The following is a 57,671-nucleotide window of genomic DNA, read 5'->3' as shown; positions in this document are numbered from 1 at the left end:
TCGGCCGTGGCCGGCGCACTCGGCGCCCCGCTGCGCCCCGGCACGGTCGACGCGCTGGTGAGCGCCGAAGTCGACATCTGGACACGGCTCGACGGGCCCTCCCACGCCCTGGTGGAGGATCTGCGGCGGCATGGCGCCCGGCTCGCGCTGCTGTCGAACGCCCCCCAAGTGCTGGCCAGGACCGCCGAACGCAGCGACTGGTCCGCGCACTTCGACCGGCTGATGTTCTCGGCTGACCACGGCATCGCCAAGCCCGACCCCGCCGTCTACCGGCGGATGACCGAACTCCTCGGCACACCGCCGGAGCGCGTCCTCTTCTTCGATGACCGCCGTAAGAACATCGACGCGGCCAGGGAGCACGGTTGGGACGCCCGGCTGTGGACCGGGGCCGCGGCCGCCCGCGCCGTCCTCGCCGACCGCGGCCTGCTGCCCCACGGCCCGACCCGGGACGGCTCCATGAGCTGTGGTACTGGTAGCCGGTGACGGAGGAAAAGGCCAATAAGGCGCCCACGATCATCGACATCGCGCGGGAAGCGGGCGTTTCGAAGTCCGCGGTCTCCCGGGCCCTGCTGGGGCAGGGACGCATCAGCGAGGAGGCCCGCGCGCGCATCCTCGACGTCGCTCAGCGGCTCGGCTATGTCAAGAACGCCATGGCGCAGGGGCTGGTCGCGCAGCGGACGCACACCCTGGGGGTGCTCGTCCGTGACGCCGTCCGCCCCTTCTACGGGCATCTCCACGCGGCGCTCCAGGGGCGCGCCATCGAAGGCGGCTACCGGGTCGTCACCGCCACCGGGGTACGGGACTTCGCCCTCGCCGAGGAGCGCCGTGCCCTCCAGACGCTCCTCTCCCTCAGGGTCGAGGGGCTGGTGGTGTGCAGCGGTCTGCTTCCGGCCCGGGACATCGCCCCCTTCGTCGAACGGGTGCCGACGGTCGTCGCCGGACGGCCGGAGCCGCACCCGGCGATCAACAGCGTCTACTGCGACGAGGAGGACGGCGCGGAGCAGCTCGTGGACCACCTGGTGTCCCTCAGGCACCGCCGGGTGGCCGTGCTGCTGGTGCCGGAGGCGCTGTCGATCACGCAGTACGCCCGTACCGCCGCGATGGTGAGCGGCCTGCGGGAACGCGGCGTCGACACCGTCGTCACCGAACTGACCGACGGCCCGGAAGCCCCCGTCGAGGCGGTGCCCGCACTGCTCGAGGACCGCGAGATCACAGCGATCATGTGCCCCCAGGACGACGCCATGGTCAGTGTCCTGGAACGGCTGCGTCGAGCCGGAGTACGGGTGCCCGACGACATGTCGGTCACCGGCTTCGACGGCATCGGGCCGCTCACCACCCCGCTCCTCGGACTGACCACGCTGCGCCAGCCGCTGGACGAGGTCGGCCGACGCGCCATCGACCTGCTGCTGGAACTCCGTGAGGACCGCTCCATGCCCATCCGCCACATCGCCCTGCGCGGGGCGCTGGTGGCCGGAACCACCACCGCCCCGCCTCCGACCCATCCCGCGCGGCGCTGAACCGGGGGTCCGCCCGCCGGAGCCCGGAGCCACGCCGCTGACGTACCGGAGAAACCATGTCCGCGCCCTCGGCCGCCTCGTCCTTCCGCTACGGCGTCTTCCTCCGCCCCGATCCCGGCACCTGCGCCCTGCTGACCGAGCTCCATCTGCTGCTCAGGCAGCAGTACGGGCTGGTCTCCTGCGCCGCCTACCCGCCCCACGCCACCCTCGCGGGCAATATGCCCACCGACGCGCCCGAGGACGAGCTGACCGGCCGGATCGGTACGGCACTGGCGGGCACCGCCGCCTTCACCGCGTACAACTTGGGCATCGAGAAGGGCGGAGGAGGCATCGGGTTCAATCTCCACGACCTGCCCGATGGCTCCCCGAACCCCGGGATCACCAACTTGCTCGACACGGTGCGCCGGGCGATGGCGCCCGTGGCTGAGCCAATGGACCACTACCGCGCCAATCCGCTGGACCCCGGCCGCTTCCGCGCGCATCTGTCCATCGCCTCCCATGAGCTGACCCTGCGGCCCGACCTCTACGAGGAGATCGGGGAGTTCCTGGACACCCTGGCCGCCGACCCGCCCAAGCGGTTCACAGCCGAGACCATCTCGCTGTTCCGCTTCCACAGCGGCGACTGGAACGCGCAGTGGTGGCGGGACATGACCTGGGTGCACGTGCGCAGCTGGCGGCTGACCCGCTGAGCCTTACGCGCGGGCGTCGGCGCCGGGAGCCGTACCGGCCTCGGCGCCCGCGCGGAAGGTACGGCGGTAGGCGGTGGGGGAGACACCCACGGCGGTCTGGAAGTGCTGGCGCAGGGACGCGGGGGAGCCGAAACCGGCCTCGCGCGTCACCTGGTCCACCGACAGATCGGTGCCCTCCAGGAGATGGCGGGCCCGCTCCACCCGCTGCTGGGTCAGCCACTGGCCCGGGCTGACGCCGACCTCCTCGCGGAAGCGGCGGGTGAACGTCCGTACGCTCATCGACTCCTGGGCGGCCAGCTCCCGCAGCGAGATGGGCCGGTCCAGCCGGCCGAGCGCCCAGGCCCGGGCCGCCGTCGTGGTGGCCTGCTGGGGCTCGGGCAGCGGGCGCGGGATGTACTGGGCCTGGCCGCCGTCGCGGTGGGGCGGCACCAGGCTGTGCCGGGCCACGTCGTTGGCCACGGCCGTGCCGTGGTCGCGCCGCACCAGATGCAGACACAGGTCGATCCCCGAGGCGACACCGGCCGAGGTGAGCACGTCGCCGTCGTCCACGAACAGCACATTCGGATCGACCTCGACGGTCGGGAAGAGGCGCTGGAAGTGGTCGACGCTGGACCAATGGGTGGTGGCCGGGCGGCCGTCGAGAAGCCCGGCGGCGGCCAGCACGAACGAACCGGTGCAGATGGACACCCAGCGCACGCCCGGCCGGGCATGGGTCAGCGCGGTGCCGAGCGGCTCGGTCATCCGGCCCTCCTCGTGGACCGGGCCGAGTTCGTACGACGCGGGCACCACGATGGTGTCGGCCCCGGCGAGGGCCTCCGGGCCGAGCTCCACGGCGATCGGGAAGTCGGCGTCCGTGGGCACCAGACCGGGCTCGGGGGTGCAGGTGACCACCTCGTACAGCCGCCGGCGGTCGGCGGAGCGGGCCTTGCCGAAGATCCGGTACGGAATGCCAAGCTCGAAGGGGATCACGCCAGGGAGGGCGAGGACGACGACACGATGGCGCGCGTCAGCGGCTTCGGGTGGGGGAGGGGGCGGGGATTGGGGCTGGGGTGGGGACACTTCCGGCCTCCCGTCGTTCGGTTACGGCTCTGAGTCGGACACGGCTCTGAGTCTGAATCCGTCCTGTAGTCGGACACGGCCCCAAAAAGGGCGTGGCCCGATCCTAGCGAATGCTGTCCCTCGGGCCACTCGTCCGTGCCGACCCGCTGCCCGATGCTGGTCCGGTGACGCAGACGACCGAGCTCTCCGAAGCCCCTGAACAGGACGAACAGCCGGAACAGCCCGCCCGGCCCGCACGACGGGCCCTCCTACGGCTGCCGCACCGCGCCTGGGCGGTCGCCGCCATCGCCTTTGTGACGATCATCGGCGCGGCCGGATTCGCCTCCCTGCCCGGTCTGCTCATCGATCCGCTCCATGAGGAGTTCGGCTGGTCGCGCGGCACGATCGGGTTCGCGGTCTCCGTCAACCTCGCCCTCTATGGGCTCACCGCGCCCTTCGCCGCCGCCCTAATGGATCGCTTCGGCATCCGTAAGGTCGTCGCGGCCGCACTCGTCGTCATCGCGGCCGGTGGCGGCCTTACGGTCTTCATGAGCGAGCCCTGGCAGCTCATCCTGTGCTGGGGTGTGCTGGTCGGCCTCGGCAGCGGCTCCATGGCGCTGGCCTTCGCCGCGACCGTGACCAACCGGTGGTTCGTGGCCCGGCGCGGGCTGGTCACCGGCATCCTTACGGCGGGCGGGGCCTCCGGGCAGCTGATCTTTCTCCCGCTGCTCTCCTGGATCGTCGAATGGCACAAATGGCGGCCTGCCGCGATCACCGTCTCGGTCGCCGCGCTGGCGATCGTCCCCCTCGTCTGGCTGCTGCTGCGCGACTACCCCACGGACGTGGGCCTCGCCGCGTACGGCGCCGACGGGCCGCCCGCCCCGCGGCCCGCGCCCCGGCGCGGCGCGGCCCGGCGGGCCGTCAAGGCCCTCGCCTCGGCCTCGCGCACCGGCTCCTTCTGGCTGCTCGCGGGCGCCTTCGCGATCTGCGGCGCCTCCACGAACGGCCTCGTCAAGACCCACTTCGTGCCCGCCGCGCATGATCACGGCATGCCGGTGACGGCCGCCGCGAGCCTGCTCGCCGTCATCGGCGTCTTCGACATCGTGGGGACGGTGGCCTCCGGCTGGTTCACCGACCGCTTCGACGCGCGACGTCTGCTGGCCGTGTACTACGCGCTGCGCGGGCTCTCCCTGATGTTCCTGCCGATCCTGCTCGACGACGCGGTCCATCCACCGATGCTCTTCTTCATCGTCTTCTACGGTCTCGACTGGGTCGCCACCGTGCCGCCGACGATGGCGCTGTGCCGGGAGCAGTACGGGGAGGACAGCGCGATCGTCTTCGGCTGGGTGCTCGCCTCCCACCAGGTGGGGGCCGGGGTCGTGGCCTTCGTGGGCGGCGCGGCGCGGGATGCCTTCGGCTCGTACGACGTGGTTTGGTACGGCGCGGGGGCGCTGTGTGCGATCGCCGCGCTGATGTCGCTGGTCATTCAGCGTGGGCCGGGGGCGAAGGGTGTGTCGGCGACGGTCTAGGGGGCGGCGGGATGTGCCGCCTGCGGCGGGCTGTTCCCCTTCCCGCCCCTTCCCGAAACTGGGGCTCCGCCCCAGACCCCGCGGTCCGGGGGCCGAAGCCCTGCCACGCTGCGGAGCCGCACATCCGCGCTGCGGGACGGGGCGGGGAACGATCCGCCGGACGCCCACGTGGGGCCGCGCGGGCTCACGGGGAGGGGCCGTGAGGGTGTGCGGATGTGGGCTGCGCGTTCGCTGAGTCGGGCCGTGAGGGCTACGGATGTGGGCTGCGCGTTCGTGGAGTCGGGCCGTGAGTTGTGCGGATGTGGGCCGCGGGCTCGCGGAGACGGACCATGAAGGCGTGCGGATGTGGGTCGCGGGTTCGTGGAGTCGGGTCGTGGGGGTGTGCGGATGCGGGCTGCGCGGGTATGCGGATGCGGGCCGTGAAGGCTTGCGCAAATGGGCGGCCTCAGGGGAGCGCCGTGAATTCCCCGAAGGAGCCGCGGTGGAAGAGCAGCGGCCCCGATCGCGCCGCGGCCGCGTCCGTGCCCAGGGCCCGGACGCGGCCGACCACGACCAGGTGGTCGCCGCCCGTGTGTACGGCGTGGATCGCGCAGTCGATCCACGCCGGGACGTCCGCGAGCCGCGGTGAGCCGGTGAGCGGGGACGGCTCGTAGCGGACGCCCGCGAACTTGTCGGGGCGCCGGGAGCCGCTGATCGCGAAGGAGCGGCACAGTTCGCCCTGGTGCGCGCCCAGGACATTGACGCAGAAGACGCCCGCGCGGGCGATGCGCGGCCAGGTCGTGGAGGTGCGGGCCACCATGAAGGCGACCAGCGGCGGATCCAGCGACAGCGAGGCGAAGGACTGGCAGGCGAAACCGGCCGGTCCCATCTCGTCGACGGTGGCGATCACGGTGACCCCGCTGGCGAAGTGGCCCAGCACCCGGCGGAATTCGGCCGGGTCGACCAGGGGCCGCTCATCGTCGCGCACACAGCGCAGCTCCGGCGGGGGCAGCGGGTCCACCGGTCGTACGGAGGCGGTCGGCGAGCCGACCGCCCGGAGGTAGCGGACGGCGGTGGCGGCCATACCGGCGTGTCCCATCATGGCCCCGTCCCCCTTTCTCGCTTGCTCGAGTTTCTCGGCTTGTCCGGCTTGCCCGGCTTTACTCGGCTTACTCGGGTTCTGCCTTGCTGTCCCGGGTTCCCTGATAGCGCGAAGCTTCAGCGGCCTCAGCGGCCTCGGTACCCGGGCGGCCGGCGCTCGACGAACGCGCGGACGCCCTCCTGCGCGTCGGCCGTGGTCATGTTGATCTCCTGCGCCGCCGCCTCGGCGGCGAACGCGGCCGGGCGGTCGGCCTCCAGGGAGGCGTTCACCAGCGCCTTGGTGAGGGTCAGGGCGCGGGTGGGCCCCGCGGCGAGGCGCTCCGCCCAGGCGCGGGCGGTCTTGGCCAGGTCGTCGTCCGGGACGACCCGGTTGACCAGCCCCAGCCGCTCGGCCTCGGCGGCGGACAGCGCGTCGCCGAAGAACATCAGCTCCTTCGCGCGCTGTGGGCCGATCAGCCGGGGGAGGAGATACGCGCCGCCCCCGTCGGGGACCAGACCGCGGCGGATGAACACCTCGATGAACACAGCCGATTCGGCGGCCAGCACCAGATCGCAGGCGAGGGCGAGGTGGGCGCCGAGCCCAGCCGCGGTGCCGTTGACGGCGGCGATCACCGGCTTCTCGCAGTCGAGGACGGCGGCGATCAGCCGCTGCGCTCCGCCGCGGATCAGCCGGGCGACATCGCCCGCGACGCGTTCCGCCCCGTCCGGCGCGCCGCGCAGATCCGCTCCCGCGCAGAAGCCCTTGCCGGTGGCGGTCAGCACGACGGCCCGGACGGACGGGTCGGCGGAGGCGTGGTCCAGCAGCGAAATCAGGTGTTCTCGCTGGTCGGGGGTGATGGCGTTCATCGCCTCGGGGCGGTTGAGCGTGATCCACGAGACGCCGTTGTCAGTGGTGTGCCGTAGAACTGAGTCACGGGAGTCTTCAAGGGGGGCAGAGGTCATGGCAACGCTCCATGCGTCAGCGGCAGATCGCCAGGGCGTCCAGTGCCACGGCACCTTGGCCACGTTCCAGCACCATCAGCGGGTTGATGTCCAGTTCGGCGAGGTGGTCCCCGAGCTCCAGGGCCATGCGCTGGACCCGCAGCACGACCTCGACGAGAGCGTCCACATCGGCGGGGGGAGCGCCGCGCACCCCGTCGAGGAGGGCGCGGCCGCGCAGTTCGGCGAGCATCGCGCGCGCCTGGTCCTCGCCGAACGGGGGGACGCGTACGGCAGCGTCACGGAGGACCTCGACGAGCACGCCCCCGATACCGACGGTCACGGTCGGCCCGAAGAGGGGGTCCTGGCTCATGCCGACCACCATCTCCACCCCGCGCTCGACCATCTGGCAGACCAGCACCCCGTCCAGCTCGACGCCCTCGTAGCGGGCGATGTCGGTGAGCTCCCGATAGGTGTCGCGGACCTGGCTGGCCGAGGTCAGCCCCAGCCGGACCAGCCCCAGCTCGGTCTTGTGGGCGAGCTGCGGCGCGGACGCCTTCATGACCACGGGGTAGCCCACCAGACCCGCGGCGCGGACGGCCGCGGCCGCGCTGGTCACCAGCTGCTCGCGCGGCACCCGGATGCCGTACGCCCGCAGCAGCTGTTTCGCCGAGTGCTCGCTCAGGCGGTCTCCTGGGCGCAGCAGATCGCGCACCTTGCGAAGGGAGGGGGACGGCGTGCGCGGGGCGTCCTCGAAGGGGGAGCGGTAGGAGGCGGTGAAGCGGTGGTGCCCCAGATAGGCGCGCACGGCGGTGATGCAGTTGGCGAACGTACGGAAGGTGGCCACGCGGGAGGAGCCCAGCAGGGTGGTGCGGTAGGCGTCCTCGGTGCCGACCGGCGAGCCCCACACCACGCACACCAGCTTGTCCGTCTGCTCCGCCGCGTCCACCAGGTCCTGCGCCAGCTTGTCGCTCATGGGCGGGAAGGGGCCGGTGATCGGGCAGATCAGCACGCCCACGGCGGGGTCGGCGAGGATCGCGTCGATGATCTTGCGGCCGCGCCAGTCGCCGACCGGGTGTCCGCCGTTGTCCACCGGGTTGGCGACGCTGAGATCGCCGGGTATCCACTGGTGGAGCTCGGTCTGCTTCTCGGGGGAGAGGGTGGGCAGGGGGAGGCCCGCCGCGGTGGCGAGGTCGGCGAAGTGGGCCCCGGTGCCCCCGGAGATCGAATACACCACGACGCCGTCGGCGAGCGGCGGGCGGGCGCGGGCGAGCAGCGCCGCCGTGTCCTGAAGCTCGTCCAGGCCGTCCACGCGGATCACGCCGAACTGCCGCATGGCCGCGTCCACCACCGCGTCCGAGCCGGTCAGCTTGCCGGTGTGGGAGGCGGCCGTGCGGGCGCCGGTCTCGGTGCGGCCGACCTTCACGGCGACGACGGGCACCTTGGCGCGGGCGGCCCGGTCGGCGGCGAGGAGGAAGCCGCGGCCGTCCTTCAGCCCCTCCGCGTACAGGGCGATGGCGCCGACCTCGGGCCGGGTGGCGAAGTAGGAGATGAAGTCGGAGGTCTCCAGATCGGCTTCGTTGCCGGTCGGGGCCCAGTGGCTGAGCCGGATGCCGAGTTCCTGGAGGGTGAAGACCGGGCGGCCCTGGTGGCCTGACTGGGTGATGAGGGCGATGGCGGGCCCGTCGAGGTCGTCGCGGAACTTCTCGAAGGCGTTGAGGTTGGTGTTGGGGCCGAGCAGCCGCAGCCCGGCGCCGCGGGCCGCGGCGGCCAGCCGGGCCTGCGCGGCGGCGCCCTCGGGGCCGGTCTCGGCGAAGCCGGAGGCGAAGACGACGGCGAACCTCACCTTGCTCCCGTCGAGTTCCTCGATCACCGGGAGCGGGTCGCGGACGAGGAGGACGGCGAGGTCGACGGGTTCGGGCAGCGCGGCCACGGACGGTACGCACGGAATGCCGAAGACGGCGGGACGGGAGGGATGCACGGGGTGCAACCGGGCGCCGACGTGTTCGGCCCAGGCCAGGAGCTGGCGGGTGATACCGGTGTTGGGGCGGCCGTCCGCGTCGGAGGCGCCGATGAGGGCCACCGACTCGGGATGGAAGAAGTGGTCCAGATCGGGGACGGCGGACATCAGCGGGCGCCCGCTGACGTCCACGTCGTCCACGCCTTCGGCGGTCCCGCCCGCCGCGGTCCTGCTGTGGACATGCACGGCGGGGCCGGGGGCCTGACCGCACGCGACGGCGCGGGCATGACGGGAGTTGGTGGTCAGGGTGCCGTAGGTCGATCCAAGCATCGGTATCCGCCACTCCTGCTCGTTGGCCAATAACCGGGTAGGTGACCAGGGGATTCGGCGTCGGCCGCCATAGCAAAACTGACGCCAAGTCACATTACCCAGTAGTCAGGTTACTGAACTGACGGCCTGTCAGGAATGCTCGGGGCGCGGGGAACACGCAGGGTGACGGAGGGGCCGGCGGAATCGCGGCCCGCCCCGCCCCGCCCCGCCCCGCCGTCATGCCGCCCCGCCGTCATGCCGTTGTCCGGGCGACCGTCCTGGCGATCTTCCGGGCGTCGATGGCCAGCTCGCGCAGCATTCCGCTGATCGGGTTGGTATAGCCCGTGAAGTGCAGACCCGGCGCGCCCTTCAGGGTCCGCCGGCCGTGCGGGAGGGGGCGGCCGCGGTCGTCGAGCACGCCCAGATGGCCGACCAGTTCCTCCAGGCCGCGCCGGTAGCCGGTGGCGGCGATCACCACCTCGGGGCCGATCCGTGAGCCGTCGGCCAGAACCACCTTGTCCAGATCGAAGGAGTCCACCGCCGAGACGACCTCCACCCGTCCCGTCCGCACCGCGTCGACCAGCCCCACGTCCTGGACCGGGATCGCACCCTCGCGTACGCGGGTGTAGAGCCCGGTGTCGGGCCAGGGCAGACCGTGCTCGGTCAGGTCCGGCATGCTCACCCGGCACATCACCCGCGCCGCCCGGTCCACCGCGCGCCGCGGCAGCCTGCGCACCAGGATGCCGGTGGCCTGCGCGGGCCAGCCGGCCGTCGAGCGGCGCAGGATGTGCGGCACGGTGCGGATCGCCAGCCGCACCCGGGCCGCGCCGCCCTCGACCAGATCGACCGCGATCTCGGCGCCGGTGTTGCCGGCGCCGACCACCAGGACGTCACGGCCCTCGAAGGGGCGGGGGTTGCGGTAGTGGGCGGCGTGCAGCAGCTCGCCGGTGTAGCCGGCGCGGCCCGGCCAGTCCGGCAGCCGCGGGGTGTGGTTGAAGCCCGTCGCGACGACGGCCACGGGCGAGGACAGCGCACGGCCGCCCGTGGCGCGCAGCACCCACTCCGTGTCGTCGGCCGACCGGTCGATGCGGGAGACCTCGACGCCCGTGACGACGTCCAGCCGGTGGTGCTCGGCATAGCGCTCCAGATAGCGCACCACGTCGTCGCGCCCGACCCACCGTCCGTAGGACCGGGGGATCGGCAGCCCGGGGAGCGCGGAGAGTCTGCGCGTGGTGTGCAGATGCAGCCGGTCGTAGTGGTTCCGCCAGGACGCGGCGACCGCGTCGGACTTCTCCAGGACGACGGCGTGGATCCCGCGGTGGCTGAGCGCGGCGGCGGCGGCGAGTCCGCCCGGTCCACCGCCGATCACATAGACGGGTGAGGACTTCTCGGAGGAGCGGTCGGCCATGCCGGTGAGCGTAGTCGGGTATTTGACGGGTTTCGGTCAAACAACCGGCCAAAGTGATTCCGGATGGGTTGCGGAGAGGTCACGGTCGGTCGGCGCCGGACCGTCGCCGCGGTGTCCCGCCGGATTCCGCTCCGCCGGGCCCGACCCCTTGCGCGGGTCGGGCCCGGCCCATGAAACTGACGTACCGTCAGATTCGGCGGCGGCAGGGAGGGCGGGGAACGATGCGGACGATCGGGCTCGACGGGGCCGAATGGCTCGCCGTACTGCGTATCGGACTCGGCCTGTGGTGGCTCGAGAGCTGGCGGCACAAGAACAAGAAGGACTGGTTCGAGCGCGGCACCGGCATCGGCTGGGCGGTGGGCGTGGCCGCCAAGCACCGCTGGGCGTTCGTCCGCGGCGGCTTCGACGCGGTGGTCACACCCCGTCCCAAGGTCATGGCATACGTCGTCGTCTACGCCGAACTCGCCCTCGGCCTCGGGCTGACGCTCGGTTTCCTGACCCCCATCGCCCTGATCGGCGCGATCGTGCTCAATCTGCTCTATTTCCTGCTCATGATCCACGACTGGGCGGAGCAGGGGCAGAACTCGATGATGGTGCTGATCTCCGTGGTCGGGATCTTCGGCATGAGCTGGCAGACCTGGTCGCTCGACGAGGCATGGGGGCTGTTCCTGTGAGCCCGACGCCGTCCGCGGGCGGCCCGCGCTTCGATCTGCCCGAGATCGACGCCTTCACCCGTCCCTACTGGGACGCCGCCGCCGAGGGCCGGCTGCTGATCCGGCGCTGCGGCGGGTGCGGCCGGGCCCATCACTACCCGCGCGAGTTCTGCCCGTTCTGCTGGAGCGAGAACGTCGTCTGGGAGGCGGCGAGCGGCGCCGCGTCGCTCTATACGTGGTCCGTGGTGCACCGCAATGACCTGCCGCCGTTCGGTGCCCGCGTCCCGTACACCGCCGCCGTCGTCGATCTCGCCGAGGGGCCGCGGATGATGACCGAGCTCATCGAGGTCCCGGAGAGCGGACCGAGGGTGGGGATGCGGCTCCGGGTGGCGTTCCGGGCGCCGGAGGCCGGCGAGCGGGACGTCCCCGCTTTTCCTGTCTTCCGGCCGATGTCTGCCTAGCCTTGCGGCGTGGCCGCCTTACGGCCGTCTTGCGCAACGGTGCACGCCTTACGGTCGTCACCGTGCGGCCGTGCCGCCGTTATGGCCACAGCAGGTCTCGCCGCCAGCCGCTGGGCTGCTCCCCGGGGTCGCGGCGGTAGCGGACCCGTACGTGCCGCCGCTTCGCCTCCTCCTGGTAGAACTCGACCTCGTCGGCCTCCAGGACGTACAGGGTCCAGGTGGGGGCGGTCGCGTCCGGTTCGCGTTCGGCCCGTTCGTACGCCGTCTCGAAGGCCCGTAGCAGCTCCTCGTACGAGCCGAGCACCTCGCTCTGCCGTCCGCTCCCGGCCAGCGCCGCCGCGAGCGCCGCGGGGGACCGGCCGCGCAGATCGGCCGCGCTCTCCTCCCGCCCGGCCTCGCCGACCCGCCCGCTGACGCGCACCTGACGGCCCGGGCGCATCCAGTGGAACGCGAGCGAGGCATAGGGCCGCTCGGCCAACTCGCGGCCCTTACGGCTGGTGCGATGGGTGCCGAAGTGCCAGCCGCGCTCATCGGCGTCGTGCAGCATCACCGTGCGCTGGGACGGACGGCAGTCGGCGCCCACCGTGGCCAGCGACATGGTGTGCGGGCCGGGTTCGCCCGCCTCGGCGGCCTCCCGCAGCCACCGCCGGAAGAGCGGAAGCGGTGCGTCCGGGGCCGTGCCCGGGTCGAAGACGGGCAGTTCGCCCGCATGGGGTACGCGCAGGCCGCGCAGCAGTGCGCGGAATGCCTCGGCCTCATCTTGGTCGTCGCTCATCGGCTCCCCATCCGATCACCCGTGAGGGGCCGGGGCAAGCCGGGGGGGTGCGTACGGCCGGGGCGGGGCGGGCGTGCGTATGGCCGGGGCGGGTGGGGCGTACGTACGGCCGGGGCGGGCCCGTCAGTCGCGGCCCAGGACCACCGTGCCCGCCGAGCAGAACCAGCCCCCCGTGCCCGACGCCACGGCCAGCTCCGGCAGCCGTCCGCCCGCCTTGCGCACCTGGCGCTCCCCGGCCTCGCCGCGTAGCTGCCGTACGGCCTCGACCAGCAGGAACAGTCCGCGCATCCCCGGGTGGCAGGCGGAGAGGCCGCCGCCGTCGGTGTTGGTCGGCAGCTCGCCGTCCCGGGTCAGCCGCCCCTTCGTCGCGAACGCCCCGCCCTCGCCCTTGGCACAGAAGCCGAGGTCCTCCAGCGTCACCAGGGTCATATAGGTGAAGGCGTCATAGAGCTCGGCCACGTCGATGTCCGACGGCCGGACGCCCGCCCGTGCGAACGCCGCCCGCCCGGAGGCCGCGGCCGGGGAGACCGTGAAGTCCTCCCATTCGGACATGGTGGTGTGCGAGACGGCCGTGCCCGAACCCAGCACCCACACCGGGGGTTTCGCCGTGTCCGGTACGTATTCCTCGGCCGCGAGCAGCACCGCGCAGCCGCCGTCCGAGCGGATGCAGCAGTGCAGCTTGGTGAAGGGGTCGGCGATCATCGGGCCGCTCAGGACGTCATCGACGGTGATCGGTTCGCGAAACATCGCGTCCGGATTGTGCCCGGCATTGATACGCGCCTGAACGGCGATGTCCGCCAGCTGTTCGAGGGTGGTGCCGTACTCATGCATATGGCGGCGCGCGGCCATCGCGTACTTGGCGACCAGCGTATGCCCGTACGGGACCTCGAACTGGAGCGGTCCGCGCGCCCCGAAGGAGAGGTTCGCGGTGCGGCGGCCCGCGCGGATGTCGGCGCGGGCGGTGGAGCCGTAGACGAGCAGAACGGCGCGGGCGTGCCCGACGGCGATCGCGTCCGCCGCGTGCGCCGCCATGACCTCCCAGGTGGCGCCGCCGACGGCCGTCGAGTCGGTCCAGGTCGGCCGCAGCCCCAGATACTCGGCCACCTCGACCGGCGCGAGGGTGCCGAGCCCCGCCGAGGCGAAGCCGTCGACGACCGACCGGTCGAGACCGGATTCGGCGAGGGCCCGGCGGGCGGCCTGGGCGTGGAGGGCGTAGGGGGTGGCCGTGTCGACGCGGCCGCAGTCGGAGAGGGAGACGCCGACGATGGCGACCTTACGGTTGCGCTGCGCTGCGGGCGGCATGAATCTGACGGTACATCAGATTCGGCGGAGTGGAAGGGGGCGCCTGCGCGAGCGCATCGAGGTCTGGGGGTGCCTGTGCGAGGTCGCCGAGGTCCAGGGGAAGGGGGTGGTCCGGACGATCTCCCGTATGGCCGTGCCCGCGCCTCGAGCACAAGCCCCGTCCGGACCACGCGTGCGGCGTCCGGTTACTGGAGGAACTGCCCCACGCAAGCGGCGATCGCCACCAGAAGGCTCAGCACTCCGATCACGACCTGCCACTTGTCCGGGCCGGTCCACCGGGCGTCGCTCGTCTCCTGCGTGCTCCGATCGTCCATTACCCCTCCTCGCTCCTCCGACAGGCCCCGGAGGACAGGGCCACCGCCGGTTCGGTCGCGCTCCGGCGGAGGGTGCGGGGAGGAACGTGATGGGCGGCAGCAGCTTAGCCGTGGATGGGGCGGGAGGGGTGGGAAAGTCCGGAGGTCGTCCCTAGTATGACGGCCCGTCAGAAAATCGGAGGTGCTCGCCGATGGACGCCGCGTTCACCGAGGAACAGGACGAGATCCGCCGTACGCTGCGCACTCTGCTGCGGGAGCGGTGCGGGCCGGACGAGATCAAGGCGGCGGTCCAGACCGCGCCCGGCTATGACGAGGCCCTGTGGCGGCGGCTCGCCCGGACGCTCGGGCTGCCGGGCCTCGCCCTTTCGGCTGCGTACGGGGGCGTCGGCTGCGGCGTCACCGAGCTGGCGCTGGCCTGTGAGGAGACCGGGCGGGTGCTGCTCCCCTCGCCGCTCCTGGCCACCGCCGTGTTCGCCGCGCCCCTGGTCGCCGCGCTCGGGACCGAGGCGCAGCGCGCCGAGCTGCTGCCGCGCATCGCGGAGGGCGCCCTTACGGCGGCACTCGCGGTGCCGGGGCGCGCGCTGCCCGAAGCGCTCGGGCTCGTAGGAGCGCGGGACGGCGCGTGGGCCGGTGGGGGGCGCGCGGGGGGTGTCCAAGCGCGCCCGGACCGGGACGGCGGCGCGGGGTGGCGGCTGTACGGGCAGGTGGAGCAGGTGCCGGGCGGGCACAGCGCCGAACTGCTGCTGGTCGCCGCCCGCGCCGGGGGCTATACGCGCGGGCGGACGCTGCTGTTCCTCGTCCGGGCGGGGGCGGACGAGGCCAGGGTGGGGGTGGACGGGCTGGTCCGTACCCGGCTGACCGCGCTCGACGCGACCCGGCCGCAGGCCCGGATCGAGCTGCGGAACGTCTCGGCCGAGCTGCTGGGGGTGGACGACGGCGGGAGCGGGAGCGGGGAGGCGGTGGCCGAGGCGCTGGCGGCCGTGGGTACGGCGGCCGCGACCGTGCTCGCCGCCGAGGCCGTGGGGGCGGCGGACGCGGCCCTCACCCGGACGGTCGAGTATGTGCGGGCGCGTGAGCAGTTCGGCCGTCCCATCGGCTCCTTCCAGGCGGTCAAGCACCGGCTGGCGGATGTGTACGTCGCGGTGCAGGCGGCCCGTTCGGCGGCGTACTACGCGGCCTGGGCCGCGGCCGAGGGCGGAGGGGGCGGTACGCACGGTGCGGGCGGTACGGAAGCCGCGGTCGCGGGCGGGCTGGCGCTCGCGCAGGCGCTGGAGGCGCAGCGCACGGCGGCGGCGGAAGCGGTGCAGCTGCACGGCGGTATCGGCTTCACCTGGGAGCATGACGCGCATCTCTACTTCAAGCGGGCCGCCTCTGACGAGCTGCTCTTCGGCCCCGTCCACCGGCTGCGGGCGCGGGCCGCGGAACGGGAGGGACTCTTCGGCGCGGCCGATCGCGCTCCTTACGGTGGTCATGAAGGGCGCGGCGGCGGTCATGAAGGGCGTGGCGGGAGCGGCGCCCAGAACGGGGACAGCCCGCACGGCGGGCCGGACGGACGCGATGGGCGGGACGGGCCGGAGGGGCCGGACGGGCGAGACGGCCTGCGTAAGGCGGTGACGACCTGATGGCCGGTTACGGCGTGAAGCTGATCCGCAAGGTGTCCTCGACCCGCGCCTTCGCCAAGGTCGCGCCCCATGTCATCCCCGCGTTCGACCGCACGGTCCACCGGCTGACCCGCGGCAAGGTGCTGCCGAGCGCGCGGATGCTGCCGGGCGTGATCCTTACGGCGCGCGGGGCGAGGTCGGGGCTTCCTCGCCGTACGCCGCTGGCCTGTATGCCGGAGGACGGCGGCACCTGGATCCTGATCGGCAGCAACTTCGGCCGTCCGGGCCATCCGGCCTGGACGGCGAACCTCCTGGTCCACCCGGAAGCGGAGATCAGCTGGCGGGGCCGGGACATCGCCGTCCGGGCACGCCTCCTGGAGGGCGCCGAGCGTGAGGCCGCCTGGGCCGCGGTCCTCGCCTTCTGGCCGCCCTACGCGACGTACCAGTCCCGGGTGGACCGCGAGATCCGCCTCTTCCGCCTCCACCGCGTCGAGGAGGGCTGAGCCGGGCCAGGAGGGGCTGAGCCGGTCCCTCCCGTGCCAGTGCCCGCAAAGGGCCGCGGCGGATCACTGGGGAGTGATCCGCCGCGGCGTGACAGGACGTGCGGGCCCGGCAGGGCAGCCGGCTGGGAGGGGCCGGGGAAGGGAGGCCGGGGGAGGGGCGCGCGGATTCGTTACTTCGGCGGCTTGCGGCCGGTGATACCGAGGTGGACGAGCCAGGTCAGGCTCGGCCTGAGGTCGGCCTGCTTGACGCCCCAGCTCTGGAAGCCCTTCTGGTGCGCCGCGACCGCCGCCAGCATGGCGACCAGCGAGCCCGCGATGGCCCCGGGGTTGAGGTCCGCGTCGATCCGGCCCTTGGCCTGCTGCTCCTTGACGGCGTCCGTCAGGGAGTTGGTGACGGAATTGAGGATCTTCATGCGGATCTTGTAGAACCGCTTGTCGCCCTCGGCGGCGCCCAGATCGACGACCCTCAGGATGGCGTCGTGTTTGCGCCAGAAGGAGAGGAACCCCTCGACCAGGTCCTCCGCCGCGGTCGCCCCCGACTTGCCGGCCCATGAGCGGTCGGCGACCAGATCGGTGAGGTTCGCGCCCTCCTTCGCCATCTCCTCGGCGAGCTCGAGGACCGCGCCCTCCACATCGGGGAAGTACTGGTAGAACGTCGCAGGCGAGGTCCCTGCCTTACGTGCGACATCGATGACCTTGACGTCTCGATACGGGGAGGTGCTGAGCATCTCGCCGAGGCAGTCGAGCAGCTTCTGCCGCGTCGCCTGCCCGCGACGACCGGCCACCCGCCCGTCGACTGTGCGTACTTGTCCTGTCATGCCGTCAGCTTACCGAGGGGTGATCGGAGCGCGATTCGGCTGCGTGCAAATGGGGTTAGGGCGGGATGGGCGGGTTTGCGAACCTCGCTGAGCAGGTTGGAATGGCTGATTCCGACCCCTGTCCACAGTCGTCAAGCCCTCAATCACCGCTCACCCACACGTGTGAATCGTGTTATCAACAGCCTGTGGATAACAACGGTGGATGACGCGGTGGGATCCGTCTTCGAGCCAAAAGGATTGGCCAAATATTTCGAGTTCCGGGGCGAGCAGACCGGGCGTTCCCCCGTTAGCGTGGCAAGTGAGGTGAACGAACCAAGCGGTTCCAAACACGTGCCAAGCATCTCCAAACGGGCTGTGAGCAAGCTCCCAGGCGAGCGGGCTCCGAGGCGAGCAAGCTCAGAGGTGAGCGGGCTCCGAAGCGAGCGAGTCCGAGGACCGAGGGACGCGGGAGGATCCGGGCCATGGCGGCATTCGCGGAAGGCGTGCCCTGCTGGGCGGATGTGCTGCTGTCCGACCTCGCGGCGGGGCGGCGCTTCTACGGTGAGCTCTTCGGCTGGACCTTCCAGGAGATCGCCACCGACTACGGCACGTTCACCCGGGCCCTCCTCGGCGGTAAGGACGTCGCGGGGCTGGTGCCCAAGCCGGACGGGCGGATGCCCACCGTCTGGAACATCTACTTCGCCGCCCAGGACGCCGCCGCGACCGCCGTACGGATCCGCGAGGCCGGTGGCCGGGTGATCACCCCGCCGGTGTGGATCGACGAGTTCTGCGTCATGGCGACGGCCGCCGACCCGGGCGGCGCCGTCTTCGGGATCTGGCAGGCGGGCAGCCACCCCGGCTTCGCGCGGCGCGGCACGCCCGGTTCGTACGGCTGGACAGAGGTCCACACGCGTCAGCCGCGCGCCGTGGACGCCTTCTACCGAGCGGTCTTCGGCTACGAGATGACGCCGTCCACAGTGCGTTCCGCGCCCCCCTCCGCAGAGGGCGCACCGGCCGACGTGGTCCTGTGGACGCCGCGCGGGGAGCCCCCGGACCCCCGTCACGCGATCGGCGGACGCGTCGTGATGGGTGAGGAGTACCCGGCCGTTCTGCCCGCCCACTTCCTGACGTACTTTGTGGTGGCGGATTGCGATCAGGCGCTGCGCACGGCCCACAGGCTGGGCGGGCGGGTTCTCAAGACCGCCGAAGATACGCCGTACGGGCGTTTCGCGGTCCTTGCGGACAATCAGGGCGCGGCCTTCGCCGTCATCGACACCTCGACGGCAGGCTGAACCCGGGGCGAATAACTGGGCGATACGGGCCCGCGGGCACTTGGCTGGTCCCCGGTCGAACCGGACGGACCCCGGCTCCGTATCGCCCGATGACACGACGATTCGCCCCCGGGTTCGCAACCGCCGCCTTCGCCAGAGAGAATGCAGGATGCGTGCCGCCGGTTGGTTTGTCGGTGAGACGCTGCACGGGGCTGTATTTTTTCAAGCCCCCACGGGGAGGTGGCAGGCAAGTGGTGGAGCAGCTGACGCAGCACGATCCGAGGCGGATCGGCCCTTTCGAGGTGCTCGGACGTCTCGGCGCGGGCGGCATGGGGCTGGTCTATCTGGCCCGCTCGGCATCGGGCCGACGGGTCGCGATCAAGACGGTCCGGACCGAGCTCGCCGAGGACCAGCTGTTCCGTGTCCGATTCACCCGTGAGGTGGAGGCGGCCCGCGCGGTCAGCGGGTTCTACACGGCCGCGGTCGTGGACGCCGATCCGCGCGCCGCGGTGCCGTGGCTGGCCACGGCCTATGTGCCGGCGCCCTCCCTCGAGGAAATCGTCAACGAGTGCGGGCCGATGCCGGCCCAGGCGGTGCGCTGGCTGGCGGCCGGGGTCGCCGAGGCGCTCCAGTCCATCCACGGCGCGGGCCTGGTCCACCGGGATCTGAAGCCGTCGAATGTGCTGGTCGTCGAGGACGGCCCGCGCGTGATCGACTTCGGTATCGCCTCCGGTGTCTCGAACACCCGGCTGACGATGACCAACGTCGCGGTCGGCACCCCCGCCTACATGTCCCCCGAACAGGCGCGCGACTCGCGCAGTGTGACGGGCGCGAGCGACATCTTCTCGCTCGGCTCCACCCTGACCTTCGCGGCCACCGGGCACGCGCCCTTCCACGGCGCCAACCCGGTGGAGACCGTGTTCATGCTGCTGCGCGAGGGCCCCGATCTGGCCGGGCTGCCCGATGAGCTGCGGCCGCTGATCGAGTCGTGCATGCAGATGGAGCCCGAGCGGCGGCCGTCGCCGGCCGATCTACAGTCACAGCTGGCCCCGCATCTGTTCGCCTCCAACGCCGACGACAGCGGTACGGCCTCGGCCTGGCTGCCGCCCGGCGCCGTCGCGCTCATCGAGCGCAAGCGCAGCGGCCGCAACCAGGTGCGCGGCTCCTCCCGGCCCGCGGCCGGAGGCGGCCGCCCAGGCGGGAACGCGGGGAACGCGGGGAACGCCGGAAGCGCCGCGAGCGCGGGCAGCCGCCCCTCCGCGCCGCTTCCGCCCGAGCGCCCGCCCACGCCGCCGCCCTCGTACGTCCCCGCCGCGGGAGCGGCCGCGGACGGCCACGGCGGGCGGCACGGCGCCGCCGCGAGCGGACCCGCCGCTCCGAGCGGCTGGGAGCCCGTGGGCGTGGGCGATCCGCGCGGCGGCCTGCGCGCCCCGGAGGCCGCGAGTCCGCCCAGCGCGCTGGGCTCCATCGGGCCCGGGCGGCACGCCGCCCCGTCCGCTGCCCCGTCCGCCGCCGCGGCGCCCGCTCCTGCGCCCGCCGGGGCCGACGGATCGGTGCGGCTGCCCGGTTCGCAGGTGCCGATCGGCCCGGGGCTCCGGGCCGCCGACGCGCGGGACCCGCAGGCGCAGCACGGCACCGGGCCCGCCACCGGCTGGGTGCGCCCGCCGGCCGGGGTGACGAGCGGAGGGCTGAACGGGGGCGATGGCACGGCCGCCGTCCCGCCGCCGACCCACTCCCCGTCGGCCGAGCCGCCCGAGCCGCCCGGCGGGGCCGGGCACGGCCGCTGGCGCCCGTGGCGGTTCCGCATGTCCAACGACGTATGGGGCACCCCGGCGGTCGCCGGCGATCTGCTGTACGTGACCTCGTTCGAGGTACACGCGCTGGACGTGGGCACCGGCCGGCGCCAGTTCAAGACCCGTGACGTGGCATGGGCGATGGCCGTGGCGAACGGCCGGATCCACGCCTCCGACGGCCCCACGCTGTACGCGCTGGACGCGGAGGACGGCGCCGAGCGCTGGCGGCTGTCGACCGACGGCTGGGTCTACTCCCTGAAGGTCGACCGCGGCACGGTCGTCACCGGTACGCGCGGCGGTGGCGTCCAGGCGTGGGAGGCGGCCAATGGTGAGCTGCTGTGGGAGATGCAGGGGCTCCAGACCGACTTCGAGACGCCCGAGTCCGGCCCGGCCGTCCATGACGGCACGGTGTATGTGTGGGCGGACGCGCGGCTGCGCGCCCTGGAGGCGCGCACGGGCGCGGAGCGCTGGTCGTACCCGGTGGGCGACGCGGCGTCGTGCGGCGGGGTGCCGCTGCGTCTGCTGGCGGCGCCCGATGGGGTGGTCTACGTCTCGGCGGGGACGCGGGTGCTCGCGCTCGACGTCGCCCGCGGGGATGTGCGGTGGCGTTTCGAGGCGCCCGCCGTCTTCCTGTGCGCCCCCGCGTACGCGCCGGGGCCCGCGGTCACCGGCGGCGGTATCTACATCGCCGACTATCTGGGCACGGTGTACGCGCTGGACGCGGCGAACGGCCGCGACCGCTGGCGCATCGCCACCGAGGCCCGGCAGTCCATCGAGCCGGTGCTGGTGGCCGACGGCTCGGTCCATCTGGGCAGCGGCGGCGCGCTCTACACGCTCGACGCGGTCACCGGCACGCCCAAGTGGCGGTTCGCGGCGGGCGGCGAGGTCATCGGCTCGCCGGTGGTCGCCGACGGCCGGGTCCACTTCGGCTCGGCCGATCACTGTCTCTACACGGTGGACGCGGCGGGCGGACAGCTGCGCTGGAAGCTGGCGACCGGCGGCGAGATCACCGGATCCCCGGTGGCCGCCGGGGGCGTGGTGTACGCGTGCAGCAAGGACCGCTGCGTCTACGCGCTGGACGCGGTGAAGGGCACGGGCCAGTCCCGCCCGTCGGGCGGCCGGGCCTGACCGATCCCGGGGCGGTGCGACGAGACGGCGGCGCGATGAGACGGCGGCGCGACGAGACGGCAGGTCGCAGGCCGTGTCCCTGACAATTGCTGCTACGGTTGCGGGCGTTCATCGACCTCCTGGGAGCCGGGAGGTCGATGGGTAACTCTGCGCGGTCTTCGGGGGAACGGGGTCTGTGATGCGGCGTGGTCTGCGCGGCAGCGACTCCAGCGGCTCCTCGGGCGGCACGGCGTCGTCGTCCGAGCCCCAGGCGACGGTCGTCAGCTGCGCCGACAAGGGCAAGGACGCCGAAAAGGGCAAGGTGGCCAAGGACAAGAGCGGTCGTCCGGCGGCGACCGTGAAGGTGCGCAACCGCTCGGGCGCGGCCGACACCTACCTCGTGGACATGAACTTCCAGGGCCGGGACGGTCTGACGCTCACCTCCGGCCGCGCCGATGTGCGGGTCCCCGCGGGGAAGTCGCGGACCGTAAGGGTGCCGCTCGACGATCCCTCGGTCGTGGGAACCGTGGTGCGGTGCGAGGTCGTCTCCGTCCTCTGAGAGCCGGGACAGGCGCGCCCACTGGTGACTTTGGGGTAGCAAAACCCATTGCTAGGGTGGCGTGCACTTGTCAACAGCTGCATCTGGCTTGAATGAGCCTTTTCAACGGGGGTAATACCATGCAACGCCGCTCCATGCGCATATGCGCCGTCGCCCTGGTCGGGCTCATCGCGCTGACCGGCTGCGGAAAGAAGAAGGGCGGCAGCCACGACGGCGGCCTCGGGGGGTTCGTCTCGGGCGGGAGCGGGGGCAACGACAACCCGGCGTCCGGTCCCACCGACCTCCCCAGCGGCATGCCCACCGATCTGCCCAGCGGCGCGCCCTCCGACGTGCCGTCCTACGACGCCCCCACGCCCTCCTACACCTACTCCGCGCCGCCCACCTACAACTCGGACGGCACGAACGACATCACCGCCACCGGCTGCGACTACGACGAGTCGACCCGTTCGTTCCAGTACACCCTCAATCTCAGGAACCCCGAGACGCAGTCCATGCACTACTCGATCACCATCGAGTGGGAGGACCAGAACGGCGGCAGCCTGCTGGGCTCCGACTACAAGTCCGTCACCGTGGCGTCCGGCGGCAGCCAGACCCTCAACGCCACCTCCTACCGCACCCTCACCCAGCAGACGTCCTTCACCTGCAAGGTCACCTCGGCGCTCAAGTACCCGAGCTCCACCTGAGCCCCGACCCCCGAGCCGCTCGATCCGGCGCGGACGGGCCTCACCGGCGGGCGCGGACGGGCCTCACCGGGTACGGAAGCCGGGCGTACGGGCCGCGAAGAGCGCGGCCTGTCGCCCCGGCGGCAGATTGCCCAGCGCGATCAACTGCGGGGCCTGCGCGAGCGCCTGGGCCAGCGCCGCCTCCTTCGCCGCCCATAGCGCCCTTACGGTGCCCTGCACCGCCTCCGTCGGGTACGACGCGATGACCGACGCGGCACGGATGGCCGCCGTAAGGGCCTCACCGGCCGGGGTCACCTCGCTGACCAGGCCCGTCTCATACGCCCGCCGGGCCGAGAGCCGCTCCGCCGTCCCCATCAGCGCCATCCGCGCGACCTCGCCCATGGGCATCCGCTGCGCCATATAGACGGCCTCATAGGCGCTGACCATGCCATAGCTGGTGTGCGGATCGAAGAAGGCCGCCGTCTCGTCGGCGACGATGAACTCGGCCTCGCCCAGCAGATAGAACGCCCCGCCGCAGGCCATTCCGGCCACCGCCGCGATCACCGGCTTCCACAGGTCGTTTGCCTTGGGCCCTACGGTGCGCAGCGGATCGTCCATCGCGTAGGGCGACGGCGGCTGCGCGACCTCAACCGAGCGGTCGATGCCGGTGCTGAAGGCCCGGCCGCCCGCGCCGGTGAGGACGACGGCCCGGACCGCGTCGTCCCGGCGGAAGCGCCGCCATGCGGCGGTCAGTTCCGAGACCGTCTCCAGGTCGATGGCGTTGTGCCGCTCGGGCCGGTCGAGGGTGACGACCGCGACGCCGTCCTCCTGCACCCGTATGCGGACCGTCATGGCCGCTCCAGCAGCCAGCGCACCACCGTCAGCCCGCCGTCCGTCTCATGGAAGGCGGCCTTCACGGGCGCGCCGATGCGGATCCGCTCCGGCGGGACCGAGTTCAGCGCGGCGTCCGCGGCGGCGACCAGATTGCCCACCAGCCGGATGCGCGGGGCGTCCGCGAGCTCCACGAGGACGACGTTGTACGGAGCCTGGGCCGCGTAGGCGGGCAACAGCGGGGGATGGGGCAGCACATACGACCAGATCCGGCCACGGCCGCTCAGCTTTTTCCACAGGCTCTCGAAGGACTGGCAGTGAGGGCAGCAGGGCCGGGGCGGGAAGCGCGGTTCGCCGCAGTCCGCGCAGCACTGGACGCGCAGTTCGCCGCGCGCCGCGTAGGCGAAGAAGGGCGCCCCGTCGTCGTCGGGCACGGGTGCCAGCAGCCCATCGGCCCGCTCGCCCCCGCCACTCGCGGCCGTGGTCGTGGTCGTTTCCGTCTGTGTCATACCGTCGCTCAACTCCTCAGCAGCAGGGCCGATGTGGGAACCCCCTCACCCGCCGTGACCAGGCAGGTCGTGGCGCCGGGTACCTGGGCGGTGCCGGTGCCGCGCAGCTGTCTGACCCCCTCGGTGATGAGGTTGAAGCCATGGACGTACGCCTCGCTGAGGCCGCCCCCGCCGGTGTTCAGCGGCAGCCGTCCGCCGATCTCCAGCGCGCCCCCCTCGGTGAACGCGGCGCCCTCGCCCCGGGCGCAGAAGCCGTAGCCCTCCAGGGAGAGCGGGATCAGCGGGGTGAAGGCGTCGTAGATCTGCGCGACATCCACGTCCTGCGGCCCGAAGTCGGCGATTTTCCACAGCCGGCGGGCGGCGGTCCAGGAGGGGCCGGTCAGCGGGTCGTCGTTCCAGTAGTTGACCATCCCGTGGTGCTGGGCGGGCAGCCCCTGCGCGGCGGAGTGGACGTACACGGGCCGGTGCCGGCAGTCGCGCGCCCGCTCGGCCGACACCAGCACACAGGCCAGCGCGCCATCGGTCTCCAGGCAGTTGTCGAAGAGGCAGAGCGGTTCGCTGATCCAGCGCGCGGTCATATACATCTCGCGGGTCAGCGGGCGGTCGTACATCATCGCGGCGGGGTTCTGATTGGCCCGGTTGCGGCAGGCCAGCGCCACATTGAAGAAGTGATCGCGGGTCGCGCCGTACTCATGCATATAGCGCCGGGCCAGCAGCCCGATCTCATCGGCCGGGCGCAGCAGCCCGTACGGCCGGGTCCACTGGGCCGGGGTGGGCAGCTGCACCCGGGTGTTGGTCCAGGGGCGCGGCCCGCTGCCGCGTTTGCGCGACCGCCAGGCCACCCCGACGCTCGCCTGCCCGGTGGCGATCGCGGCGGCCAGGTGCGCGACGGTCGCACAGGAACCGCCGCCCCCGTAGCCGACCTTGCCGAAGAAGGTCACATCCCCGGCGCCGATGGCCTTGGCGATCTCGACCTCGTCGGTCTCCTCCATGGTGTACGAGGAGAAGGCGTCCACCTCGGACGGGGCGATACCGGCGTCGTCAAGGGCGGCCAGGATCGCCCGGCAGGCCAGGGTCTTCTCGGACTCGGGCAGGCGTTTGGCGAAGGGGGTCTGCCCGATACCGGCTATCGCCGTCGCGTCCTTCAAGGTCGCCGTCGCCCTTGCCGCCCCCATGGCCGCCTCCGTGGTCGCGTTCACCGGTGCTGACAGCGGGGAAGGCTACCGCTAATCTGACGGGTAGTCAGCTACTGGGGTCGTCCGTCCCGGGTTCCGGGGAGGGGAGCGGTCCGATGGAACAGTTGGAGCAGGGGTACACCATCCCGGCCCTGATCCGGGCGGCGGTCGAGCGGTTCGGCCCGGACGAGGCCGTCGTCGAGGGCCGCGCCCGGATCTCGTACGCCGAGCTCGGCGCCCGGATCGAGCGCGCGGCGGCCGCGTGCGTCGCCTCGGGCCTCGAACCGGGCGACCGCGCCGCGATCTGGGCGCCCAACACCACCGACTGGATCGTGGCGGCGCTCGGCGCGGTCACCGCGGGCGGGGTGCTGGTCCCGGTCAACACGCGTTTCAAGGGCGGCGAGGCGGCGTATGTGCTGCGCCGCACCCGGGCCACGCATCTGTTCATCACCGGCACCTTCCTGGGCACCTCGTATGTGGCGTCGCTGCGCCGGGCGGCGGGGGAGGGGCCGGGCCATGGCCCGCTGCCGGGCCTGCCCTATCTGCGGGAGGTGGTGGTCCTCGCCGACAACGGCCCGGAGGACTTCCGCACCTGGAAGGAGTTCCTGGCGCTGGGCGACGCCGTGCCAGCGGAGGAGGTCCGCTCCCGGGCGCAGGCGGTGCGCCCGGCGGACCCCTCCGACATCACCTTCACCTCCGGCACCACCGGCCACCCCAAGGGTGTGGTGACCACGCACTTCCAGACGGTGCGGGTCTTCGACACCTGGAGCGAGATCACGGGGCTGACGGCGGGCGATCGCTATCTCATCGTGAACCCGTTCTTCCACACCTTCGGCTACAAGGCGGGCATCATCGCCTGTCTGAGCCGCGGCGCCACGATGGTGCCGCAGCCGGTGTTCAGCGTGGAGACGGCCCTGGCCAATATCGCCGCTGAGCGCATCACTGTCCTCCCCGGCCCGCCCACCCTCCATCAGTCCCTGCTCGACCACCCCTCCCGCGCCGCCCATGACCTGTCCACCCTGCGGCTGGTCGTCACCGGCGCTGCGGTGGTCCCGCTGGAGCTGGTGGAGCGCCTGCGCTCGGAACTCGGGGTCGCCACGGTGCTGACGGCGTACGGCCTGACGGAGGCGTCCGGCACCGTCACGATGTGCCGCCGCGGCGATCCGCCCGAGGTCATCGCGGGTACGGCTGGCCGTGCGATCCCGGACACCGAAGTCAAGATCGCCACGGCCACCGGTCGCGAACTCGCCCGGGGCCGGCCGGGCGAGGTCTGGGTCCGCGGCTACCACGTCACATCCGGCTACTTCGAGGACCCGATCGCCACGTCCCGCACCATCACCCCCGACGGCTGGCTGCGGACGGGCGATGTCGGGGTGATGGACGAGCGCGGCAATCTGCGCATCACCGACCGCATCAAGGACATGTTCATCGTCGGCGGCTTCAACGCCTACCCCGCCGAGATCGAGCAACTCATCGCCCGCCACCCGGATGTGGCCGACGTCGCCGTGATCGGCATCCCGGACCCGCGCCTGGGCGAGGTGGCCAAGGTCTACGCGGTCCGCCGCCCGGATTCGACGCTGACGGCGGACGACCTGATCGCGTGGTCGCGGCGGGAGATGGCCAACTACAAGGTGCCGCGGCAGGTGGAGTTCCTGACCGAGCTTCCGCGCAATGCGAGTGGGAAGGTCCTCAAGGCGGAGCTGCGGGCGGGGTGGGATGGGGTCACGTTGGCTTGAACGATGCGCCTGTGAGGTTGCTCCAAATGGTCGCCGCTCCCGCGAATTGAGCGATGAGAAAGGCGGCATGCACGGAAAGGGTCCGTATCTGGTAGATCGACAGCAGCAGGCTGAGACGCGTCGGCCAGAGTTGCCTTTCTCCGCTGAAGGTCGCCATGTCCATCCAGATGCTGGTGAGCGTCAGGACGATGAGCATGAGTGAGATGCTGAGAACGGCATTGCCGAGCTCTGTATCGGTGATGAGGTTGACCAAGGTGCCCAGGCCGATGGGGATGGCGTAGGCGATGGTCAGGCTCAACGCGCGCATGGGCCCACGGTGGCCGGGCAGCACGCGCCACAGCGCTCCCAGGGCCAGGCCGACTCCGGCCCATGTGATCTGCCAGGTAAGGAACCCCGCGGCGATGTCCAGCAACCCTGTGGTGTTGGCGCTCGTGAGCATGAGTTGTTTGGGGTCTTTTAAGTGTTTCGCCCAGATGATGGCGGCGCTGGCGGGAATCCCGAAGAGGAATGCGATGCGCGCGCTGTGCAAGGCGTTGTCCCACCATTTGTCGTGCGGGCCCCAGCTCAGAGCTACATCTACGACGGATACCTGATCAGGGAGAAAGTTTCGCTTATATCCGGGTGGGCGCCAACGTCGCAGCCGTCGAAGCCGGTCCTCCAGCGCCTCGCGGGTCGTGTCCTGTTCCGTGTGGCCCTGATCCACAAAACGGAGACGCTGGTGGAGGTTACGGTACTGATGCGCCTTCTCCAGCATGTTGCGCCGACCTTGCGCGGTGCCCAACGCCTCGGTGAGGAAGTCTCCGCCCGCCTGGCAGAGCACTGACCATCGTCGGCCTGCCGCCCGCACGGCATAGAGAGCCGCGATATTCAGCAGGAGCCAGGCGGCCAACAGCAAGGAGGAGCCTGCGAACAGTTGGGCCCGCGTCGCCACGACGAGGGCGAAGACAACGGCGGTCAGTCGCATATCGTTGTGCGAGGGACCCAGCGAAACCTGCTCGGACTGCGCGGCACTGGCGCGGCTGTTCAGCAGAGCCACCAGTGCGATGCTCGTCAGGACCCATGTCTGGGTGTATGCCCAGAAAAGCCCAATCGACCCGAAGGCGGCCAGGTTGTTGTGCAGATTCTGGTCGTGAGCTCGGTCGCTGCCGTCATGTTCCATGAGCCAGTTGGCACGTTGCCAATTCAGGTCGGTGGACCATCGGTACGCATACAACATCACCATGGCGACCACAGCCAATACCGCCACGGAAGCGGCCATGAAACGGAGGGTGGCTGTGTCCCATGCCGCCGTCCAGGATGTGCGGACTAGCCCTCCGTCCCTCGCGAAGCGCCACGCCCATGCCGTCATCGCGATCAGCCACAACCACACCATCGCCAGCTGTAGCAACATGAGTGAGGCAATGCGGCCGTCAAGTGGTGCCAGTTCTTCCGGCAGAGGCATGGCGCCGAAGGCCAGAATGCCCACCAGGCCAACGACGGTCAAACCAAGGGAAAGCACAAACACATTGCGGGTCAATACTCGGCCCCGACGGCTCAGCTCGCCGGTCGGAGACTTCGACGTATCCGTTGAGCGGTCGGGCAACCAGGGGCGCGCTGCGAGGATGAGTACCAATCCTGCGCCGATGCCGGCGATAGTTTGCCAAGGGCTGAACTTTTCCGTCTCTGAGGGCAGCACGGCAAGAGCCAGACCTAGAGCCGCGCTGAGCCCGGCCCACCACAAGGCTGTCCTGGCGAGGCCCCCTTTGGAACCTTCGCTGACGGCAGCGACCCGCCACGGCGCCCACAGCCGCCCCGGTGGCATTGGCAGGGAAGACGGGCGCGGAGCGGGGCGAAGCACCGCGAGCGCCAATGCCGCCGAGCCGCAGACCCACCACAAGACGACGCCCAGTGTGCTGAGGGTGGACTTTCCGCGATTCTCCAATGCGAAGGCGGCGTGCCAAGGTGGGAACAAGTCGACCCGTACGTCAGAGGGCTTGTCCCATACCCACGTCCCCTTTCCTGTGTATGCGGCTTCGGAATCCACGTCGCTTGCCTGAAGCCCATCAAGCTGGACTCCCACCTGCTTCCAATGGGCAGTCGCCAGCGCCCTGCCCAGTATGTGCTGGTCGAAAGTGACCTTCCATGGCTTATGTGGCTTCGTTACGTTGATGCGCCAGGGTCCGACCCGAGTCTCTCTGGGATGAGTGATCAAGGCGAATGCCTTGTAGCGGACCGTAACCCCGTGCTCCCGCGCAGTCGTCACTTCCGGACTGTGGAGGCGCCACTCGTCCTTTCGGAAGGGCTTGGCTGTGGGCTTTGGCTTCTTCTCCCCGCGCAGCAGGCAGCGCATCGCCCGTTGATAAAGGTTGGATTTCTCGCCGAGCGTCAGTCCCTTGGTAGCCAGAGGCCATGAACGCTGAACGGTGATGGTTGTGGTCGTCTGTGCCCGGACGAATGTCTCACGGTGATGGAAGAACCGGATCGCAGCCTCGACCTCCGGTGTTCCGGCTTCCGCCACTTTGCAACCGTCAGGTGCGGCCGCCGCTCCTGCCTCCGTCGGCCACAGCCCCCACCACGCCACCATCACGATCAGCAGTGCCTGCCAGCATCGCCACCGGTTAGCCGCCATCCGTTCGCTCCGCTACCCACGCATGATTGACCTTCAATGCGCATACCTACTCATCCGGAAGCCGCAGGCCCGGTGCAGACGCGCAACGAGAGGCGAAGGTCCAATCGGTTGGCCGCATGGTGGGTGGTCGGCTCTGGATTGCGGCACTCCATATCGCGGCTTACGATCTTTCAAGAGTGCATAAGCTGATCCGTTGACCATAGGAGAGGGCTTATGGCCGGTAAAAACGCGACCCACCAGCGGCCCGCACTTCCCACGTTCGAGGAAGCCGAGGGGCTGGGCCCGCAGGACGCGGAGTTCGTCCGGGACCTCATCGCGGTGCTGGAGAAACACGGAAACCTCGACCGTTTCGGCCTGTGCCTGCTGCACGACCACTTCCCGCTCGCCGCGGACGAGGTTCTGGTCGAGACGAACGACCCCGAGGCCCGCACGCTTCAGATCCGCGTGGAGAAGGCCAACGGGACCCGGCATGCCAAGCCCTCGCAATGGCGGTTCATGCCGGACATCAGCCATGCCAATGCCAATGCCAATGCCAGTGCCAATGCCAAGGGCGCGGAGACCCAAGGCGGCCCCTACGAGGTGATCCTTCAGTGCGATGTGGTCAGCCTGTGCCCGGGGCGTGACCGCTGAAGCAGAGTGCGCTCCGGTGCGCGTACGCGCACCCGGCGCGGGGCAGCGCAAAGGGGCCGGGCGTTTTCTCCCGGCCCCCCTTGGTGCTCACGAGGATCTCGTGGCGCCTACTGCGGGCTGGTGGGGGCATGACCCTCGCCCTGCGGGCCCGGAGCGGCAGCTGTGGCGTATTCACCACTGTCCACACCGACGATGGGGGTGTGACTATCGCTTGCAGACGCGAACGCGGCTGTCTGGCTTGTGGCTCCGACCGCCGCACCTATGGCGATAATCAAGGTCGCAATGCCCTTTGTGGCACGAGTCATTCCGGTTCCTCCGTTACGGGGGGTGATTATCTGTTTTGTACTGCAAATTAACAATGAGGGGTACATGTGTTCGGCCATCTGGCCGGAACTGGTCGAAGCTTGGCGGAAAGGGGGTGCGCCCGGTGGTGTGGCGGGGGCGCGGGGTCGCTCGTCCGGGAGGTGGCCCGCGCAAAGGGGCCGATGTCGATGACGTCCCCTCCGCGTCATCGACATCGGCCCCGCGGTGTTACCTCATGGAAATGAGCGACGCTTTCGTGTGCTCCTACTGGGGTGCCGAAGGTGTGTGGCCCTCCCCTTCGGTGCTCAGCTGCGGCGGTGCCGGAGTGTGGCCCTCACCCTTGGTGCTCAGCTCCGACGGCGCGGGCGTGTGGCCCTCGCCCGCGGGGCTGAGCTGCGGCGGTGCGGGCGTGTGGCCCTCACCCATGGTGCTCAGCTGCGGCGGTGCGGGCGTGTGCCCCTCCCCCTGAGTGATCAGCTGCGGCGGAGCGGGTGTGTGGCCTTCGCCCTGGGTGGACACCTGAGGAGGTGCCGGGGTGTGGCCCTCGTCCTGAGTGGTGAAGGGCGCCGGGTCGGCCTCCAGTGGCCGGTAGACGTCGGACTCGGGTTTCTTGTCCGTGCTTGTCACGATCAACTCCATCGGATGCTTTGGTCGGTATAGGCCGTTGGCACCCGCCCGGCGACTCCCCCGTGGGTCGCCGGACGGGTGTCTCAAAAGGGCCGTCCACCTTACGGTGTGACCTCGCAACCGACCCGTCTGCCCCCCGCGGGGACGGGTCGACCACTGCTAAGACTCCCGGACGGCGATAAACGATTGATGAACGGTCGGCGAGCCGCGCCGTTATGCGGCGGTCGCGGGGGCCAGAAGCCTGCGGACGTCCTCCGCCTCAGGTGCCCCCAGCCGCTGGTGAATTGAGAGCGCCTCACGCCAGCAGGCATCCGCGCGCTCGTTCTGCCCGAGCGCGAGCAGCGCCTTGCCGAGCAGGGTCAGCACGATGGCGCGGCGCCACTCACCCCCGATGCCCCGCAGGGCAAGGGCCTGTTCGGCGTGGGTGGCGGCCTCCGCGGGGCGCCCGATCGACAGGTGCGCCTCGGCCAGCCGCTGGTGGGTCATGCCCTCCCAGAGCGGCTGGCGGTGCTCACGGAACAGGCCGAGGGCCTCGGTGAGCTGCTCGAGCGCCTGAGTGAGGCTGCCCGCCCCGGTCAGGGCGATACCGAGCGCGTACTTGCCGTTGGCCAGGCGCAGGGTGCGCCCCAGGCTCCCGTAGATCCGCACGCCCTGCCGGGCCAGGTCCACGGCGCTGTCGATGCGGCCCATCTCCACATACGCGCGGGAGAGGTTGCACAGCGCGCTGGCCTCTCCGGGCTGGTCGTCCACGGCCCGGTAGGCGTCGATGGCGCGGAGGAAATGCCGCTCCGCGTCATCCCAGCGGGTACGGCTGAGATGCGCGATGATGCCGCGCTCGGTGAGGGCGCGCCCCATCGTGACATGGTCCTTGACCGCCGAGCCCAAGGTCAGGGCGCGTTCCGCCTCGGCGTCGGCCTCCTCGAGCCGGCCGGTGAGGTTGCGCACCTTGGCGAGGCAGGTACGGGCCCGGCCTTCGGCCCGGGTGTCGCCGACCGCGTGCGCCGTTTCGCTGACGACGCGGGCCACGGCCTCGTAGCGCGGGGCGTTGGCACCGGACTCGGCGAGGTCCATCGCGGCGAGCAGCAGATCCGCCGCCCTGCCCAGGGTGCTGCCCGGGGCCGCCTGCTGGGCGCAGGCCAGCAGGCAGTCCGCCTCGCTGAACAGCCAGTCCAGAGCGGCGTCCTGATGGGGAAAGACCAGGCCGGGGTGGCCCGCCGGGGCCAGGTGGTCGCCCAGGCGGTCGCCGGGCCGCTCCATGGCGTACACCCGTGCGGCCGTGGCGAGGTAGAAGTCCAGCAGCCGGGAGAGCGCCGCCTCGCGGTCCGCGGCCGACTGGTGCCGCTCCGCGCAGTCACGCGCGTAGAGGCGCACCAGGTCGTGGTAGCGGTAACGGCCGGGCGCCGCGGACTCCAGCAGGGAGGCGTCGACCAGGGACTCCAGAAGCTCCTCGGTGTCGAACGTGTCCATGTCCAGGACGACGGCCGCGGCGGCGAGCGAGATGTCGGGGCCGTCCGCGAGCCCCAGCAGCCGGAACGCCCGGGCCTGTGACGGCTCCAACTGGCCGTAGCCCAGTTCGAAGGTGGCCCGCACGGCCAGGTCACCGACCCGCAGCTCGTCCAGCCGGCGGCGCTGGTTGGCGAGCTTGTGCGCCAGCGTGGAGACGGTCCAGGTGCGGCGCGAGGCCAGCCGGGAGGCCGCGATCCGGATGGCCAGCGGGAGGAAGCCGCACGCCGCCACCACGTCCATGGCCGCGTCCCGTTCGCTGACGACACGCTCCTCGCCCACTATCCGCGTGAAGAGGGCGAGCGCCTCTTCCGGGCTCATCACGTCCAGGTCGACCAGATGGGCGCCCTCCAGGTCGACCATCCGGGTCCGGCTGGTGATCAGTGCGGCGCAGCCCTCCGTGCCGGGCAGCAGCGGCCGCACCTGTGCGGCGTCACGTGCGTTGTCCAGCAGCGTGAGCACCCGGCGGCCGTCCAGCATCGAGCGGTAGAGCGCGGCACGCTCCTGGACGCCCTCGGGGATCGCGTTGTCCGGGGTGCCGAGGGCGCGCAGGAAGGCGCCCAGTATCGCGTTGGGCTCCGCCGGTACCGGGCCGGCCCCCTGGAGGTCGACATAGAGCTGGCCGTCGGGGAACTGATGGCGGGCCGCGTGGGCGACGTGCACGGCGAGCGTCGTCTTGCCGACACCGCCGATTCCGGCCACGGCTGACACGGCCATGACACGCCCCTCGGCGGTGGCGAGCTGATCGCTCAGCTCGTCGACGAAAGCGACACGGCCGGTGAAGTCGGCCACCGTGGCGGGAAGCTGGGCCGGCCGGACAAAGCTGGGCCCCGCCTGAGCGCGGTCGTCCACCGGGGCGGCCAGCTCGGCATCCGCCTGGAGAATGCGCTGATGCAGCTCGGAGAGTTCCGGGCAGGGGTCCACGCCGAGATCCTCGGCGAGCAGCCGCCGGGTGTCGTTGTACACGGCCAGCGCCTCGGCCTGCCGGCCGCTGCGGTAGAGCGCCAGCATCAGCAGTTCGCGCAGCCGCTCCCGGAGCGGATGGGCGGCGGTGAGGGCGGTGAGTTCGGAGACCACGTCGGTGTGGTGGCCCAGCTCCAGATCAAGATCGAGCCTGGTCTCGGTGAGGACGAGATGCCACTCCGACAGCCGGGCGCGCTGGGTCACGGCGTAGGGCCCCGGCACTCCGGCCAGGGCCTCGCCGTCCCACAGGCCCAGTGCCTGGCCGATGAGTTCATGGGCGCGCGGCCGGTCGCCCGAGTGCCGTGCCTTCTCCGCCTCCGCCACCAGGCGCTCGGCCACGTCGGTGTCCAGGGCCCCGAGGCCCACCTGGACCGCGTACCCACCCGACTCGCTGACCAGGACGTCCGATTGCGGGGTGAATGCCTTGCGCAGCCGGGAGGCGTAGGTGCGCAGCGCCGCGATGGCGGCGTCCGGGGGGTCGTCGCCCCACAGGGCGTCGATGAGCTCGGGGGCGGTGGCGGTGCGCCCACCGCGCAGCAAGAGAGCGGCGAGCAGGGCTCTTTGCTGTGGTGATCCGGTGCTCACCTGTTCTTCGCCCCGCCAGGCCCGTACCGGTCCGAGCACGGTGAAGCGCAAGGGCTGCTCCTGTGCCCGCTCCATCTCGCCGGCCATGGTCTCCCCCTGCCTCTGCTCCCAGTTGCACGGGCCAGTTTGCCTTGCCGATACCCCTTACGTCAGTAGGGGCCGGACCTCTCCACAAGGCCCGCCACACTTCACAGCCCTCGGAATGCCGACGCATCGTCAGGTCATGGGTCGCTTTCGGTCACCGGAGGGCCGACTCCGTAGGCATCGCGATGGCCGGGATAAGGATTCGTGGCCGCGGGGAGATCCGGCGCCGATGTGGACAGCAGCTGCCGTACCTCCTCCGGTTCGGGCGAGCCCAGCCGTTCCCGGAGGGCCTGTGCCTGCCTCCAGCATTCCCGGGCCCGGGTCCGCTGCCCGGCTGCCATCAGGGCCTTCGCCAGCACGGTGAGAAAGGAGAAGCGCCGCCACTCGCCGCCGAGACCGCCCAGGGCCAGGGACTGTTCGGCGTGTGCCACCGCCTCCGAGGGGCGCTGCGCTGCCAGATGCATTTCGGCCAGCCGGAAATGTGCCATGCCTTCCCACAGCGGCTGACGGGCCTCGCGAAAGAGATCGAGCGCCTCGGTGAGGTGGACGGAGGCCTCCTCCAGGCGGTGGGCGCGCGTCAGCGCGATGCCGACGGTGTACATCCCGTTGGCGAGCCGCAGGGGGGCGCCGAGCCTGCGGTAGATGGCGAGCCCCTGCTCGGCCAGTTCCACACCGGTCCGGGTGCGGCCCCGGCTCACATGGAGCCGGGAGAGATTGGCCAGGGCGCTCGCCTCACCCGCCTCGTTGGCATCGGCGCGGAACGCCTCGAGCGCCTGTCCCAGGTACCGCTCGGCGTCCTCGTGCCGCCCCAGCCCGTTGGCCACGATGCCGAGCTGGTTGGAGGCGCGGCTGGCGACCACCGGATCGTCGCCGTCCAGCTCCAGGGCGCGGCGCAACTCCCGCTCGGCGTGGCCGTACCGGCCGGTAAAGCTGTACAGATGGCCCAGTGCCGAGCGGGCGCGGGCCTCGGTACGGGAGTCCCCGGCGGTGTGGGCGGCGTCGCAGACCGCCTGCGCCACCGTCTCGTACTGCCGCGGCCGGGCACCGGACTCGGCGAGGTCAAGCGCGCCCAGCAGCAGGTCCCCGGTGCGGCGGCGGGTGCTCTCCCCGGTGCACTTGGGCACACAGTCGAGCAGGCAGTCGGCCTCCGCGAAGAGCCAGTCCAGGGCGGCCTTCGAGGTCTCGAAGAGCAGTCCGGGATGGCCGGTGGGCTCCAGGTGCTCGACCATGCGGTCCCCGGGCCGCTCCAGGGCGTACACCCGCGCCGCCGTCGCCAGGTAGAAGTCCAGCAACCGGGACAGCGCCTCCTCGCGCTCCGCCACCGCCCGCCGCTCCCGCTCCGCGCATGCCCGTGCGTAGAGCCGTACGAGGTCATGGAAGCGGTAGCGCCCCGGTACGGCGGACTCCAGCAGTGAGATGTCCACGAGGGAGGTGAGAAGCCGACCGGTCTCCGCGACGTCGAGGCCGAGCACCGCGCCCGCGGCCGGCAGGGAGATGTCCGGGCCGCCGGCCAGGCCCAGCAGCCGGAAGGCGCGGGCCTGGGCCGGGTCGAGCTGTCCGTAGCCGAGTTCGAAGGTCGCCTTGACCGCCAGATCCCCGGCCCGCAGCTCGTCCAGCCGCCGGCGCTCGTCGGCGAGTTTGCGGGCGAGGACGGAGACGGTCCAGGTGCGGCGGGAGGCGAGCCGGGAGGCCGCTATGCGGATCGCGAGCGGGAGGTAGGAGCAGGCCGCCACCACGTCCATGACCTCGGCACGTTCCACGGTCGCCCGTTCCTGGCCCACGATCTGCGCGAAGAGGGCGAACGCCTCCGGCGGGCTCATCGCGTCCAGGTCGACCGGGTGGGCGTGGCCCAGGTCGGACATATGGGTGCGGCTGGTGATCAGCGCGACGCAGTCCGGTGCGCCGTCGTCGGGGAGCAGCGGCCGGATCTGAGCGGCGTCGCAGGCGTTGTCCAGGAGGACGAGGATGCGGCGGTCCTCGAGAGACGCGCGGTAGAGCGCGGCACGCTCCTCGGTGCCGTCCGGAATGGCGGCGTCGGGGGTGCCGAGCGAGCGCAGGAAGGCGCCGAGCACGGTCTCGGGGTCGGCGGGGGAGGGGCCCGAACCGCCGAGGTCGACATAGAGCTGACCGTCGGGGAAGCGGTGGCGGGCGGTGTGCGCGAGATGAACGGCCAGGGCGGTCTTGCCGATGCCTCCGATACCGGCGATCGCGATGGCGGCCGGCCGGTCGGCGGAGGCCGCGAGCCGGTCGTTCAGCTTCCGTACGAGGTCCTCGCGGCCGGTGAAGTCCGCCACCGCCGCGGGCAGCTGCGCGGGGCGCACGGCGGTGGTGTCGGCCAGGGGGCGCCGCGGGCGGTTGGCGGCGGTGGGCCGGGAGAGCGCGGTGGCGGGCCGCGGGGGGATGTGCGGCCGCAGCTCGCGGACGACATCGGCGCGACGGCCGCTGTCCAACTCCAGTTCGAGCCGGGTCCGGCCGGGGGCGGGGTCCGGCTCCTCGCCGAGGGCCAGGTTCGCCTCTTCACCGTGCCGGCACCGGTCCGGTACGGAACCGGTGGAACCTTCCTGCCGCCCCAGGCGCTCGTCGCCGGCCATGGTGCCCCCCGCACGTGCTTCCTCGCTTTACGGCCAGTCTGCCGTGCCCGTGGCTGGTACGTCAGTAAAGAGTGCGACGTGTCCGGGGCATCCGTCGAACATCCCCGGAGACGCCCCACTAGCTGACGATCCGTCAGATCGGCGCTACCGTGCAGTCATGGAGAGCTTCCCGAAGATAATCTCGGTGGACGACCACACGGTTGAGCCCCCTCACGTCTGGCGGGACCGGCTCCCGTCGAAGTACCGCGACAGCGGGCCGCGCATCGTCCGGGCGCCGCTGAAGGAGATGACCTTCATCGGCGGCAAGTTCGCCCCGAAGATGGGCGCGCCCGGGGACGACGGGCCGCTCGCGGACTGGTGGGTGTACGAGGAGCTGCACCGGCCGCTGACCCGGCTGGACACCGCCGTCGGCTACGACCGGGACGAGGTCAAGCTGGAGGCCATCACCTACGAGCAGATGCGGCCCGGCTCCTTCTCGGTGCCGGACCGGCTCGCGGACATGGACGTCAACCACGTCCAGTCCGCGCTCTGCTTCCCGACCTTCCCCCGCTTCTGCGGGCAGACCTTCACCGAGGCCGCCGACCGCGAGCTGGGGCTGCTCGGGGTCCGGGCGTACAACGACTGGATGGTGGAGGAGTGGTGCGGCCCCGAGGCCAGGGGCCGGCTGATCCCGCTGATCATCATCCCGCTGTGGGACGCCGAGCTGGCCGCCGCCGAGGTGCGGCGGAACGCGGCGCGCGGGGTGCGGGCCGTCTGCTTCTCGGAGATCCCGCCGAACCTGGGGCTGCCCTCGATCCACACCGACGACTGGGACCCGTTCCTGGCCGCGTGCGACGAGACCGGCACGGTCGTCGCGATGCACATCGGCTCCTCCTCGAGGATGCCCTCGACCTCGGCCGACGCACCCCCCGCGGTCGGCTCCACGATCACCTTCGCCAACTGCTGCTTCTCGATGGTCGACTGGCTGATGAGCGGGAAGTTCGAGCGCTTCCCGAACCTCAAGGTGATGTACGCGGAGGGCCAGATCGGCTGGATCCCCTACATCCTCGAGCGCGCCGATGTGGTGTGGGAGGAGAACCGGGGCTGGGGCGGAGTGGCCGACAAGGTGCTGCGCCCGCCGTCCGAGCTGTTCGCCGAGCATGTCTACGGCTGCTTCTTCGACGACGCCTTCGGGCTGCGCAACCTCGACGCCATCGGGGTCGGCAATGTGCTGTACGAGACGGACTATCCGCACTCGGACTCCACCTGGCCCAAGTCGCGGGAGGTCGGCGAGGCGCAGATGGGGCATCTGGCGCCGGACGTCGTGGACCGGATCGTGCGCGGCAACGCGATCGAGCTGCTGGGGCTCACGGCGGACGGGCTGTGGGCGGGGGCGCCTGGGGTGTAGTGGAATGGTTTCGCCGCCGCCCTGGTCATGGAGGGGCGTCGGTTCCGGTGCCGTCCTGGTCACGGAGGGGCGCCGGTTCCGGTGCCGCCTTGGTCACGTAGGAGCAAGAAAGCGGTCACTGCCGGTCAATGACAACCCCCGGACCGTCCGGCAGGCTGTGGGGCATATCGGCCCTCCCCGCCACCCCACGCCGTCACCCACCCCTACGACGTGACAGGGGCCGTGGGCGGCGCGGAGGGCCGCGTGTCCCTGTGCACCGGGCGTCGCGGGGTAGCGCCCGGCGCGCGGGACACAAGCGCCAGATGGCGGTAGTCGCTGGGCGGCATCCCGTACGCGGCGCGGAAGGCGCGGCTGAAGACGGCGGGCGAGCAGCCGGTCGATCCGGTCGTGCGGGACCGGGATCAGGGCCTTGGGGATCTCCAGGCCCACGCCCGCCGGAGGGCCGCCGAAGGCCAGGCAGGCGAAGGGTCGTGAGGTGTCGACGGCATAGAGGCCCTCGGCGTTGTGCGCGGCCTCCTGGCGGGACTGGGAGACCTGGAGGTTTCCCTCCTGGATGAACGAGAAGTGGTACAGCTCGGGGTCGGACTGCCGGATGAGCTTGGGCGTCCGCCGGAAGTCCATCTCACGGAACCTCGTGGGCCAGACGGAGGCGGCGCCGAACTCGAGGATGCGCACCTCGCCCCGGAAGTCCCGGGTGTGGTCGCTGGTCATCTCCATCGGCGCCATGAGCTGTGCCATCCGCTCGCGCCAGAAGTCGAATCGATCCGCTCTGGGCAGATCCTCGCAGCGGAAGACCGTCTCGATCATCACGTGCCCCCCTGTGTGCCCCTTGCCATGCCCCCTTGCTGTGCCTCCTTGCCTGTGCCCCGTGGTGGCCCCCTGGGCGGGGCGGCGGGCGTGGGCCCCGAGGTCCGAACGTCCGTACGCTAGCAAAGCGCCGCGCGGCGGGACGAGACTGCCGTACCCCTTGTCTGATGGACCGTCAGATACGACCATGTCCGACGTCAGATACGACGATGACGGTCCACCGACAAGGAGGCCCGGCATGCGCGTCCTGCCCCGGGGCCGGTTGAGCTACGGCATGCAACTGCCGATCCAGTCGCAGTCCACCCTCTACGCCGAGCCGTGGGAGGCCGGGGCGGGCCCGGCCGAACTGCTCGAGATCGCCCGCGCCGCCGACCGGCTCGGCTTCGCGTACCTCGCCGTCTGCGACCACGTCGCGATCCCGCGGCGGCTGGCCGCGGCCATGGGCACCGTCTGGTACGACCCGGTGGCCACCCTCGGCTGGCTCGCCGCGGCCACCGAGCGGGTGCGGCTGCTCAGCCATGTGGCGGTCGCCGCGCTGCGCCATCCGCTGCTGACCGCCAAGCAGTACGCCACGCTCGACCACCTCTCCGGCGGCCGGCTGATCCTCGGGGTCGGGGCCGGGCACGTCCGGGAGGAGTTCGAGGCGCTCGGGGTGGACTTCGCCCGGCGCGGGGCGCTCCTGGACGAGACGATCGACGCGCTGAAGGCGGCGCTGGGGCCGGAGGAGTTCCCCGACTTCCGCGGCGAGCGGTTCGCGTTCAGCGGCCTCGGGCAGGCCCCGCGCCCCGTCCAGACGCCACGGCCCCCGCTGTGGATCGGCGGCTCCTCGCCCGCCGCGGTGCGCCGGGCGGCGGTCCGGGGCGACGGCTGGCTGCCGCAGGGCGATCCACGGGACCGGCTGCCGGGCCAGATCGCCCGGCTGCGCGAGCTGCGGAAGGAGGCGGCCCAACACGATCGGGGCTGTGACGAGCCCGCCGAGATCGGCGCGATCACCGAGCCGCTGTACGTGGGCGACCCCGGCTGGGACGTGGGGCGCCGGACCCTCACCGGCGCGCCGGAACGGCTCGCCGAGAGCCTGCGCGCCTACGCCGCGATGGGGGTGGACCAGATCCAGGTGCGGTTCCGCTGCCGGGACCACACCGAACTGACCGACCAGATGGCGGCCTTCGCCGCCGATGTCGCTCCGCACCTCGATGACTAGCGATGACTAGTGATGACTAGGGAGATCGGAATGGGCAAGCTGGACGGGCGGGTCGTCATCATCACCGGGGCGGCGCGCGGACAGGGGGAGCAGGAGGCGCGGCTGTTCGCGGCCGAGGGCGCGCGCGTGGTCCTCGGCGACGTACTGGACGAGCCGGGCGAGGCGCTGGCCAAGGAGCTGGGGGAGTGCGCCCGCTTCGTCCATCTGGACGTGGGCCGCGAGGACGACTGGACCGCCGCCGTCGCCGCCGCCAAGGACGCCTTCGGCTCGGTGGACGGCCTGGTCAACAACGCCGGGATCCTCCGCTTCAACGAGCTGGTCGGCACCCCGCTGGCGGAGTACCTGGAGGTGGTCCAGGTCAACCAGGTCGGCACGTTCCTGGGGATGCGGACGGTCGCGCCGGAGCTGGCGGCGGCGGGCGGCGGGACGATCGTGAACACCGCCTCGTACGTCGCCCTGTCCGGGATGCCGCTGCTCACCGCGTACGCCGCGACGAAGGCGGCGGTGGTGGGGATGACGCGGGTGGCCGCGATGGAGCTCGCGGACAAGGGCATCCGGGTGAACGCGATGTGCCCGGGCGCGGTCGACACCCCCATGACCAACCCGGCCCACCTCGACCCGGAAGCCGACAGCGCGGAGGCGACGGCGGCGGTCGACGAGCTCTACCGCAAGCTGGTCCCGCTGGGCCGGATCGGCCGCCCCGAGGAGGTGGCGCGGCTCGCGCTCTTCCTGTCCTCGGAGGACTCCTCGTACGTCACCGGCCAGCCGTTCGTCGTCGACGGCGGCTGGCTGACGGGCGTCTCGGTCTTCTGACCCCGGCCGTTGGGCCGGCCCGGCTCCGGCCCTTGACGGTCCGTGCCCGCGGTGCCAGAGTCAATCAAAATCTGACGATCCGTCAGATCGACGTTCGTCTGAGGCGGTGAACCTCCATGGAATTCGGACTCTTCGTGCAGGGCTACGTCCCCGAAAGCCGACGCCGAACCGACCCCGAGGCCGAGCATCACGCGCTCGTCGAGGAGACCGAGTACGTCATCCAGGCCGACCGGTCGGGCTTCAAGTACGTATGGGCCTCCGAGCACCACTTCCTGGACGAGTACTCCCACCTCTCCGCGAACGACGTCTTCCTCGGCTATCTCGCCCACGCCACCGAGCGCATCCACCTCGGCTCCGGCATCTTCAACCCGTTGCCGCAGGTCAACCACCCGGTCAAGGTGGCCGAGAAGGTCGCGATGCTCGACCACCTCTCCGGCGGCCGGTTCGAGTTCGGCTCCGGCCGGGGCGCGGGCAGCCACGAGATCCTGGGCTTCCTGCCGGGCGTGACCGACATGAACGCCACCAAGGAGATCTGGGAAGAGACGATCGCCGAGTTCCCCAAGATGTGGTTGCAGGACGAGTACCAGGGCTTCACCGGCAAGCACTGGACGCTGCCGCCGCGCAAGGTGCTGCCCAAGCCGTACGGGGCCGCCCACCCGGCGATGTGGTACGCGGCCGGATCGCCGCCCTCGTACGCGATGGCGGGCAAGAAGGGCCTCGGCGTGCTCGGCTTCTCCATCCAGAAGGTCTCCGACATGGAGTGGGCCCTCGACTCCTACAAGAACGCGGTCAAGGAGGCCGAGCCGGTCGGCGGCTTCGTCAACGACAACGTGATGGTCACCTCGACCGCGATCTGCGCCGAGACCCACGCCAAGGCCGTCGAGGTCGCGCTCGGCGGCGGGCTCAACTACCTCCAGTCGCTGCTCTTCCGCTACCACGACACCTTCCCCCGCCCGGACGGCATCCCGCAGTGGCCCGAACTGCTGCCGGAGTACACCGAGGAGATCATCGAACTCCTCATCGCCGAGGAGTTGATGATCTGCGGCGACCCGGACGAGGTCTTCCGCCAGTGCAAGCGGTGGGAGCAGGCCGGGGCCGACCAGCTGTCGTTCGGGCTGCCGATCGGGATCGGCTACGAGGACACGATGAACACGATCAAGCTCATCGGCGAGCACGTCATCCCGAAGATCGACACCGATCCGGTGCACCGCACGACCCGCTTCCGCCAGGCCGTCACCCAGTAGCCGCCGTCACCCAGTAGCCGCCGTCATCCAGTAGCCGCCGTCACCCACTAGCCGCGCAGGCCGTCACCCAGCAGGCGCGGACGCAGGCCGCAGACGCGAGAAGGGATCTGAACCCGTGCTCGACCACCTGATCAAGGGCGCCACCGTGGCGGACGGCACCGGCGCGCCCTCGTACGTCGCCGACGTCGGCATCCGGGACGGCCGGATCGTGGCCATCGACGGGCCCGGGGCCGTCACCGAACCGGCCCGGTCCACCGAGGACGCCACCGGGCTCGTCCTCGCGCCCGGGTTCGTCGACCCGCACACCCACTACGACGCCCAGCTGTTCTGGGATCCGTACGCCACCCCGTCCATGAACCACGGCGTGACCACCGTGGCCGGCGGCAACTGCGGTTTCACCCTCGCCCCGCTCAACCCCGACCGGCCGGGCGACGCCGACTACACCCGGCGGATGATGAGCCGGGTCGAGGGCATGTCGCTGGTGGCGCTGGAGCAGGGCGCGCCGTGGAACTGGCACGGCTTCGGCGAGTACCTGGACGCGCTGGAGGGCCGGATCGCCGTCAACGCGGGCTTCATGGTGGGGCACTGCGCACTGCGCCGCCATGTGATGGGCGAGGACGCGATCGGCGGACAGCCCAGCCCGGCGCAGCTGGAGGAGATGCTGCGGCTCTTCCACGAGGCGATGGACGCGGGGGCGTGGGGGCTGTCCACCACCCAGTCCTCGACCCACTCGGACGGGGACGGACAGCCGGTCGCCTCCCGGCACGCCCGGCCCGGGGAACTCCTGGCGCTCTCCCGGGCCGTCGGCGAACACGAGGGGACGCAGATCGAGGCGATCGTGGCGGGCTGTCTCGACCAGTTCGCGGACGAGGAGATCGAGCTGCTGGTGGACATGAGCGCGGCCGCCGGGCGCCCGCTCAACTGGAACGTGCTGACCATCGACGCGGCCGTTCCCGAGCGGGTGCCGCGCCAGCTCCAGGCCAGTGAACGCGCCCGTAAGGCGGGCGGCAGGATCGTCGCCCTCACGATGCCGATCCTCACCCCCATGAACATGTCGCTCGGCACCTTCTGCGCGCTCAACCTCATCCCGGGCTGGGGCGACATCCTGGGGCTGCCCATCCCGGAACGGATCGCCAGGCTCCGTGAACCGGCCGTACAGGAGGAGATGCTGCGCCGCGCCGACAGCCCCGAGGCCGGGGTCTTCCGGCGGCTCACCCACTTCGGCCGGTACGTCATCGGCGACACCTACAGCGCGGCCAACGCCGGGCTGACCGGGCGCGTCGTCCGCGACATCGCCGCCGAGCGCGGGCAGGAGGATTTCCACTGCCTGGTGGAGATCTGCGCGGCGGACGAGATGCGTACGGTGCTGTGGCCGATGCCGACCGACAACGACCCGGCCAGCTGGGAGTTGCGCCGGCAGACCTGGGAGCACGAGGACGTCATGCTCGGCGGCTCCGACGCCGGGGCCCATCTGGACCGGATGTGCGGCGCCCCGTACACCACCCGCTTCATCGGCGACTGTCTGCGCGGACGGAAGCTGGTCGGCCTGGAGCAGGCGGTACGGATGCTGACGGACGATCCGGCGCGGCTGCTGGGGCTGCGCGGGCGCGGCCGGATCGCCGAGGGTTACCACGCCGACCTGGTCCTCTTCGACCCCGACCGGATCGACGCGGGCCAGGCGCGGCTGGTCCACGACCTGCCCGGCGAGAGCCCCCGGCTGGACTCGCGCGCCACGGGCATCGTGAGCGTCCGGGTGGGCGGCACGGAGACCATCCGGGACGACGAGATCACCGGCGCGGTACCGGGGCGGGTGCTCCGGTCGGGCCGCGACACGGAGACGGTGAGCACGAGGGGCTGAGCCGGTGACGCGCGCGACGGCCGGGGGCGGCGGGTCTGGCGGGCGTACGCGGCCTGGGGCTGACGGCCCCACCACCTCCGCCGGACCCACCGGACCCGGACCGGGTTCCCTCACCGGCCGGGCCGCCCTGGTCACGGGTGGTTCACGGGGTATCGGGCTCGCCGTGGCGGAGGCGCTGACGGCGGACGGCGCGGCGGTGTGCGTCACGGCGCGGGATCCGAGGGGGCTGGCCGACGCCGTACGCCGCCTCGGCCCGCGCGCCGTCGGCTGCCCGGGGGACGTGGCGGACCCGGCCCACCCGGAGGCGGCCGTGGCCCGCGCCCTGGCCGAGTTCGGCCGCCTCGACATCCTGGTCAACAACGCCGCCACCAACGCCCCGCTCGGCCCGCTGATGGCCGTGGACCCGCTCGCCTGGCGCACGGCCTTCACGGTCAACGTGGAGGCCCCGCTGCGGCTGATCCAGGCGGCCTGGCGGGGCTGGATGCGCGACCACGGCGGGGCGGTCGTCAACATCTGCACCGAGGGCACCCACGGCGTCGGCGCGGACGTCGGCGCCTACGGCACCACCAAGACCGCCCTCCTCCGCCTCACCCGCCAGCTCGCCGGAGAACTGGCCCCCTCCGTCCGCGTCAACGCCGTCTCCCCGGGTCTGGTCCGCACCGAGATGGCCCGCTTCGTCTGGGAGCCCGGCGAACCGGAGATCGCCGCGACGCTCCCGCTGGCCCGTATCGGCGAGCCGGAGGACGTGGCGCGCGCGGTCCGCTGGCTGGTCTCGGACGAGGCGTCCTGGATCACCGGCACGGACCTGGTGGTCGACGGCGGCCGCCGCGTCCGCGCGGCCCGCCGCACCGACTGACAGGACACACGCCCCCGTTCCTCGACCAGGGGCTCCATATCCGCTAGACGAGACGCAACGTAGCGTCTACTCTAGAGCCCATGACACTCACTCACACCCTTGCCGACCCCCGGGTCGAGACCGCCATCAGCCGCATGTTCAAGCTGGCCGAGCAGGACGAGACCGCCCAGGCGCAGTTGCCGCCCGGCGCGCTGGACATGGCCCCGCAGGATCTCGCCGACGCCGCGGCCGGGATCTACATGCCGATCTCCGCCGATGGCGGGAAGCTGCTCTACAACCTGGTGCGGGCCATCCGCCCGGCCACGGTGGTCGAGTTCGGGATGTCCTACGGGATCTCCACGCTCCATCTGGCCGCTGCCGTGCGGGACAACGGCACCGGGCGCGTCATCACCACGGAAATGAGCAAGGAGAAGATCGCCGCGGCCCGCCGCACCTTCACCGAGACCGGCCTTGACGACCTGATCACCGTGCTGGAGGGGGACGCCCGGGAGACCCTCGCCGACCTCGAGGGCCCCCTGGAGCTGGTCCTGCTCGACGGCTGGAAGGACCTGTGCCTGCCCGTGCTGCGGATGCTCGAACCGATCCTGCGGCCCGGTGCCCTCGTCGTGGCCGACGACATCGACCAGTTCGAGGGCCCCATGCGGCCGTACCTCGACTACGTGCGCGACCCGGCGAACGGCTACCAGAACGTCAGCTTCCCCATCGAGGACGGCATGGAGATCAGCTGCCGCCTCTGACGCCGCCCGCCGCGCCGCGCGGTCAGGAAGCCGTCAGCGCTCGCCCAGCCAGATCGGGTTCGTCATCGCGGCCATCGGGCCCGGTATGCCCGATGCCCCGCCGTCCGCCGGGGCGTGGCGGACCTCGGCGCGGACATACGCCGCGTAGGACGCCGTCGTACGCCATTCGGCGGTGAGCTCGCCGGAGGCGGGGACCGGCGTTCCGTAGAGCTGGCCCTGGTCGGTGATGAACCGCACCGAGCAGCCCGGGCCCACGCCGGAGACCTTCAGCCGGACCGTGATCTCCTCCGCGCCGCCCACCTTCAGGCGCTCGCCGATTCCGGCGTGCTTGCCGCGGCCACCGACCGCCTCGAAGGTGAGGTCGATCTTGGAGGACTCCGCGATCCAGCTGCGGCCGGCCCGGATGCCCTCCTGGACGGCGGTGCGGGAGAGGTCGTCGGCGAGCACCACCGTCTGGGGCAGGCCGACGACCTGGGGCTCACGGTGGGCGTCGCTGTGGCCGACGGCGGGCAGCCAGCGGCCGTCGCCACGGGCGGCGGCCACCAGCGTGTTGTCCCACTCGGAGATGGTGACCTCGTCGTCGGGGGTGAAGTCCGCGTTCCACACCTCGACCGCGTCGGCCTCGTTGAAGCCGAACTTCCAGTTGCAGCCGACACAGGTGCCGTGCGGATGGGCCGGGATCACCAGGCCGCCGGCCTGCCGGATCTTGCGGGCGAACTGGCCGAAGCGGTTGTCCCGGGCGCGGTAGCGCCAGTCGATGAAGACGCCGGGGTCGGTGCCGAGGGCGACCACGTGGCCATTGCGCGTGGTGATCTCCTCACCGGTGAGGATCAGCAGGTCATCGCCCCACAGACCCTCGAACGCGGCATGCGCCGACGTGGTGTTGTGCTCGGTGGTGGTGATGAAGTCCAGCCCGGCGGCGCGGGCGGCGGCGACCAGCTCGGCCGGGGTGCGCTTGCCGTCGGAGTACACGGTGTGCAGATGCGAGTCGCCCCGGTACCAGGCGCGGCCCCGGCCCTTCGCGCGCTGCGGCGGGTAAACGGGCTTCGGGGTGGTGCCGGGCGCGCCGAACCGCAGTGTGACGGTGACCTTGTAGTCCAGGCCCTGCGGGGCGACCGTGTAAGGCCCCAGCACCACATGCCAGGTGCCCGCCGTGACCGGCCCCGCCAGATAGCCGGGCGTGGCCTCCTCGGCGCTGATGGCGAACTCCGTACGGGCCCCGCCGGACCAGCCGCGGAAGCCGCGCCCGCCCAGCTCCGTACCGCGCTCGTCGAAGATGCCGATGTCGCAGGCGTTGCCCTGTGTGCCGGCCGGGACAGTCGGCTTGTCGTATGAATACGACACGGCGATCTCGCGCACCCCGCGCGGCACCTCGACCGGTACATAGACGAAGTCCGGCGCGCCGGTGGGCAGATGGCCGCTGAGGGTCTTGGTCTGCTCAGGACCGTCGGCCGTGCCCGCCGCGTCGGCCTGGGTGAAGGTCATGGGATCGAGCGTCAGCACACCCGCCGCGCCCGCAAGCGCGGAGAGCCTGAGTACATCGCGTCGCTGCATGAGGTGCCCCCCAGAGTCGAGAGTGCCGTCCGACACCCGCGTGACACCGTTGTACGCGTGGGTGACACGCGCGGAAAGCCCTGTGGATAACTCCATGGCCGAGAGGAAACGGACGCCCCCGCCCCGGCCCCGCCGCCCCCGCCCGGCGATCCGCGCCCCCGCCAAGTCCGTTCCGGGCGGCGGCCGTCGGCGCCCAATGGGTGTAGCCCGCACGTTCCACCGCGCCGTATTCCCGCCCGCGGCCGACAGCCGCCGTGATCAGACCCACAAAACCGCAGGCCCGGGCCGTCTGGCGGTGTCACACACCGCTCGTATGCTCGGAGGATGACCACGAGCGCGCAGGGAAACGAACCGGGTGCCCCGACTGGCTCCGCCGCCCCCACAGCCAACGCGATGCGCCGTGCGCTCAAGCGCGCCCGCGACGGCGTGGCGCTGGACACCGCCGAGGCGGCGGTGCTGCTCCAGGCGCGCGGTGACGACCTGCGGGAGCTGATGGCCTCCGCCGCCCGGGTCCGCGACGCGGGCCTGGAGGCGGCCGGCCGCCCCGGGGTCATCACCTACTCGCGCAGCGTCTTCATCCCGCTCACCCGGCTGTGCCGGGACAAGTGTCACTACTGCACCTTCGCGACCGTCCCCGGCAAGCTGCGCCGCGCGGGACACGGGATGTACATGTCGCCCGACGAGGTGCTGGACATCGCCCGCCGGGGCGCCGAAATGGGCTGCAAGGAAGCGCTGATCACCCTCGGCGACCGCCCCGAGGACCGCTGGCCCGAGGCGCGCGAATGGCTGGAGGCCGAGGGCTACGACGACACCATCGCGTACGTACGGGCCATGGCCATCCGCATCCTGGAGGAGACGGGCCTGCTGCCCCACCTCAACCCCGGCGTGCTCACCTGGACCGACTTCCAGCGGCTCAAGCCGGTCGCCCCCTCCATGGGCATGATGCTGGAGACCACCGCCGAGCGGCTGTGGAGCGAGCCCGGCGGCCCCCACTACGGTTCGCCCGACAAGGAGCCGGCGGTGCGGCTGCGGGTGCTGGAGGACGCCGGGCGCAGCTCCGTCCCGTTCACCAGCGGGCTGCTGATCGGGATCGGCGAGAACCATGAGGAGCGGGCCGAGTCGCTGTTCGCGCTGCGCCGCGTCTCCCGCTCGTACCACGGCATCCAGGAAGTCATCGTCCAGAACTTCCGCGCCAAGCCGGACACCGCCATGCGCGGGATGCCGGACGCCGAGCTGGACGATCTGGTGGCCACCGTCGCCGTCGCCCGCCACATCCTGGGCCCGTCCGCCTGCATCCAGGCGCCGCCCAACCTGGTGGACGCGGAGTACGAGCAGCTCATCGGGGCCGGTATCGACGACTGGGGCGGCGTCTCCCCGCTCACCCCGGACCACGTCAACCCCGAGCGCCCCTGGCCCCAGGTGGACGAGCTGGCCGAGCGCTCCGCGGCCGCCGGCTTCCGGCTGCGCGAACGGCTCGCGGTCTACCCCGAGTACGTCCGCCGCGGCGAGCCCTGGCTGGACCCCCGGCTGCTGCCGCACGTCACCGCACTCGCCGACCCCGAGACCGGTCTGGCCCGCGAGGACGCGATCCCCACCGGGCTGCCCTGGCAGGAGCCTGACGAGGCGTTCAGCGCCTCGGGCCGCACCGATCTGCACCGCGCCATCGACACCGAGGGCCGCACCGGTGACCGCCGTGAGGACTTCGACGAGGTCTACGGCGACTGGGAGGCGCTGCGCGAGGCCGCCGCCCCCGGTATGGTCCCCTCCCGCATCGACGCCGACGTCAAGGCCGCGCTGGCCCGGGCCGCCGACGACCCGACCCGGCTGACCGACCCCGAGGCGCTGGCCCTGCTCCACGCCGAGGGCCCGGCGCTGGACGCCCTCTGCCGCATCGCCGACGATCTGCGCCGGGCGACCGTGGGCGACGACGTCACCTATATCGTCACCAGGAACATCAACTTCACCAATGTCTGCTACACCGGCTGCCGCTTCTGCGCCTTCGCCCAGCGCCGCACCGACGCCGACGCCTACACCCTCTCCCTGAACCAGGTCGCCGACCGCGCCCAGCAGGCGTGGGACGTGGGCGCGGTGGAGGTGTGCATGCAGGGCGGTATCCACCCGGATCTGCCCGGCACCGCGTACTTCGACATCGCACGCGCCGTCAAGGAGCGCGTGCCCGGGATGCATGTCCACGCCTTCTCCCCGATGGAGGTCGTCAACGGCGCGACCCGTACGGGCATGTCCATCCGCGAATGGCTGACGGCGGCGCGCGAGGCGGGCCTGGACACCATCCCCGGCACGGCCGCCGAGATCCTGGACGACGAGGTGCGCTGGGTCCTCACCAAGGGCAAGCTGCCGACGGCCACCTGGGTCGAGGTCGTCAAGACGGCGCATGAGCTGGGCATCCGGTCCTCCTCCACGATGATGTACGGCCATGTGGACCAGCCCCGCCACTGGCTGGCCCATCTGCGGCTGCTCGCCGAGATCCAGCAGGAGACGGGCGGCTTCACCGAATTCGTCACCCTCCCCTTCATCCACACCAACGCCCCCGTCTACCTCGCCGGTATCGCCCGCCCCGGCCCCACCACCCGCGACAACCGCGCCGTCACGGCCATGGCGCGGATCCTGCTCCACCCCCATATCCCCAACATCCAGACCAGCTGGGTGAAGCTGGGCACGGAGGGCGCCGCCGAGATGCTCCGCTCCGGCGCCAACGACCTGGGCGGCACCCTCATGGAGGAGACCATCTCCCGTATGGCGGGCTCCTCCTACGGCTCCTACCGCTCCATCCAGGACCTGGTGGCCATCGCCGAGCTGGCCGGCCGCCCGGCCCGCGCCCGTAGCACCACCTACGGTCCCGTCCCCGAGGACCGCCAGGCCGCCGCCCTCGCCTCGGACGGCCATCTGCCGGAGCTGCTCCCGGTGCTGGGGGACTGACCTCGGCGCACGGTTCGCGGGGCGCGCCGCGCCCGTACTCCGGGGCGCGCCGCGCGGATACGCTGCCATGGGGGAGCGGGGGGAAGGGGGACCCATGGCAGAGCGGCGTCCGACGATGCGCGAGCTGATCCAGCGGCGGCGCCGGTTCGTGGGGCGGCGGCAGGAGATGGCCGCGTTCCGGGAGAACTTCTCCGTGCCGCCCGAGGACGCCGCACACCACTTCCTGTTCCATGTGCGCGGCGACGCCGGGGTGGGCAAGACGACGCTGCTGCGGCAGCTGGAGAACACCGCACGGGAGCACCGGGCGCTCACCGCCTCCGTGGACGAGTCGGTGAACAGCGTCCCCGAGGTCATGGCGGCCATCAGCGCCCAGTTCGCGCAAGCGGGCCATCCGCTGAAGTCCTTCGACAAGCTGCTGGCGACCTACCGGCAGCGGCGGCACGAAGCCGACGCGGCGGCGCAGCAGCCCGCCGCGCCACAGCCGCCGGAGGGAGCGGCGGGCGGCCCCCAGCCGTCGGCGTCGAGCGCGTTCGCCGTCCGGGCGGGGCTGGTCGGGCTCGGCATGGTGCCGGGCGTCGGGGCGCTCGCCGGGGCGGCGGAACCGGACCGGGTCGCCCAGGCCGCCGACCGCGCGCGGGCCAAGCTCAGCGCCCGCCTCCGCAGCCATGACGATGTCGACCTGGTGATGTCGCCCCTGGACGCGCTCACCCCCGCGTTCCTCAGGGACGTCGGCGAGGTGGCCGCCTCCGTGCCCTGGGTGGCGTGGTTCTTCGACACCTATGAGCGCACCGGCCCGCTGCTCGACCTGTGGCTGCGCGATGTGATGTTCGATGGCCGCTACGGCTCGCTCCCGGCCAACGCGGTGGTGACGCTGGCCGGACAGGGCACGCTCGCCCCGCGCTGCTGGGCCGACTACGCCGACCTCGTGGTGGACCTCCCCCTGGTCCCGTTCACGGAGGCGGAGGCCCGGCAGCTCCTGACGGCCAAGGGCGTGGCCGACGAGCAGGTGATCGAGGTCGTCCTCCGGCTCACCGGAGGGCTGCCGGTGCTGGTGTCCATGCTGGCCGAGGCGCGGCCCACCACCCCCGAGGCGGTGGGCGACCCCTCCGGCACCGCCGTGGAGCGCTTCCTGAAGTGGGTGAGCGACGAGACCCACCGCTCGGTCGCCCTGACCGCGGCGCTGCCCCGGCGCCTGGACGAGGACGTCTTCGCGGCCGCGGTCGGGGAGGAGGCGGCCGAACTCTACGGCTGGCTCCGCTCGCTCCCGTTCGTGACCGACAGCTCCGGCCGCTGCCGCTACCACGAGGTCGTCCGCACGGCCATGCTGCGGCTCCAGCGCAACCAGTCCCCGCAGGCGTGGCGCGCCCGCCACCTCCGGCTGGCCGATGCCTTCGCGGGGTGGCAGCGGCAGATCGAGGAGTCGCTGGAGGGGGACGAGAAGTGGGAGCACGAGCGGTGGCTGGACTATCGGCTCGAGGAGGCGTACCACCGGCTGTGCGCGGTTCCGGAGCAGGCGCTGCGCGAGGAGCTGCGGGCGTACTTGGGCGTCTATCTGGACCACGCGTCGGTGTCCTGGGAACGCCGCTGGATGCGGATGCTCCTGGAGGTGGGCCGCGACTGCGGAGTCGAGTCTGTACGCGCATGGGGCGAGCGATTCCTGGCGGGGTCCAATGTGAGCGAGGTGGCGACGACCATGACGCTCCTGATCGACGAGGTCGGGCAGGACGAGCGGGCCCTGGCCACGGCCTTCGCGGTCCGCAGTACGGCCCGGGCGCACATGGACGAGCTGGAGGGGGCGCTGGCGGACGCGGAGCGAGCGCTGGAGCTGGACGCCGACAGCGATCGCGCCCACGCGGCCCGCGGGTATACGTACCTTGGTATGGAGCGTTACGAGCAGGCTTTGGAAAGCCTCGATCGCGCCCTGGAACTGGATCCCGACTCCGCCTGGGCGCTGTCCCAGCGCGGCGAGGTGAACAGCCTTCTGGGGCGATTCGAGGAGGCCCTGGCCGACCTCACCCGCTCCTGCGACCTGGACGACGGGAGCGCGTGGACCGTGTCCACCCGCGGCCTGGTCCACCACGCGATACGGGACTACGACAGCGCGCTGGCGGATTTCACCCGAGCGCTGGAGATCAGACCCAAATGGGCCTGGGCCCACGCGGAGCGGGCCGCGACCTACCGGATGCTCGGGCGGTACGAGGAGTCGCTCGCGGACGCCGAACGGTCCATCGAACTCGGCTCCGATCACGCCGGGTTCAGCCATATCCACGCCCTCCGCAACCTGGACCGCTACGAGGAGGCGATCAGCGCGGCCGACGGCTACCTCGCGTCCCACCCGGACGATCAGGGGGCGCTCGCCGAGCGCGGTGAGGCGTACCGGATGACCGACCGCTTCCAGGAGGCGCTGGCGGACTTCGGCCGGGCCATCGAGATCGAGCCGTCGTATGTGTTCGCGCTGGTCCGGAGGGGACAGACGTATCAGCACATCGGCCGGCTCGGCGAGGCCCTGGTCGATTTCGACGCGGCACTCTCCGCCGATCCCGACGACGCCTGGGTGCCCGCGAACCGGGGCGCCCTGCGGCTGCGCCTGGGCGAGGACAAGGCGGCCCTCGCCGATCTGGACCGGGCGCTCGGGCTCGACCCCGACGACCTCCAGGCGCTGGAGGCGAGGGCCAGGTGCCACCGCCGGGCGGGCCGGTACGCCGAGGCCGCCAGGGATATCGAGCGGGCGACCGACCTGGACGGCCAGGACCTCGACATTGCCTTCGAGCACGCGATGCTGGTGAGCCGCACGGCAGGTGTCGCCGAGGCGCGAGAGCGGTGGATCGCCTTCGAGGCGCTCCTGGACGAGCACCGCGACCAGTGGGACCCGCAGGCCCGGGTGGCCGCTCCGATCGTCAGCAGGGCCGCCCTCGGGGACGGGGCCGGGGCGGACCGCTTCGTGACGGAGCTGACCGCCACCCGGCCGTACTGGGAGATCGTCGACGACGTCATACGCGCCCTGGACGACCTCGCCCGGTGTCCCGGGGCCGACCCCACCTCGCTCGCCGCCCTGCGCGCCCCGCTCGCCGAGCTCCGGGCGAGCCTGGACCACGGCCGGACGGCGCTCGGATAAGGGCTTTCGGTACGCGGCCGACATTCGGTGAGGGAATTCGCATTCTCGGAATGCGACACTCCGTCGTCTTCTCCGTGATGACGCCTTCACAATCCGCGGCGGCCAAGAGGCGATCATTAGGTGTCCATTACAGTTCAAAGGCAGTTCAGGGCCATTCACGCAGCGAAGAAAAGAGGCATAGGTCGTGACCGCAACCGCCAGCGCAGCGACCGGCGTATGGGGCCGCGCCGAACAGCAGGACTTCCGCAGCCGGGTGCGCGGCTGTCTGCTCGGCGGGGCCATCGGGGACGCGCTGGGGGCGGCCGTGGAGTTCGCCTCCCTGGACGAGATCAGGGCGGCGCACGGGCCCGAGGGCGTGACGGACTTCCTGCCCGCCTATGGCGGCCGCGGACGGGTCACCGACGACACCCAGATGACGCTGTTCACGGTGGACGGACTGATACGGGCGCAGGTGCGCCGCGACACCGGGGCCTGGCACCCGCCCACCGACATCCACTCCGCCCACCGCCGCTGGTACTCCACCCAGCGCGACTGGGGCCCCGATGAGCGCCGTAAGGACGCCGGCTGGCTGGCCCGCGAGGAGTGGCTGTACGCCCAGCGGTCCCCGGGCCGGGCCTGTATCACCGGGCTCGCCGACGAGACCATGGGCACCCTGGAGCGGCCCAAGAACCCGGACTCCAAGGGATGCGGCGCCGTGATGCGCTCCGCGCCGTTCGGACTGCTGGTGGGCTGGGAGCCGCAGCTGGTCTTCCAGCTGGCCATCGAGTGCGCGGCCCAGACCCATGGCCACCCCACCGGCTATCTCTCGGCCGGCGCCTTCGCCCTCATCGTGCACGGCTTGGCGCGCGGCGAGGCGCTGGACGGGGCGGTCCAGCGCGCCCTCGCCCATCTGGCCGCCCGCCCCGGCCACGAGGAGACCACCCACGCGCTGCGGCTCGCCCTCGGCGCCGTACGGCAGGGGCTGCCGACCCCCGACCGCGTCGCCTCGCTCGGCGAGGGCTGGACCGGCGAGGAGGCGCTGGCGATGGGCCTGTACTGCGCCCTGGTCGCCGAGGACGTACGCCACGGGCTGCTGCTCGCGGTCAACCACGGCGGGGACAGCGACTCCACGGCGGCCATCTGCGGCAATCTGCTGGGCGCGCTGCACGGCGAGACGGCGCTGCCGCCCGCCTGGCTGGCGGAGGTCGAGGGGCGCGGCACGATCCTGGAGCTGGCCGACGACTTCGCCATGGAGATGACCCAGGGCCCGGCCCTGCACGGCCCCGGCAGCTCCTCCCCGGCCTGGCTCACCCGCTACCCGCGCGCGTAGGTCCGCTCCCCGCCCGCACCGGCGGTGGTCCGCTGCCGCCCGGGGTCCCGATTCCCTCCCAGGGACGCCATGGACGCCTTACGGCGCGCACGGTCAGATACCCGGCCACGCCCAGGAAGGCGACGCCGATCAGCGGATAGACGGCGGTGAGCAGCATCTGGGCCGGGTTCTGGTGGAGCTCCACCCGGGCCGGCCGGCTGTGGGGCGCGTACCAGACCATGAAGGAGCAGAACAGCAGCCCGGTCACCACCGTCCCGGCCGTCCAGCCCGCCGTGCGCCGCCGCACCGCCTCCACCGCGAGCAGCAGGACCATCGGGACGGCCCACACCCAGTGGTGCGACCAGGAGACCGGGCTGACCATGAGGGCGGTCACCGCGCAGGTCAGGGCGGCCCAGGCGCGGGCGTTGGGCAGGCGGCTCTCGTCGGTCAGCTGGGCGGCCACCGCCGTGGCCAGGCCCACACAGCCGACCAGGGCGGCCGCCGCGAGCCACCACAGGCCCGGGTCGGGGGTGTGCAGCACACGCGCGAGGGCGCCCTTGAGGTTCTGGTTGCCCGCGCCCTCGACATCGCCGGGGCGGTCGGTGGCGAAGACGACATCGGTCCAGAAGCGCCGGGAGTCATGCGGCAGCGCCAAGGCCGAGAACGCGACCGTAAGGACGAAGGCGGCGGTCGCGACGGCCGCGCGCCGCAGATGGTCGTTCGGGAGACGCCGGGGCGGCGGACCGCTCCCGGGGCCGTTGCGCCCGCGGGCCGCCCGGGCCGTCCGCAGCCGTCGCAGGCCGAGGAACAGCCCGGCGAGCCCCAGGAAGACCACGAAGAGCCCCGGGGTGAGCTTGATCCCGGTGGCGATGCCCGTCCCGACCCCCGCCCAGCGGTGGCCCGACCGGCGGGTCAGATCCCAGAGCACCAGCGCCGTGACCAGCAGGTTGATCTGCCCGTAGCGCAGCGTCGTCCACACCGGCTCGCACCACACCCCGACGGCGGCCAGAGCCAGGACGGCAGCCGGTCGCGGCACCCGCGCGGGCAGCCCGATCAGCCGCAGCGACAGATGGGCCACGGCGACCATCAGGACGAGATTGACGGCCGTCCCGAAGGTCCGCAGGACGCCCGTGCTCATCACGGTCAGTGGAGTGAAGAGCAGGGCCGCGAAGGGCGGATAGGTATTGGGCAGATTGTGCTCAGTCGCCCGCATGTCATACAGATCCATCGCATTGCGTACGGTCCATCCCTCGGCGCGATAGACCATCAGATCGACCATCGACACCTGGGCGGCCCGCTGCGCGATCCAGAACCCGGTGAAGGAGAGCAGACAGAAGACCGCCGCGCACAGGACCGGTCGGCGCAGTACGAGGGCGCGGGCCCGGTGGATCCGGGAGTCAGTGATCGTCTGGGTGGCGGTCACGGGGGCTCCAGAGGTCCCTGAGGACGGCGGCAGGCGGGCTCGGACGGCCGACCATAGTACGTTCCGGATGCGAACCGCAGGTGAGCAAGAGGTTGCCCGGACAGGCGGGATCTGCTTACCGCGACCCCGGCCCCGCGTTCCACTTCCGCCCCGCCGGGAACGGCCGGCCGTAAGGTGGGCCGGTGCCTGCCTCCGCCGCCGTCATACGTGATGCCACCCACGCCGACCTGGCCGCCATCGCCGCGATCTTCGGTCACTACGTCACCGAGACCGTCGTCACCTTCGAGGAGACCCCGCCCACCGTCGAGGACTGGGCGCGGCGGCTGGCCGAGGGCCGCGCTGCTCGACGCCCTGCTCACCCGCTGTGCCGAGGCGGCTGACGGGCCGCGCCAACCCATAGTCGGCGCCCACCCACACAAGGACCCGGGCCGCCGGTCACCCCGCACCGGGTGGTGACCGGCGGCCCGGGTCATGGCCGCCGCGCGGAAGGCGTCAGTCCGTGGCGCCGGCGACCGACTCGCGGTCGTCCGCGTCGCCCTGGTTCGGCACCGACAGCGCGGCACTCGCAGAACCCGGCCCGTCGTCATCCGAGTTGAGCGAGGCGAGGATGGCATCGCGCTCCGGGGTGTCCTCGGGCTTGATGTAGCCGATGACGATGAAGAGCACGAGCGAGACCGCGAGCGGGACGGAGATCTGGTACTCCAGGTTGACGCCTCCGTCGATCGCGTCGTTGATCGGGTAGTTGACCAGGTAGAAGGCGATCAGCCCCATGGCCCAGCTGACCAGCGCCGCCGTCGGACCCGACTTGCGGAAGGTGGCCAGCATGCCGAGCATCAGCGGGATCGCGATCGGTCCCATGAGCCCGGCGACCCACTTGATCACCACGGTGATGATGTCCCCGAAGAAGTCCGAGTTGACCTGGGTGGCGATGGCCATCGACAGGGCGAGGAAGAGCAGCGTGGTGTAGCGGGCCGCGAGCAGCCCGGTGCGGGAGGACCATTCCCGTACCGACGTGAAGACGGCGGGCATGATGTCCCGGGTCACCACGGCCGCGATCGCGTTGGCGTCCGAGGAGCACATCGCCATGGTGTGCGAGAAGAAGCCGACGATCACCAGGCCCAGCAGACCGTGCGGCAGCAGGTGTTCGGCCATCTCGGCGTACGAGTCGGCGGGCTTGTCCGTCTTGATGATCAGCGGCGCGACCCACATCGGGAAGAACAGGACCAGCGGCCAGACGAACCACAGGACGGCCGACAGCCGGGCCGAGCGCTTGGCGGAGTGGGCGCTGTCGGTCGCCATGTAGCGCTGCGCCTGGTTCCACATGCCGCCGTTGTACTCGAAGGTCTTGATGAAGAGGTACGCGAGCAGGAAGACCAGCGTGTACGGGCCGACGGTCGGCTGGTGGTGGCTGTCGGGGAGGTCGTCCCAGACGGTCCAGAAGGTGCTGAAGCCGTCCAGCTCGTGGAGCACGGCGATCAGCATCGAGATGCCCGCCACGAACTGGATGATGAACTGGCCGAGTTCGGTGAGCGCGTCGGCCCACAGCCCGCCGACGGTGCAGTAGACGGCGGTGACCGCGCCCGTGATCAGGATGCCCTGGTTGAGCGAGACACCGGTGAAGATGGAGAGCAGGGTGGCGATGGCCGCCCATTTGGCACCCACGTCCACGATCTTCAACAGCACCCCGGACCAGGCCAGCGCCTGCTGCGTAGGCAGGTTGTAGCGGTTCTTCAGATATTCGAGCGGCGAGGCCACCCTGAGTTTGCTGCGCACCCGGTTCAGGCGCGGCGCGAAGAGATTGGCGCCGATCGCGATGCCGATGGCGATGGGGAAGGACCAGGTGACATAGGAGGTGATGCCGTATTGGTAGGCGATGGCCGCGTATCCCGTGAACATCACCGCGCTGTAGCCGGACATGTGGTGCGAGATCCCGGACAGCCACCACGGCATCTTGCCGCCCGCGGTGAAGAAGTCGCTGACGTTGTCCACACGCTTGTGGGACCAGAGGCCGATGCCGACCATGACACCGAAGTAGCCGATCAGTACAACCCAGTCGAGAC

General features: G+C 71.6%; 45 protein-coding genes (2 of these 45 only partly in view). 25 read left to right on the top strand and 20 right to left on the bottom strand.

Features of this window, described 5'->3' with window-relative positions; translation table 11 throughout:
• The 3 genes in view from ACT2CW_RS24505 to ACT2CW_RS24495 are tightly spaced (at most 56 nt apart) and all read left to right on the top strand, a layout consistent with a single transcriptional unit that may run on beyond the window.
• Positions 1-483 carry the 3' portion of an HAD family hydrolase gene (locus tag ACT2CW_RS24505; protein ID WP_445518288.1) on the top strand. It extends 180 nt beyond the left edge of the window, so the window shows 483 of its 663 coding nt (coding positions 181-663); the start codon falls outside the window, past its left edge; it ends in the stop codon at positions 481-483.
• Entirely contained in the window at positions 480-1,517 is a 1,038-nt protein-coding gene (locus ACT2CW_RS24500; protein ID WP_445518287.1) for a LacI family DNA-binding transcriptional regulator, read from the top strand. Before ACT2CW_RS24505 ends, ACT2CW_RS24500 begins: the two co-directional genes overlap by 4 nt.
• A gap of 56 nt (positions 1,518-1,573) precedes the next feature.
• Entirely contained in the window at positions 1,574-2,206 is a 633-nt protein-coding gene (locus ACT2CW_RS24495) for a 2'-5' RNA ligase family protein (protein WP_445518286.1), read from the top strand.
• 3 nt (positions 2,207-2,209) lie between these two features.
• On the opposite strand, the gene ACT2CW_RS24490 is transcribed toward ACT2CW_RS24495, so the two are convergent.
• Complete coding sequence (locus ACT2CW_RS24490) at positions 2,210-3,265, bottom strand: GlxA family transcriptional regulator (RefSeq protein WP_445518285.1); 1,056 nt, start codon at positions 3,263-3,265, stop codon at positions 2,210-2,212.
• Positions 3,266-3,375: 110 nt separating this feature from the next.
• Here ACT2CW_RS24490 and ACT2CW_RS24485 point away from each other — a divergent pair, with 110 nt between their 5' ends.
• Complete coding sequence (locus ACT2CW_RS24485) at positions 3,376-4,773, top strand: MFS transporter (RefSeq protein WP_445518284.1); 1,398 nt, start codon at positions 3,376-3,378, stop codon at positions 4,771-4,773.
• Between the two features lie 445 nt (positions 4,774-5,218).
• On the opposite strand, the gene ACT2CW_RS24480 is transcribed toward ACT2CW_RS24485, so the two are convergent.
• The 4 genes from ACT2CW_RS24480 to ACT2CW_RS24465 form a co-directional block, all read right to left on the bottom strand.
• A complete protein-coding gene (locus ACT2CW_RS24480; protein WP_445518411.1) occupies positions 5,219-5,836 on the bottom strand; it encodes a flavin reductase family protein in 618 nt (205 codons plus the stop codon).
• A 143-nt stretch (positions 5,837-5,979) separates the two neighbouring features.
• Positions 5,980-6,795 carry an enoyl-CoA hydratase/isomerase family protein gene (locus tag ACT2CW_RS24475; protein WP_445518283.1) on the bottom strand — a complete coding sequence of 272 codons (816 nt, stop codon included), beginning with the start codon at positions 6,793-6,795 and terminating at the stop codon, positions 5,980-5,982.
• 16 nt (positions 6,796-6,811) lie between these two features.
• A complete protein-coding gene (locus tag ACT2CW_RS24470) occupies positions 6,812-9,061 on the bottom strand; it encodes an acetate--CoA ligase family protein (RefSeq protein WP_445518282.1) in 2,250 nt (749 codons plus the stop codon).
• A 232-nt stretch (positions 9,062-9,293) separates the two neighbouring features.
• On the bottom strand, positions 9,294-10,448 hold the full coding sequence (locus ACT2CW_RS24465; RefSeq protein WP_445518281.1) for a flavin-containing monooxygenase: 1,155 nt from the start codon (positions 10,446-10,448) through the stop codon (positions 9,294-9,296).
• 221 nt (positions 10,449-10,669) lie between these two features.
• Between ACT2CW_RS24465 and ACT2CW_RS24460 the strand changes: the two genes are divergently transcribed.
• A complete protein-coding gene (locus ACT2CW_RS24460; RefSeq protein ID WP_037953025.1) occupies positions 10,670-11,122 on the top strand; it encodes a hypothetical protein in 453 nt (150 codons plus the stop codon).
• Positions 11,104-11,562, top strand: coding sequence for a Zn-ribbon domain-containing OB-fold protein (locus ACT2CW_RS24455; protein WP_164435891.1), 459 nt, complete (start codon positions 11,104-11,106; stop codon positions 11,560-11,562). The genes ACT2CW_RS24460 and ACT2CW_RS24455 overlap by 19 nt, the downstream gene beginning before the upstream one ends.
• Positions 11,563-11,641: 79 nt before the next feature.
• Here the strand turns inward: ACT2CW_RS24455 and ACT2CW_RS24450 are convergent, their stop codons facing one another.
• The 3 genes from ACT2CW_RS24450 to ACT2CW_RS24440 form a co-directional block, all read right to left on the bottom strand.
• On the bottom strand, positions 11,642-12,337 hold the full coding sequence (locus ACT2CW_RS24450) for a pyridoxine/pyridoxamine 5'-phosphate oxidase (protein WP_445518280.1): 696 nt from the start codon (positions 12,335-12,337) through the stop codon (positions 11,642-11,644).
• A gap of 123 nt (positions 12,338-12,460) precedes the next feature.
• The gene (locus ACT2CW_RS24445; protein ID WP_445518279.1) at positions 12,461-13,639 is read right to left on the bottom strand and encodes a thiolase C-terminal domain-containing protein; all 1,179 of its coding nucleotides are present in this window, start codon (positions 13,637-13,639) and stop codon (positions 12,461-12,463) included.
• A gap of 185 nt (positions 13,640-13,824) precedes the next feature.
• Positions 13,825-13,953, bottom strand: a complete 129-nt coding sequence (locus tag ACT2CW_RS24440) for a hypothetical protein (RefSeq protein ID WP_267950671.1) — start codon at positions 13,951-13,953, stop codon at positions 13,825-13,827.
• Positions 13,954-14,144: 191 nt separating this feature from the next.
• On the opposite strand from ACT2CW_RS24440, the gene ACT2CW_RS24435 reads away from it, so the two are divergent.
• Both ACT2CW_RS24435 and ACT2CW_RS24430 read left to right on the top strand, forming a co-directional pair.
• Positions 14,145-15,575: an acyl-CoA dehydrogenase family protein gene (locus ACT2CW_RS24435; RefSeq protein WP_445518278.1), complete on the top strand. Its 1,431-nt coding sequence runs from the start codon at positions 14,145-14,147 to the stop codon at positions 15,573-15,575.
• Entirely contained in the window at positions 15,575-16,057 is a 483-nt protein-coding gene (locus tag ACT2CW_RS24430) for a nitroreductase family deazaflavin-dependent oxidoreductase (RefSeq protein ID WP_445518277.1), read from the top strand. The genes ACT2CW_RS24435 and ACT2CW_RS24430 overlap by 1 nt, the downstream gene beginning before the upstream one ends.
• Before the next feature lie 170 nt (positions 16,058-16,227).
• Here ACT2CW_RS24430 and ACT2CW_RS24425 read toward each other — a convergent pair whose 3' ends face one another.
• Positions 16,228-16,875 (bottom strand): TetR family transcriptional regulator, encoded by a 648-nt coding sequence (locus tag ACT2CW_RS24425; protein WP_164435898.1) that lies wholly within the window; start codon positions 16,873-16,875, stop codon positions 16,228-16,230.
• A 461-nt stretch (positions 16,876-17,336) separates the two neighbouring features.
• Here ACT2CW_RS24425 and ACT2CW_RS24420 point away from each other — a divergent pair, with 461 nt between their 5' ends.
• From ACT2CW_RS24420 to ACT2CW_RS24405, 4 genes are all read left to right on the top strand, one after another.
• Entirely contained in the window at positions 17,337-18,146 is an 810-nt protein-coding gene (locus ACT2CW_RS24420) for a VOC family protein (RefSeq protein ID WP_182467773.1), read from the top strand.
• A 230-nt stretch (positions 18,147-18,376) separates the two neighbouring features.
• Positions 18,377-21,046: a serine/threonine-protein kinase gene (locus tag ACT2CW_RS24415; protein ID WP_138914333.1), complete on the top strand. Its 2,670-nt coding sequence runs from the start codon at positions 18,377-18,379 to the stop codon at positions 21,044-21,046.
• Between the two features lie 178 nt (positions 21,047-21,224).
• The gene (locus ACT2CW_RS24410) at positions 21,225-21,584 is read left to right on the top strand and encodes a hypothetical protein (RefSeq protein ID WP_445518276.1); all 360 of its coding nucleotides are present in this window, start codon (positions 21,225-21,227) and stop codon (positions 21,582-21,584) included.
• Positions 21,585-21,718: 134 nt separating this feature from the next.
• Entirely contained in the window at positions 21,719-22,267 is a 549-nt protein-coding gene (locus ACT2CW_RS24405; protein ID WP_250853395.1) for a PT domain-containing protein, read from the top strand.
• Between the two features lie 63 nt (positions 22,268-22,330).
• Here the strand turns inward: ACT2CW_RS24405 and ACT2CW_RS24400 are convergent, their stop codons facing one another.
• From ACT2CW_RS24400 to ACT2CW_RS24390, 3 genes are read right to left on the bottom strand one after another with little or no spacing between them, the layout of a single operon-like run.
• A complete protein-coding gene (locus ACT2CW_RS24400) occupies positions 22,331-23,098 on the bottom strand; it encodes an enoyl-CoA hydratase/isomerase family protein (RefSeq protein ID WP_445518275.1) in 768 nt (255 codons plus the stop codon).
• Positions 23,095-23,586, bottom strand: a complete 492-nt coding sequence (locus tag ACT2CW_RS24395) for a Zn-ribbon domain-containing OB-fold protein (RefSeq protein WP_250853394.1) — start codon at positions 23,584-23,586, stop codon at positions 23,095-23,097. The genes ACT2CW_RS24400 and ACT2CW_RS24395 overlap by 4 nt, the downstream gene beginning before the upstream one ends.
• 8 nt (positions 23,587-23,594) lie before the next feature.
• On the bottom strand, positions 23,595-24,761 hold the full coding sequence (locus tag ACT2CW_RS24390) for a lipid-transfer protein (RefSeq protein ID WP_445518274.1): 1,167 nt from the start codon (positions 24,759-24,761) through the stop codon (positions 23,595-23,597).
• A gap of 116 nt (positions 24,762-24,877) precedes the next feature.
• On the opposite strand from ACT2CW_RS24390, the gene ACT2CW_RS24385 reads away from it, so the two are divergent.
• On the top strand, positions 24,878-26,497 hold the full coding sequence (locus ACT2CW_RS24385; protein WP_445518273.1) for a FadD3 family acyl-CoA ligase: 1,620 nt from the start codon (positions 24,878-24,880) through the stop codon (positions 26,495-26,497).
• Here the strand turns inward: ACT2CW_RS24385 and ACT2CW_RS24380 are convergent.
• Positions 26,484-29,105 (bottom strand): DUF6185 family protein, encoded by a 2,622-nt coding sequence (locus ACT2CW_RS24380; RefSeq protein WP_445518272.1) that lies wholly within the window; start codon positions 29,103-29,105, stop codon positions 26,484-26,486. The genes ACT2CW_RS24385 and ACT2CW_RS24380 overlap by 14 nt on opposite strands.
• Before the next feature lie 213 nt (positions 29,106-29,318).
• Between ACT2CW_RS24380 and ACT2CW_RS24375 the strand changes: the two genes are divergently transcribed.
• Positions 29,319-29,735, top strand: a complete 417-nt coding sequence (locus ACT2CW_RS24375) for a hypothetical protein (RefSeq protein ID WP_445518271.1) — start codon at positions 29,319-29,321, stop codon at positions 29,733-29,735.
• Positions 29,736-30,302: 567 nt separating this feature from the next.
• Here ACT2CW_RS24375 and ACT2CW_RS24370 read toward each other — a convergent pair.
• The 3 genes from ACT2CW_RS24370 to ACT2CW_RS24360 all read right to left on the bottom strand — a co-directional run bounded on the left by ACT2CW_RS24370 (position 30,303) and on the right by ACT2CW_RS24360 (position 36,391).
• Entirely contained in the window at positions 30,303-30,665 is a 363-nt protein-coding gene (locus tag ACT2CW_RS24370) for a hypothetical protein (protein WP_182467766.1), read from the bottom strand.
• 213 nt (positions 30,666-30,878) lie between these two features.
• Positions 30,879-33,803 (bottom strand): AfsR/SARP family transcriptional regulator, encoded by a 2,925-nt coding sequence (locus ACT2CW_RS24365; RefSeq protein WP_164433577.1) that lies wholly within the window; start codon positions 33,801-33,803, stop codon positions 30,879-30,881.
• A 134-nt stretch (positions 33,804-33,937) separates the two neighbouring features.
• Entirely contained in the window at positions 33,938-36,391 is a 2,454-nt protein-coding gene (locus tag ACT2CW_RS24360; RefSeq protein ID WP_445518270.1) for an ATP-binding protein, read from the bottom strand.
• 157 nt (positions 36,392-36,548) lie between these two features.
• Between ACT2CW_RS24360 and ACT2CW_RS24355 the strand changes: the two genes are divergently transcribed.
• Positions 36,549-37,778, top strand: coding sequence for an amidohydrolase family protein (locus ACT2CW_RS24355; RefSeq protein WP_164433573.1), 1,230 nt, complete (start codon positions 36,549-36,551; stop codon positions 37,776-37,778).
• Between the two features lie 93 nt (positions 37,779-37,871).
• Here the strand turns inward: ACT2CW_RS24355 and ACT2CW_RS24350 are convergent, their stop codons facing one another.
• The gene (locus ACT2CW_RS24350) at positions 37,872-38,585 is read right to left on the bottom strand and encodes an AraC-like ligand-binding domain-containing protein (protein WP_445518269.1); all 714 of its coding nucleotides are present in this window, start codon (positions 38,583-38,585) and stop codon (positions 37,872-37,874) included.
• A gap of 238 nt (positions 38,586-38,823) precedes the next feature.
• On the opposite strand from ACT2CW_RS24350, the gene ACT2CW_RS24345 reads away from it, so the two are divergent.
• The 6 genes from ACT2CW_RS24345 (at position 38,824) to ACT2CW_RS24320 (ending at position 45,294) form a co-directional block, all read left to right on the top strand.
• Positions 38,824-39,786, top strand: a complete 963-nt coding sequence (locus tag ACT2CW_RS24345) for an LLM class F420-dependent oxidoreductase (RefSeq protein WP_445518268.1) — start codon at positions 38,824-38,826, stop codon at positions 39,784-39,786.
• A gap of 30 nt (positions 39,787-39,816) precedes the next feature.
• Positions 39,817-40,599: an SDR family NAD(P)-dependent oxidoreductase gene (locus tag ACT2CW_RS24340; RefSeq protein ID WP_182467761.1), complete on the top strand. Its 783-nt coding sequence runs from the start codon at positions 39,817-39,819 to the stop codon at positions 40,597-40,599.
• A 116-nt stretch (positions 40,600-40,715) separates the two neighbouring features.
• Entirely contained in the window at positions 40,716-41,843 is a 1,128-nt protein-coding gene (locus ACT2CW_RS24335; RefSeq protein ID WP_037947950.1) for an LLM class flavin-dependent oxidoreductase, read from the top strand.
• A gap of 115 nt (positions 41,844-41,958) precedes the next feature.
• A complete protein-coding gene (locus tag ACT2CW_RS24330) occupies positions 41,959-43,701 on the top strand; it encodes an N-acyl-D-amino-acid deacylase family protein (protein WP_445518267.1) in 1,743 nt (580 codons plus the stop codon).
• A gap of 4 nt (positions 43,702-43,705) precedes the next feature.
• Positions 43,706-44,557, top strand: coding sequence for an SDR family oxidoreductase (locus tag ACT2CW_RS24325; RefSeq protein ID WP_445518266.1), 852 nt, complete (start codon positions 43,706-43,708; stop codon positions 44,555-44,557).
• 80 nt (positions 44,558-44,637) lie between these two features.
• Positions 44,638-45,294: an O-methyltransferase gene (locus ACT2CW_RS24320; protein WP_445518265.1), complete on the top strand. Its 657-nt coding sequence runs from the start codon at positions 44,638-44,640 to the stop codon at positions 45,292-45,294.
• Positions 45,295-45,327: 33 nt separating this feature from the next.
• Here ACT2CW_RS24320 and ACT2CW_RS24315 read toward each other — a convergent pair whose 3' ends face one another.
• Positions 45,328-46,848: a CehA/McbA family metallohydrolase gene (locus tag ACT2CW_RS24315; protein WP_182467758.1), complete on the bottom strand. Its 1,521-nt coding sequence runs from the start codon at positions 46,846-46,848 to the stop codon at positions 45,328-45,330.
• A 324-nt stretch (positions 46,849-47,172) separates the two neighbouring features.
• Here ACT2CW_RS24315 and ACT2CW_RS24310 point away from each other — a divergent pair, with 324 nt between their 5' ends.
• The 3 genes from ACT2CW_RS24310 (at position 47,173) to ACT2CW_RS24300 (ending at position 54,209) form a co-directional block, all read left to right on the top strand.
• On the top strand, positions 47,173-49,785 hold the full coding sequence (locus ACT2CW_RS24310) for a bifunctional FO biosynthesis protein CofGH (protein WP_445518264.1): 2,613 nt from the start codon (positions 47,173-47,175) through the stop codon (positions 49,783-49,785).
• Positions 49,786-49,879: 94 nt separating this feature from the next.
• Positions 49,880-52,900, top strand: coding sequence for a tetratricopeptide repeat protein (locus tag ACT2CW_RS24305; protein ID WP_445518263.1), 3,021 nt, complete (start codon positions 49,880-49,882; stop codon positions 52,898-52,900).
• Positions 52,901-53,084: 184 nt separating this feature from the next.
• The gene (locus tag ACT2CW_RS24300; RefSeq protein WP_164433554.1) at positions 53,085-54,209 is read left to right on the top strand and encodes an ADP-ribosylglycohydrolase family protein; all 1,125 of its coding nucleotides are present in this window, start codon (positions 53,085-53,087) and stop codon (positions 54,207-54,209) included.
• On the opposite strand, the gene ACT2CW_RS24295 is transcribed toward ACT2CW_RS24300, so the two are convergent.
• Positions 54,187-55,611, bottom strand: coding sequence for a glycosyltransferase 87 family protein (locus tag ACT2CW_RS24295; protein WP_445518262.1), 1,425 nt, complete (start codon positions 55,609-55,611; stop codon positions 54,187-54,189). The genes ACT2CW_RS24300 and ACT2CW_RS24295 overlap by 23 nt on opposite strands.
• Before the next feature lie 182 nt (positions 55,612-55,793).
• Between ACT2CW_RS24295 and ACT2CW_RS24290 the strand changes: the two genes are divergently transcribed.
• The gene (locus tag ACT2CW_RS24290; RefSeq protein ID WP_164433550.1) at positions 55,794-55,991 is read left to right on the top strand and encodes a GNAT family N-acetyltransferase; all 198 of its coding nucleotides are present in this window, start codon (positions 55,794-55,796) and stop codon (positions 55,989-55,991) included.
• A 112-nt stretch (positions 55,992-56,103) separates the two neighbouring features.
• Here the strand turns inward: ACT2CW_RS24290 and ACT2CW_RS24285 are convergent, their stop codons facing one another.
• Positions 56,104-57,671: the 3' portion of a sodium:solute symporter family protein gene (locus ACT2CW_RS24285; protein ID WP_445518261.1), read on the bottom strand. The gene runs 7 nt beyond the window's last position; the window shows 1,568 of its 1,575 coding nt (coding positions 8-1,575); the start codon falls outside the window, past its right edge; its stop codon occupies positions 56,104-56,106.

This window comes from Streptomyces sp. NEAU-174 (assembly GCF_052665095.1).
The sequence above is the reverse complement of the archived record's forward strand: the minus strand, read 5'-3'. Positions and strand labels throughout refer to the sequence as shown.

Bases quoted from the DNA above. Each gene is read 5' to 3' on its own strand.
- ACT2CW_RS24495 (WP_445518286.1), top strand. From the start codon at position 1,574: ATGTCCGCGCCCTCGGCCGCCTCGTCCTTCCGCTACGGCGTCTTCCTC.
- ACT2CW_RS24485 (WP_445518284.1), top strand. From the start codon at position 3,376: ATGCTGTCCCTCGGGCCACTCGTCCGTGCCGACCCGCTGCCCGATGCT.
- ACT2CW_RS24480 (WP_445518411.1), bottom strand. From the start codon at position 5,836: ATGGCCGCCACCGCCGTCCGCTACCTCCGGGCGGTCGGCTCGCCGACC.
- ACT2CW_RS24475 (WP_445518283.1), bottom strand. From the start codon at position 6,795: ATGACCTCTGCCCCCCTTGAAGACTCCCGTGACTCAGTTCTACGGCAC.
- ACT2CW_RS24470 (WP_445518282.1), bottom strand. From the start codon at position 9,061: ATGCTTGGATCGACCTACGGCACCCTGACCACCAACTCCCGTCATGCC.
- ACT2CW_RS24465 (WP_445518281.1), bottom strand. From the start codon at position 10,448: ATGGCCGACCGCTCCTCCGAGAAGTCCTCACCCGTCTATGTGATCGGC.
- ACT2CW_RS24460 (WP_037953025.1), top strand. From the start codon at position 10,670: ATGCGGACGATCGGGCTCGACGGGGCCGAATGGCTCGCCGTACTGCGT.
- ACT2CW_RS24455 (WP_164435891.1), top strand. From the start codon at position 11,104: ATGGGGGCTGTTCCTGTGAGCCCGACGCCGTCCGCGGGCGGCCCGCGC.
- ACT2CW_RS24450 (WP_445518280.1), bottom strand. From the start codon at position 12,337: ATGAGCGACGACCAAGATGAGGCCGAGGCATTCCGCGCACTGCTGCGC.
- ACT2CW_RS24445 (WP_445518279.1), bottom strand. From the start codon at position 13,639: ATGCCGCCCGCAGCGCAGCGCAACCGTAAGGTCGCCATCGTCGGCGTC.
- ACT2CW_RS24440 (WP_267950671.1), bottom strand. From the start codon at position 13,953: ATGGACGATCGGAGCACGCAGGAGACGAGCGACGCCCGGTGGACCGGC.
- ACT2CW_RS24435 (WP_445518278.1), top strand. From the start codon at position 14,145: ATGGACGCCGCGTTCACCGAGGAACAGGACGAGATCCGCCGTACGCTG.
- ACT2CW_RS24430 (WP_445518277.1), top strand. From the start codon at position 15,575: ATGGCCGGTTACGGCGTGAAGCTGATCCGCAAGGTGTCCTCGACCCGC.
- ACT2CW_RS24425 (WP_164435898.1), bottom strand. From the start codon at position 16,875: ATGACAGGACAAGTACGCACAGTCGACGGGCGGGTGGCCGGTCGTCGC.
- ACT2CW_RS24420 (WP_182467773.1), top strand. From the start codon at position 17,337: ATGGCGGCATTCGCGGAAGGCGTGCCCTGCTGGGCGGATGTGCTGCTG.
- ACT2CW_RS24410 (WP_445518276.1), top strand. From the start codon at position 21,225: ATGCGGCGTGGTCTGCGCGGCAGCGACTCCAGCGGCTCCTCGGGCGGC.
- ACT2CW_RS24405 (WP_250853395.1), top strand. From the start codon at position 21,719: ATGCGCATATGCGCCGTCGCCCTGGTCGGGCTCATCGCGCTGACCGGC.
- ACT2CW_RS24400 (WP_445518275.1), bottom strand. From the start codon at position 23,098: ATGACGGTCCGCATACGGGTGCAGGAGGACGGCGTCGCGGTCGTCACC.
- ACT2CW_RS24395 (WP_250853394.1), bottom strand. From the start codon at position 23,586: ATGACACAGACGGAAACGACCACGACCACGGCCGCGAGTGGCGGGGGC.
- ACT2CW_RS24390 (WP_445518274.1), bottom strand. From the start codon at position 24,761: ATGGGGGCGGCAAGGGCGACGGCGACCTTGAAGGACGCGACGGCGATA.
- ACT2CW_RS24385 (WP_445518273.1), top strand. From the start codon at position 24,878: ATGGAACAGTTGGAGCAGGGGTACACCATCCCGGCCCTGATCCGGGCG.
- ACT2CW_RS24380 (WP_445518272.1), bottom strand. From the start codon at position 29,105: ATGGCGGCTAACCGGTGGCGATGCTGGCAGGCACTGCTGATCGTGATG.
- ACT2CW_RS24375 (WP_445518271.1), top strand. From the start codon at position 29,319: ATGGCCGGTAAAAACGCGACCCACCAGCGGCCCGCACTTCCCACGTTC.
- ACT2CW_RS24365 (WP_164433577.1), bottom strand. From the start codon at position 33,803: ATGGCCGGCGAGATGGAGCGGGCACAGGAGCAGCCCTTGCGCTTCACC.
- ACT2CW_RS24360 (WP_445518270.1), bottom strand. From the start codon at position 36,391: ATGGCCGGCGACGAGCGCCTGGGGCGGCAGGAAGGTTCCACCGGTTCC.
- ACT2CW_RS24355 (WP_164433573.1), top strand. From the start codon at position 36,549: ATGGAGAGCTTCCCGAAGATAATCTCGGTGGACGACCACACGGTTGAG.
- ACT2CW_RS24350 (WP_445518269.1), bottom strand. From the start codon at position 38,585: ATGATCGAGACGGTCTTCCGCTGCGAGGATCTGCCCAGAGCGGATCGA.
- ACT2CW_RS24345 (WP_445518268.1), top strand. From the start codon at position 38,824: ATGCGCGTCCTGCCCCGGGGCCGGTTGAGCTACGGCATGCAACTGCCG.
- ACT2CW_RS24340 (WP_182467761.1), top strand. From the start codon at position 39,817: ATGGGCAAGCTGGACGGGCGGGTCGTCATCATCACCGGGGCGGCGCGC.
- ACT2CW_RS24335 (WP_037947950.1), top strand. From the start codon at position 40,716: ATGGAATTCGGACTCTTCGTGCAGGGCTACGTCCCCGAAAGCCGACGC.
- ACT2CW_RS24320 (WP_445518265.1), top strand. From the start codon at position 44,638: ATGACACTCACTCACACCCTTGCCGACCCCCGGGTCGAGACCGCCATC.
- ACT2CW_RS24315 (WP_182467758.1), bottom strand. From the start codon at position 46,848: ATGCAGCGACGCGATGTACTCAGGCTCTCCGCGCTTGCGGGCGCGGCG.
- ACT2CW_RS24310 (WP_445518264.1), top strand. From the start codon at position 47,173: ATGACCACGAGCGCGCAGGGAAACGAACCGGGTGCCCCGACTGGCTCC.
- ACT2CW_RS24305 (WP_445518263.1), top strand. From the start codon at position 49,880: ATGGCAGAGCGGCGTCCGACGATGCGCGAGCTGATCCAGCGGCGGCGC.